Raw genomic sequence first — 57,532 nt, forward strand, 5'->3', positions numbered from 1 at the left:
GGTCTCGCGGGCAAGACCTACGCGCTGGCCTTCATGTACGGCAACGACCAGCTGTCGGTGCTGGGTGACCCCAACGACGGTGCGGCCAAGCTGTTCTCGGAGCTGAAGATGACCATGGCGCCGAAGCTCGTCGCCGAGTACCAGCGCAGCGGCAACCCCCGCTTCGGGCTGAGCACCGAGAACATCCCGATGCTCGACGCCGACGTGCTCGTCGTCGCGACCGCCACCCCGCAGCAGGCCGAGACACTGCGAGGCCTGCCGGGGTACAAGAACCTCGAGTCCGTCAAGGACGGCGCGGTCGCGTTCCTGACCCAGTCGCAGATCACGGGTCTCAACGCGCCGTCGCCGAATTCGATCCCGTACGTGCTGGACCTGTTGAAGCCGGCGTTCGGGTCGGCGACCGCCTGAGTCCGCCGACCGCGCGAAGGCCCGCCCTGCCCGTGCAGGGCGGGCCTTCGCGATCGGATGCGCGGTCGGCCGAAGTGAGGAGCGTGTGTCCCGACTCGCCGGATGAGTTGCGGGGCGCGGGTTCTCATCGCGAGGGGGCGGTGGGGCGCACCATCGCCGCCGGCGCCGTCCAGCGGTGGATCCCGCCTCGGGCAGGCAGAATCGCTCCGGGCACGACAGCCCGGCCCGCACTCGGCGGACCGGGCTGTGAAGGCCGCGGTGCGGACGCCTACTCGGCGACCACGTCGTCGGCGTCGTCGACGCCGAACTGGGTGAACGCGGTGTCCTTCGGCAGGCGGTACACCTCGCGGCCCATGACCGTGTTGAGGATGCGCGCGTTGCGCACCGCGCCGATGTCGAGGTTCGGCGCCGAGACGCCGATCGCGTGCTCCTCGGCGTTGACCATGAACAGCCGGTTGGTCAGCGTCGGCTCCGTCTCCACCTGGTGTTGCGGTCCGAAGACGTAGCGCCCCCTCGAATCACGGTGCAGCAGCGGCTCGATCGGCGCGAGGAACGGGGTTTCGCGACGGGAGTAGCCGGTGCAGGCGACGACCAGGTCGGTCGTGTGGGCGAGGGCACTGCCGGTGTCGAGGTGGCGTGCCCGGACACGGAGTCTCCCGTCGGGCAGGGTGTCGACGCCCTCGACCGCGGTGGAGATGCGCAACTGCACCGGGTTCAGCTTCTCGGCGAACTGGCGGCGGTACAACAGCTCGTGGACCCGGGCGAGCGTGTCGGCGGAGACGCCCTTGTGGAATTGCCAGTGCTGCGGCCGGATTCGGTCGCGGGTCTCCTCGGGGAGACCCTGGAAGTAATCCATGTAGGCCGGCGTGGTCATCTCCAGCGACAGCTTGGTGAAGTCCAGCGGCGCGAACCACGGCGTGCGCGTCCACCATCGGACAGCGGGACCGCCGTGATAGTTGGCCTCGAGCAGATCGGCGACGATCTCGGCGCCCGACTGACCCGAGCCGATCACGGTCACCGAGTCGGCGGCGTGCGCCCGCTCCTGGTGGTACAGGTACTCCGAGCTGTGAATGACGTCGGGCGAGTCGGTCTTCAGCGCCTCCGGCACGTACGGCTCGGTGCCGACGCCGACGACGACGTGACGGGCGATCACCGTGGACTCGACGCCGTTGGTCACCATGGTGACGCGGAAGGCGTCGACGTCCGGCTCCCAGTCCACTTCGGTCACGGTGGTGCCCCACCGCAGCGAGTCGAGGCGGCGGACGCACCACAGCAGGTAGTCCTCGTATTCGAGACGACTCGGGAAGAAGTTCTCTCGCACCATGAACCGGTACAACCGATCGGTGTCGGCCAGGTAGTTCAGGAACGACAGCGGATGCGTCGGGTCGACCAGCGTCACCAGATCCGACAGGAACCACACCTGCAGGCTCGCGTCCGGGAACATGAGCCCCGGGTGCCACCGGAACTCGTCCCGTGGGTCGACGACGAGCACCTCGCAGTCATCGACCGTCGACGCCAGGGCGGCGAGCCCCATGTTGAACGGGCCGCAACCGATCGCGAGTACGTCTACCTTCTCTTGCCGGGTCATTCGGATACCCTCACCATCTTCTCGCTCTGCGTGCCGGTGCCCTCGGATTCGACTTCCAGTGCGACGCGCAGGATCTCGTCGAAGAGCTCGTCGATGTCGCGCTCCGTGGCGTCGGGATTGAGAAGCGTCAGCTTCAGGCAGGTCTGGGGTTCCTCCACGCCGGGGAGGAGTACCTGGGTCCGGCCGATCAGCGCCTTGCCGTCGCAGATGAGGCGGCGGCGCAGCTCGCCGTTGACGGCGTCGAGATCGGCGCAGCGGTATCGGAACACGACGGTGGTCAGCGTGACCGGGGCGACGAGTTCCAGTTGGAGCTCGGTGGCGATGCGGTGCTCGGCGTAGACCGCGAGGTCGTTGCACCTCTCGAGCATCTCGCCGAGGGCGCGGCGCCCGTAGGCCATCAGGGTCGCGGCGACCTTCAGCACGTCGGGTCGCCGGGTGGTCTGCAGGGTCTGGCCGAGAAGTCCGCTGAAACCGGCCTCGACGTCGTCATCGGGATTGAGGTAGGCGACCGAACGGTTCAACGAGACGAACCGGCTCGCGTCGGCGAGCAGCATCAGGCTCGCGGCCGCCGGCTGCCAGCCGACCTTGTGCAGGTCGAGGGTCACCGAGTCGCCGCGCTCGATGCCGGTGAGTAGCCCGCGGAGACGGTCGGAGAACAGCGATCCGAAACCGTAGGCTGCGTCGACATGCAGCCAGATCCCGTGGCGTTCGGCGATGTCGGCGATCTCCGGCAGCGGGTCGACGGTGCCGAAGTCGGTGGTGCCGGCGGTGGCGACGATGGCCAGCGGGGTCGCGTCGCCGGCCTGGTGGATCGCGGTCTCGAGGGCTTCCGGGACCATGCGGTGATGCGAGTCGACCTCGACCGGGATGACCGCGGACTCACCGAGACCCAGTGCGGCACATGCTCGATGAACCGAGAAGTGCGCCACGCGCGAACAGAGGACGACCGGGCGATCCAGTGCGGCGACACCGTCCCTGCGGACGTCGACGCCGATCCGGGAGGCGGTGTGGTCGCGGGCGATCATGAGCGCCAACAGATTCGAGATGGAGCCGCCGGGGGAGAACACGCCGCCCGACTGCGGTCCGAAACCGGCCATCCGGGCCAGCGATTGCACGGTCCAGGTCTCCAGCGCCAGGGTGGCCGGGCCCGAGTCGTAGGTGTCCAGGGACGCATTGGTGGCGCTGGCCAGTGCATCGGCGGCGACCGCCACCGACAGCGGGGCCGGTTGCAGGTGGGCTGCGGTGAGCGGGTGGGTGAGGTCCAGTCCGTACTCCGCCACGAGTCGGGCCATGCGGCGCAGCGCCTCGGACTCGCCGATGCCGGTCTCCGGGATGCCCCCGGCGCCGATGGCCTCGGTGACCGCGGAGAGCACCGCCACCGGGTCGCCGCCGGGGAGCGGTGCCCCGTGATGGTGCTCGGCGACCGCATGCGCGGCCTCGGCCAGTCCGCGCCCCACCTCGGCCCAGCCGGTCCCGGGCCGGGCGAAGCGTGAGGTCCGGGTTGCGGACGTGCGGTTCTCGGTCACTGAGTCTCCCCCTGTGCGGACACGTGCGGCGGAATCTGATGCGGTGTTGCGGAGATCGGCTCCGGCGGGATGCAGGGCGTTCATCTGCCGCCCCGGCTCTCGAGTCCGGCGACGAGTTCGGACACGGTGGAGTCGAGTGAGTGCGGGACGAGGTCGACGAGACCGGTCAGGACCGCCGTGGCCCGCTCGGCGACCCGGGCGGGGACGACACCCGGCTGGTGGTCGACCTCGACGTGGGTGGCCTCGTCGTCGGTCTCGAACGCGATCGACAGCGGATAGTTGGCGATGCCGTTGAACACCGATCGGCAGGTGACCGGCGCGTTCGCCGGCCGCGGGATGCCGCGCAGCGGCGCCGGACGGACCGAGGCCATGATCTCCATGACCGGGAACCGGCCGCCGGCCTGGCGGATCGCGGTGAGGATGGGCCCGAAGTCCGTGCTCGAGTGCTCCATCGCCCGGTAGATGACCGAACCCGCGTCGCGCAGGGCCTGGGCGACGGTGGCATCCGGGTCGACGCGGAAACGCATCGGGATGATGTTGCCGCAGTAGCCGACCCGATCCGGTGCCTGTGAGCGTTTGCGGTTGTCGGCGGGAACCACCAGCACGTGGTCCGTCGAACCGGTGAGTGCATGGGTGGCCAGCGAGCAGATGGCGATGAGCAGAGCGTTCGGGGTTGCACCCACGGTCTGCGCGGTGCGCTGCAGCGCGGTGAGGGAGTCGTCGGCGACCGGGGCGGAGACCTTCACGCCCGCGCGGTCGTCCATCGGGGACGACCAGCTGTCGGTGGGACTCTCGGCGGGCAGCTCACCCGAGATCGGGTAGCGGATGCCCGGGGCGCCCCAGGTGTCCAGGGCGTGGCGCACGGCGGCCTCGGCGGCCGCGGCGGCGGTGGGCTCGTCCGGATCGGCCGGGCGGACGTCGACTCCGGTGTCGCCGGGCCAGGCACCCGAGACGAGCGTGCCGAGCAGCGGGGGCCACGACGTGTCGTCGACCGCGAGGTGGTGCACGACCAGGACCATCGCCACCCCGCCGTCTCGGCCCGAGACCCGCAGCCGCAGTGGTGTTTCGGCATACAGGTCGAACGGGGTGCGGGTCAGCTCGGTGGCGGCGTCGTCGACATCGGCGGCCCCGTCGGAGAGTGCGGGGGTGGGCTCGAAACCCCAGGTCCACACCGAGTGCGCGGGATTCCAGCGGCCTCGGCAGGTCACCGCCTTCCGGTGGGGGACGCCGTCGGTGTCGACCGCGATGACCGATCGCAGGATCTCGAAGCGCTCCACGAGCAGTTCCGCGGCCGCGACCACGGAGTCGACGGTCCGGTCCCCGCCGAACTCGAGGACGAGTCCGATGTTGTGGGACAACGACTTCGGGTCGAGCTCGTAGATCTTCCACATGCGGCGTTCGGCGACGCCGAGGTCTCCGAAGGCGGCCGGGGACGCGGTCGAGGACTCCGTGCGTCCGGGTGTGGTCGAAGCGGCCTCGGCTCGCTCTAGCCGTCGGCGCAGCAGCGTGAGTCGCGCGTCGGTCAGGACTGTCACGAATCCTCCTGGGTGGAACGGGAAGTCGGAATGGCCGAGGCCCCGGTGGCGGCGGTCGGCGAGGTGGCCCGACCGCGCAGGACGTCCCAGTCGCGTTCCACCGGGACCAGTCGCCCGGCCGCCCAGTCGGCGGCCTGGTCCTGGAAGTGGTCGGACCGGGGGTCGCCGGACGCACCCAGCGGCACGATCCAGCTGCTCGCGGACGGGTCGGACAGGTCCCAGACGTAGCGGGCCGCCGACCCGGTGATGCACACGTGCGTGCCCACGGCGGACGCGTTCGCGAAGACGCACTCGGCGTCGCCGGCAAGCGGTAGCGGTGTCGGGCGCAGCCTCGCGAACAGGTCGGGATGCCGTGGCGAGGCACCGACCAGGTCGAAACCGTGGATCGGGGCCGGCACGTGGACCCTTCCCCATTCGGGTGCGCCGCCGAGCGTCTCGACCCGGGCGACGACCGCGTCGAGCGCCGAGGTTGCCACCGCTTCGATATCGATGCCGATGCGGGCGGAGTTCTCGATGACCGACGTGATGGCGGTGGCCAGGCGCGGTTCGGGGGCGAACCACGGCTGGAACACCGCCGGGAAGCCGTGTGGCGTGCGCAGCGGCGCGAGTGCGTCGCTCGCCGCGACACCGAGGACCAGTCGGCTGCGGAACTCGGCGAACAGGAAGGCGTCCGTGCTGTCGGCGGCCATGCTGCGGTCCCAGGCGAGGATGCGCCGCCGGATGTCCTCGGCGGCCGGCGTGTTGCCGACGATGCGGGCCAGCAGGTCTTGCACGACCTCGGCCTGTTCGAGCCGGACGTCGCGGTGGATGTCGGCGCAGTCGGCGGGGCTCACCGAGGACAGCCCGTCCAGCCGCGCGGTGATCCGCGAGGCCCGGAAGTGCTCCACGCATTCGGTGGACATCGGCTGCAGCGCCGGGACGTCGGCGATGCGTTGGTTGGCGGTCACCGTGACACCGCCGTCGGCGAGCGTCGCGTCGAAGCCCGGTTCACGCAGTGTTCCGGGCTCGTACCCGCGCCACCGGTAGTGCTCGTCCCAACCCGGCACGGGCAGCCAGTGGTTCTCCGGGGCGCGCACCGGGACCCGGCCGGCCACGTGGGTGGCGACGGTGCCGTCGGCGTGCGCGATCACCGCTCGGTTGACCGGCTCCACCCAGGCGGTCAGTGCCGCCTCGACGTCGGCGACGCTGCGGGCGAAGAGCAGGTCGAGCGGGGCGTCGAAGGTCACCTCCTCCGACAGCAGCGGCGACCGCAGGCTCATCGCGAACGGTGCGTCGGGGCCGCCGAAGACGACCGCCCCGTTGGGGGTCGTGATGACCTGAACGGCAACGGGTTCGGCGTCGCGGACGGAGATCGACTCGGTGCGCACCCGCGCCGGGATGCGATCGCCGCCGGGCACCTCGACGAGCAGCGTTCCCGAATCGTCGCGGGTCAGCCGCTCGACGTAGAGGTCCTGGTAGTCGGCCATGGCATTGGTGATGCCCCAGGCGATCTCGGGTCCCTGTGCGAAGTGGGGCACACCGGGGACGCCGGCGAACGCGAAGCCCAGCATGTCGAACGACGACGACGGATCGGTCGAGGCAAGGTGGAACTGCTGGTAGATCCCGGGCAGTTCGAGGAAGCGATGTGGATCGCCGGCGACGATCGGCGAGCCGGTGCTGCTGCGCCCGGCCGAGACACCCCAGGCGTTGCTGCCCGACATCGGGTCGCCGAGGTCGACGGTCTCCCCGGTCGCGGGTGCTCCGGCCGGGTCGGTGAGCGCGAGGATCTCGTCGAGGAACGCCTGGTCGGGCATCGCGGGCACCGTCGGGTCGTCGGCGCTGTTCTCGAAGGCCCAGAACGCCAACGCATCCAGGCCGAGGAACCGGCAGGCATGCAACCGGAACAGCTTCGTCGTGAACCGGCCGAACAGCACGTGGTGCATGATGAACACCGAGACCGGGGTCCACGGCTGCCACGGCCGGGGCGTATGGTCCAGCGCCTCGAGTTCGAGTGCCTCGGGGTGGGTTGCGCCGTCTGCGTTCCCGAACTCCGCAAGGGTGCTGTTCACGCCGTCGGCGTAGGCCCGCAGCAGCCGCCGGGTGCGCTCGGACGACGCGTCGTGGATTCGCTTGGCGGCGGCATCGAGTTCCGCGCGGCGCGCGAACACATCCCACTCGACGCACGACGCCCCGAACACCTCGGCGGTGCGGCCCTCGGCCCGCAGCCGCATCCATTCGATCTGCCAGCGACGATCCTGTGCGCAGGCACGTCCTTGCCCGTAGATCGCGCCCTCGGGGGTGGACGCCAGGACGTGCGGGATGCCGTGCGCGTCGCGGAGGATCTCGACGGACTGTGCGGCGGTGCGGGTCTCGTAGGTGAGGGCGGCGGTCGGTTCGGTGGTGCTCATACCGGTCACCGTCCCTTCCGGCCGGCGACGGGGTTGACGAGCATGTGCCCGGCGTCGATCAGCGACGCGTACGAGTCCTCGATGTCGACCATCCGCTTGTTGTTCCGCAGCTGCAGGCCGTTCATGTGGACGGCCGCGAACTCCGGCGCGAACAGATCCCAGCGGGCGAGGTTGTCCGCGAGTTCCGGGTGGGCGTCGACGAACTCGTGCAGGCTCTCGGCGACCAGATCCCAGAAGTCCCCGTCGGAGACCAGGCCGTGGGTGTGCAGGATCGCCGCGAGCGGACGCAGGAAGTCGTCGAAGATGTCCGACAGCACCCCGAGGTTGCGGATCTCGTCCGGCTCGGTGGTCAGCACGCGGGAACAGTTCTCCGGGAAGCCCTCCGGATTGCCGAAGACCGATACCTCCTCGCCGATGTCCTTGAGGATCGCGCGGACCGGAAGGCCGTCGTCGAGAATGAGGATCAGGTTCTCGCCGTGCGGGGAGAACTTGAGCTCATGGCGGTAGAGCAGGTAGGCGACCGGGTGCAGGTAGGTGCGCAGGTACCGCCGGATCCATTCCGTGGCAGGGATTCCGGATCGCTCGATGAACGCCCCGACGAGCGCGTCCCCATGGTGGTCGACGTGGAGCAGCGAGGCCATGGTCGCGAGGTGCTCGCCGCCCCGGAGCAGCGGCACCGGGCTCTGCCGCCACAGCGCGGAGAGGATCTTGCGGAACTCCGACCCCGGCTGGGTTATCGGGTCGAAGGTGGGACTGCGGTAGCCGATCGCGGCGACCTCGTAGATCATCTCGAAGCCGATCGCCGCGAGGTACGGGTCGTCGGCGACGCGGGTGCGCACCCAGTCGTTGATCAGCGGGGTCGTGCGCATGTAGTCGGCCGACATCCCGCGGGTGAAGCCCATGTTGACGATCGACAGCGCGGTCTTCACGTAGTGGCGCGTGGGGTTCGACGCGTTGAACATGGTGCGGATGGACTGCTGTGCCTGATAGAGATCCGGGCTCGACCCGACCCGGACGATGCGGCCGGCGGCGATGTCCGCCGAGTACAGCTTGCGGACCTTCTCGTCCCACTGCCACGGATGCGCCGGAAGGTAGCGGTAATCCTGCGGATCACATCCGGATTCGCGCAACACGGCGTCGAACCCGGAGAGCGTCTCGACGCCGAGTTCGTCGACGAGCATGGCGTCGTAGTCGACGCCGCCGACGGTGGCGACCTCGCAGTCCTCGCGGCGCGCGGCCACCCAGACGAGTCGGAACGGGTTGCCCACCTCCGGGGCGTACCGGTCGACGTCGGTCGCGCTGAAACCCAGCCGGCCGGCGTTGGCGACGATGCACGGGTGGCCCTCGGTCATCGTCTTCTCGATGGTCTGGAAGTCGGCGTACGCGAGATCGCGTGCGCTGATGCGCCGTTCGTCGGGCCGATCCGCGGACAGCGCGAGGGTGTTGACGAATTCCTCGAGGTACTCCGGCAGCGCCTGCGGTCCGATGCCGAGCATCGGCGCGAGGTCGACGACGAGCGCGACCGCGTCGATCGGCAGCTCCGCGCCGTCCCGCACACGACGCAGCGAGGACTCGTCGATCGCCCAGTTCTCCAGCGAGAGCACCTCGGCGCGGAACCGGTACTCGGTGCGGCCGTCGGCGGAGGTCACGACGTAGGCGCCGGGCGATGTCTCGACCGGCGCAAGGGCCCGCTCGTGCGAGAACTCCGCGAGGATCTTGCGGGCGATCCGGTCGTGGTAGGTCTGCCGGTACGAGAACGTCGGACGCGAAGCGGCGCCGCGATCCCGGTCGGTCGCGGTCCGCATGGGGCGCAGGTCGGGGACGGTCAAGCGATCACGCCCCCAGATCCGTCACCTCGACGGCGCCGACCGCGGTGCCGCCGTCGGTGACCCGGAGGAAATCTTCACGCGTGCAATAGCTCAGGTGGGCGATCTTGTCGCCGACCGGGTAGTCGCCGTCGACGCGGAATCCCACGCTCGCGTTGAGACGGTGGACGGCCTTGTTGCGCACGTCCGGTTCGACCACCACGCGCCGTGCCCCGACCTCGAGGATCGCGGTCCGCATGATGTGCAGCATGACCGCGCCCGTGAAGCCGGGCAGGGCCTGCTCGCTGTGTGCGACCAGCAGGTGCATGCCGATGTCGCCGTCGCGGTGTACGTAACCACTTGCGGGATCGGCGAGTTCGCTGGTCAACGGGTTGTACAACTCGAACATGAACTGCGGGACCCCGTCGTGGTAGCCCAGACGCAGTCCGTACGGCGTACCCGCGGTCGCCTCCGCGGTGTCGCGGATCAGCTTCTCCACGTCGGCCAGGGAGCTGTCGAGCATGTCCCAGAACCTGGCCTTGGGGTGCGTGAGCCACCCGTGGAGCGTGGGGGCGTGCGCCACGTCGTCGAGTCTGACCGAGCGCAGCTCGTAGGTGGAAGCGGGAGAACTGGTCATGGTGCCTTTGCTGTCATGTGGTGGTTCGCGCGGAGGAGCATGTCGGCTCAGGTGTCGGAGAGCTCGGCCTCCACCTCGTCGTCGGTCAGCGAGACGACCTCGAGCAGGACCTCCGCGACGGCGTCGGCGCGGGGGCCCTCGAGGGCGGTGAGTCGTTCGGCGAGCCCCGCGATGGTGCGGTGGGCGAAGACGTCGGCGACGGTGAGCCCCGGGGCGTCGAGCCAGGACCGCATCAGCGCGACGAGTCGGGTGGCCTGCACCGAGTCGCCGCCGAGCGCGATGAAGTCCTCGGTCACGCCGATCGGCCGGGCCGACAGGACCTCGGCGAAGATCACCACGAGAGCCTTCTCGAGCGGGGTGCGCGGGGCGACCACCGACTCCGCCTCGTCGGAGGTGTCGACGAGGGCCGCGACCGCCTTGCGGTCGTACTTGCCGTTCGGGGTGAGCGGGAGTGCATCGAGCACCGTGACCGACCGCGGGATCATGTGCGGTGGAAGAGCTTCGGACAGCCCGGCGAGCAGGGACTCCTCGGTGACCGGAGGTCGGTGGTCGGCCGCGGGCGTGACGGCGGCCCGCAGGTGGCGGCCGTCGGACCAGGTGACCGCCGAGCCGACCCCGGGCAGGCCGAGCAGACCGGCCTCGACCTCGCCGAGCTCGACGCGGTGGCCGCGGACCTTGACCATGTGGTCGGCGCGACCGAGGAAGTCGAGGAACCCGCCGGGCAGATACCGTGCGAGATCGCCGGTGCGGTACCAGCGTTCGCCGTCGACCGTGACGAATCGGTCCGCGGTGCGCTCCGGGTCGCCGCGATATCCGTCGGCGACGCCGGCGCCGCCGATCCACAACTCACCGGGCACGAGATCGGGCCGGTCGCGGCCGATCTCGTCGACGACGCGGCATCGGACTCCGCGCAGCGGGACGCCGTAGGGCACGAACGCCATGCCGGCGGGGACGTCGGGCGCCTCGCAGATGGTCGAGTGGATCGCGGTCTCGGTCGTGCCGCCGAGACCGGCGACGCGGCAGTCGGGCAGCTGTGCACCGACGCGGTCGAGCAACGAGACGTCGACCTTGTCGCCGCCCATGATGATCATACGCATCGACTCCGGCAGAGCGCCGATGTCGAGGATCATGCCCAGGATCGACGGGACGCAGTTGAGGACCGAGACCCGGTGCTCGCCGAGCAGGCGCACCCAGTCGTCGACCCTGGTCCGTTCGTCGTCGCCGGGCACCACGACGGCGCCGCCGACGGCGAGCAGGCCGAAGATGTCGAAGACGGACAGGTCGAACTCGAGCGAACTCACCTGCAGGGCACGGTCGTTCTCGCCGAGGTCGTAGCGGTCCACCAGATCGGTGAGGGTGGCGACGGCGGCGCGGTGCGGAACCTGGACGCCCTTGGGCAGACCCGTCGACCCGGAGGTGAACAGGACGTAGGCGAGGTCGTCGCCGGAGACCGCGACCGGCCGGATCGGAACGGAGGTTCGCGCCGCCGCGAGATCGAGGACGGCGGCGCCGGTTTCGCCGCCCACCCACGCGTCGGGATCGTCCGTGAGGACCGCGCGCGGGGTGGCGATGGAGACGATGCGGTCGCGGCGGGCGGCCGGCTGGGTGGGCGCGATCGGCACGTAGGCGGCGCCGGCGGCGAGGGCTGCGAGCGCCGCCACGACCTGGTCGCCGCTCTTGGGGAGGTTGATGATCACGGTGTCGCCGGGGCCGACGCCCGCCGCCGCGAGCGCGCCGGCGACCCGCAGCGCCTCGTCGGCGAGTTCGCCGTGGGTCCAGGTGCGGGCGTCGGTGAGTACTGCCGGGTTGTCGGGGCGGCTCGCGGCGCGCGCGAAGAAGGTGTGGTGCAGCGTGCCGTCGAAGACAGTGCTCGACGGGAGCGGCTGCTCGACCGAGAGTCGCTGTGCGCGAACCTCATCGGTCACCGGATCGGGGGCGGGGACGTCCCACTCGCCGTCGACGAGCAGGATGAGGATCTCGACGTAGTGGTCGAACATCGCACGGGCGGTGGCCTCGTCGAGGTCGGAGACGCGGACGTCCCAGTTGAGGAGCAGGCCGCCGGCGATCTCGGTCACCTGCGCGTCGAGTAGGACCTGCGGTCCCTGGGAGACGATCCAGGCCGGGTTGCCGAGCACGTCGGAGGCCTGTGCGGAGAACAGGTCGCCGAGGCCGAGCGCACTGGTGAACACCACCGGTGAGACCACGGCTTCGCCTCGGGCGCGACCGATTTCACGCAAGACGTCGAGACCGCTCATCGACCCGTGCGCGGCGGCCTCGTGCATCGACGCGCGCATCCGGCGTGCGCGCTCGGCGAGGGTCGCCGGCTCGCTCAGGTCGACGTCGACGAGGATCGACGAGGTGAAGTCGCCGACGACGCGCTCGACGTCGGGGTGGATCTGCGGCCGGTCGAACAGCGGGACGGTGAGCAGGAAGCGTGGGCTCGCCGAGTGGGTGCCCACGGCCTCGGCGAAGGCGGCGGCCACTGCGGCCGCGGGGGTCACGCCCCGGCGGTGCGCATGCTCTTCGAGGCGCTTCCAGTCCGATGCCGAGACCGAGTGGTGCAGACGGACGCTGCGCGGTTCGACCTCACCGCGCTGGGCGCGTTCGTCGAGCGGGAGCTCCGGCGGACCGGGCATCGCGGGGATGCGTTCGCACCACCAGGCGCGGTCCTCCTCACGGATCTCGCGGCCGGTGCGATCGGCGGTGATGGCAGGGTAGGTGATGCCCAGTTCGGGCAGGGTCTCGCCGCGGTACAGGCGCGCGAAGTCGTCGACGAGCACGCGATAGCTCATCGCGTCCGCGGCGATCATGTCGACGTCGAGGTGGACGCGGGTCGCGTCGCCGGGCAACAGGCTCAGTTCGGCGCGGATGACCGCACCCTCCTCGACCGGCAGGGTGCGATGGGTGCCGTGGTCGCGCTTCTCGGCGAGGATCGCGTCGATCATCTCCGCCGACCGGGTGCGCAGATCGTGGACCGCGATCGCCTCGGGGTGGGCGGGTCCGACGACCTGGGTGCCGTCGGGCAGGACACGCACGCGCAGCATCGGGTGCCGCTCGATGAGTTGCGCCATCGCGGTTCGGAAGCGGTCGGGCTCGATGCCGTGGCCGTCGAACTCGATGTAGAGGTGTGCGGCGACGTTGCCGAACGCGTGGCTGTCGCTACGTCCGATCCAGTAGGCATGCTGCATCGGGGCGAGCGGGAAAGGCGTTGTGGGGTCGATGGTTTGCGCGGTGTTCGACGCCTGTTGCGTCGGTGGCGTCGCGCCGGACGGCGTCGCGGCGCCACCGAGCAGCTCCGACCATGCGGCGAGGGTTGGTGAGGCGGCGAGGCGGGCGAAGTCGATGTCGATGCCGCGTTTCCGCCAGCTGCCGGCCAGGCGCATCATCCGCAGGGAGTCGAGGCCCTGGGCGATCAGGTCGGTGTCGGGATCGAGGGATTCGGCCGCCACGCCGAGAACCGCGGCCACCTCGGCCCGGATGTCCGGCCCGCCGGGTGTGGCGCCGGCGGCGGGGGCCGCCGCGTCGGTCGCGCAGATCAGGGCCGTCCAGGCGGCGAGGGTGGGTGAGGCGGCGAGGCGGGCGAAGTCGATGTCGATGCCGCGCTTCCGCCAGCTGCCGGCCAGGCGCATCATCCGCAGGGAGTCGAGGCCCTGGGCGATCAGGTCGGTGTCGGGATCGAGGGCGTCGGGGGTCAGGCCCAGCATCGCCGCCACGTCCTTGCGGACCTCGGTCGGGGTGACGGAGTCCGCGACGGGCTGTGTCGTCCGGGAGTTCGTGACCATCAGCGGGTGATGCCTCTCCAAGGTCGGGACACGGTGTTCGCGCCGGCTGCCTGCAATTTTGGGTAGGGTCTGCTTAGTCGTCGGGCCGCTCGGCGGACTCGTGCCGAAGATCTCGCAGGTCCGCGGGATTTCCGCTGATACGGGCCGACAATTGCTTAGGTTAGCCTAAGTTATACGCTGCCGTCCCACCAGATGACCTCGGTCACGCATCGATCCCGCGGGACGACCCCTTGTGCGTGATGAAGATTAGGCTAACCTACCCTTCTGTGTGAGTGCGATGCCGGTCCGGCACACCCGGTTCTCGGGTAGGCGTGCGCCGCGCCCGGGCATCCATGACGACGAGGCAACCGACGCAGAGGTCGGAGAGAATGGGGTACGAATGTCGCAGGCCGGTGTGGTGCTGAAGGAATCGGGATCGACGAACATCCTCGCCGCCACAGTGCGAGAGGCCATGCTGGCCGGGGACACCACCCTGTCCGTGCTCGATTCGGACTCCGGCGAGTGGGTGACCCTGCCCTGGCGTGACGTCCACGCGCGCGCCGAGCAGATCGCTGTCCGCCTTCTCGACGAGAGTCCCCTGCACGAGCCCCTGGCCCTCGGCCTCATCGGGGATCCGACCGTCGACCTGATAGCCGCCATCCAGGGCGCCTGGCTCGCCGGGGTGCCGATCAGCATCCTCCCCGGCCCCATCCGCGGCGCCGACGAGAAGCGGTGGGCGGAGAACACATACGAGCGTTTCGTCTCCATCGGCGTCGGCACGGTCCTGGGCAGCGGCACCCAACTCGACCTGCTCGCCGAGATCGATGGTCCGTTGCGGATCGCCGGGGTCGGCGAATACGGACGCGACGCGGACACCGCCGGGTTCAGCGCCCGCAACTGCAGTTCGAACACCGTGGCGGTCCTGCAGGGCACCGCGGGGTCGACCGGCGACCCGAAGACCGCGGTCCTCACGGCCTCCGCGGTGTACTCGAACGCGATCGAGCTGGTGAGCCGTCTCGGCATGCATCGCACCCGCGACACCGGTTTCAGCTGGTTGCCGCTCTATCACGACATGGGCCTGATGTTCCTGGTCGCGGGGATGACCACCGGCATCCCGGCCTACATCGTGCCCAACACGGCCTTCGCCGCCGCCCCGTTCAAGTGGATGCAGTGGCTCACCGAGACCAGGGCGACCGTCACCGCCGCGCCGAACTTCGCCTACGACATCCTCGGGCGCTACGGAAAACTGCTGCGCGACATCGACCTGTCGAACCTGCGTGTCGCGATCAGCGGCGGCGAGCCGATCGACGCCGACGCCTTCGAGAAGTTCCTCGACGCCGTCGAGCCCTTCGGCTTCGCCCGGAACGCGGCCGCGCCGGCATACGGTATGGCGGAGGCCGCCTGCGCGGTCACCATGCCGGCGGTCGGCGAGGGCGCGCACTACGACGATGTGACCGTGACCCCGCCCGACGGTGGCGAACCGCTGCGTCGTCGATACGCGATTCTCGGAAAGCCGCTGGGCGGCATGCAGGTTCGCATCGTCGAGCCGAACACAGATGTTCCCCGTATCGACGGCCGCTCCGTGGGCCACGTGGAGATCCGTGGCACCTCGATGATGCGCGGCTACCTCGGCGGTGCCGATCTCGGTGAGGGGGAATGGTTCTCCACAGGTGACCTCGGTTATCTGATCGATGACCGCCTGGTCATCTGTGGACGGGCCAAGGAGGTCATCATCGTCGCCGGCCGCAACCTCTTCCCGACCGAGATCGAACGTGCCGCAGCGGAAGTGGCGGGCGTGCGCCGCGGCGGCGTCGTCGCGATGGCGCGCGGCGAGGGCTCGTCCCGTCCGGGCCTGGTCATCATCGCGGAATACAAGGGCAGCGAGTTCGACAAGGCGCGCTCGGAGGTGATGAGCGAGGTCGCCTCTGCCTGCGGCATCGTGCCCGCCGACGTGATCTTCGTGGCACCAGATTCGGTGCCGCGCACCACTTCCGGGAAGATCCGCCGCCTCGAGACCCGGCAGATGGTCGAGGGCGGCCGTCTTGCCCCGATCGACCGGGCCGGGGAGCAGGAGTGAGCGCAACGCTGACGAAGGGCCGGGGCCTGCCGGGCGCCGTCCTCAAGCTGCTGGGCGGCGATGATTTCGAGCTCACCGTCACCGGCACCCGGGTGGTCACCGATCACTATGTGCGCCTGACGTTCACCGGTGGCGGGCTCCTGCACAAGCGTGCCCTCCACCCGACCATGTGGATCCGGATGTGGTTCGACGACGCGGGCAGGCTGCACCAGCGCGGCTACACGCTCGTCGATGCCGATCCCGACGCCGACACCTTCGCCGTCGAGTTCGCGATCCACGATGGCATCGCCGCACGCTGGGCGCAACAGGCGCAGGTCGGTGACACGATCAACGTCACCGTCATGGGCTCGAAGTTCGCCATGCCGGACGGGGTTCGCGGCTGGCTCATCGCCGGCGACCCCGCCTCGCTGCCCGCGATCAACTCGATCCTCGACGCGATCTCGGCGTCGGACCCGGAGATCCCGGCGCGGATCTGGTTGGAGTACCAGCACGACAGCGACCTGACCCTCCCGGTCCGGTCACGTCCCCAGGACACCGTTGCGTGGGTGGCGCGTGAGCGCGACGGCGGTGCGCTCGTCGACGCCGTGCGTGCCGAGGCCTTCGACGCCTCCGATCACTTCGGCTGGGTCGCACTGGATTCGGTGAGCACCCGCGCGGTTGCCGCGGCGCTGCGGAGCGAATTCGGGATTCCCAAGAAGTCGGTCAAGGCGCAGGCCTATTGGATTCCGGGCCGGCCGTTCAACTGAGCAGAACGGTGTCGCCGGTGGCGCGGCCCTCGCGCCCACCGACCTGCCATCGGGCCTCGAGCGTCTGACCGGCCTTCATTCAGTACTTGGGGTACACATACGTCCAGCCGAGGTGATAGTGCCGACCTGCGGGGACGTATGTCGGCGCGGTCTGTCCATACCAGGCCCTGTGCCCGTTGCCCGGCTCCCACGAGGCGTTGACGGCGGTTCGCACGTTACCCGGTACTCGCCACCTGGTACAGCCGTTGGAGCTGTACTGAGGCTGGGAGAAGTGTGGAATGCTGGTGTGGTAGGTCATCGCGTACTGCGCACCGGTCCACACATGGCCGTTCGTGTGTTTGAAGCACGCTGTCACCCAGCCGTGAGCCGCGGCCTGCGCTGGTGCGGCGACTGTCGTCGACGCGATTGCGGTTCCGGTGATGACCACGAGTCCGACGATGAATCGCGCGACGGTGAGACCTATTCGGTTCATGGGGTGCAATCTCCTTGGTGACCGAACGCGTACGGGTGAGCCCCGTATCACCCGTACGGCGAAGAAGAGTTGGCGACAAGTCGGCACCTCGGGGCCGCGGGTGAAGTGCGAACTTGCGTGGTCGGGTCAGGTGCGGGCGGGTGGTGCCCGCGGCATGGGCCGGATCGGATATCCGACTGATCAGGTGGTGCGCGATCGCCGGAGAACTTCGGCGATTCCGCAAGGTTACCGCTGCAATGCATCGATATGTGCTGATCGGGAGTGGTCTGTTCAGACGAAAAACACCTGCATCGCTGCGTTTGGTGGAAGCATGGTTCGCCGAACCATCTGTTGGTCCGAACGGTGGGACGAAGTCGCTTCAACCTATCTCGAACACCACGGGCGCATGATCGCTGGCGCCCTTGGCCTTTCGGGCGTCACGGTCGACGTGCGCGCCCATGATCCGGGTGTCGAGCGCGGGCGAGCAGAACGCGTAGTCGATGCGCATCCCCTCGTCGCGCGGGAACCGTAGCTGTGTGTAGTCCCAGAACGTGTACCCCGGTGCGTAGGGGAGCGCCGAGTCGACCAGTCCCGCATCCAGGAACCGCCGCACCGCGGCGCGTTCCGGTTCGGTGACGTGTGTGCGGCCCAGGAAGTATTCGGTGTCCCAGACATCCTGGTCTCGCTGTGCGACGTTCCAGTCGCCGGCCAGCATCATCTCCGCCGCCGGATCGTGGGCCAGGCGCAAGACGATGTGATCGGCGAGGGCGTCGAGCCAGCGCAGCTTGTAGTCGTAATGCGGGTGCTCGGGGGTGCGGCCGTTGGGGATGTACAGGCTCCAGACCCGCACCCCGGCGCACACCGCGGAGATCGCCCGCGCTTCCCGGATCGGCTGGTCATCGACCGGGTGGGTGGGCACGCCGTCGAAGGCGATCTCGACGTCGTCCAGACCCACCCGCGAAGCGATCGCGACGCCGTTGTACGCGCCCTGGCCGACGTGCGCGACGTCGTAGCCGGCGGCCAGGAAACTCATGAGTGGGAACGCGTCATCGTGACACTTGGTCTCCTGCATGGCCAGGACGTCGACGTCGGCTTGTTCCATCCACGCGACAACCGATTCCGAACGGGCTCGGATCGAATTGACGTTCCAGGTGGCGAAACGCATTCAGTGGTCCTCCCCGGTGGACGACTCGGTCGCGAGGTCCGCGACCGCCACACCCGCCTCCTGCCACCGGGACCGGACCGCGGCGAGGCGCGACGAGGAGGTCGACAAGATGACGGCGAAACCTCGTCCGGCGTCGCGGTAGTGGTCCCGGTAGAAGTCGACCGACTCGGCGAACCAGTCGAACCCGGATCGGTCGTCATCGAGCAGACGATGGGCCTGGGTGATGTGGACGACGATGGTGTCCGGGACACGGCCCTCGGCATCGGGCGCGTCGAGGTCGCGCATGCAGTCGTCGAAGGCGTCCTTGTTGCGGCCGAAGTGATCGGGGAACCCCCAGACCCGTGCGAACGACGTGTACAGGCCGCCGAGCGTCGTCGCGGTGGTGCCGCTGACCGTGCGCACACGTGCATCCGGACCGGGGGCGGGAAGATCGGCGACGGTGGTGACGGCAACCGCCGGCCCGCCCGACGCCGCGGCGTCGAGGAATCGGCGCAGAGCCCGCGCCCGGGATTCGTCCTGTGGGCCGCCGGTATTCGGCCCGCTGTCATTCGGCTCGCGGGAATTCGGCCCGCTGGAATTCGACTGGGTCATGACGGTCCCCGGATCTTGACGAACGTGCGGTAGTGATCGGCGGTGTACCAGGCGGAGCCGTCGCTGCCGGTGACGATGCGCTCGGCGTCTCGGCCCCGGTTGGGCGCCTTGGGATTGACGTCCCACTCCCGGTACGTGACGCGGCGGCCGCCGGAATCCGTGCGCGGCAGCAGACCCTCGTTGTTGCGGAAGGTCACGCCGCCCTTGGTGCCCGGGGCGTTGGCGGCCTCCGGCCACTCACCCGCGTCGATGTATGCGAGAGTGCGTAGAACGTGTGCCGGGATCGCCGGGTTCGCGGCGGAGGCGCGGAACCCCCTGCTCGTCGGCGCTGTGTTCGTCGGCGCTGTGCTCGTCGGCGCTGTACCCTTCAGCGTCGTCCTGCGCGTGGCCGACGCCTTCTTCGACGCCCCCTCGGACGTCGGCGTGGCCGTCGGCGGGGCGACCTTCGACGGGGCGACCTTCGACGGGGTCGACACCGCGACGGTGCGTGTTCCGTCGTCCTCCGAGCCGCTGTTGTTGATCAGCCACGTGATCCCGACGACCACGCCGATCAGCACGAACGCGACCGCAGTGACGACAGCCTGCCGCTGCCGTTGGGCGGCCGACCGTGTCGAGCCGGCCATCAGCGGTTCCCGGCGGGGTCGGTGGGGATGTCCGGGGTGAGGTACCGGTAGGTGTGGTGCAACCCGAAACCGAGTCGCCGGTACCACGAACCCGCGAGCCGGTTCGTGGTCTCGACCTGCAGGTAGGCGGATTCGGCGCCGTTCTCCAGCCCCCAGGTCACGAGTGCCTTGAGCACCTGCGTGGACAACCCCTCGCCCCGACGGCGCGGGTCGGTCCAGAGTGCCGTGAGCCCCAACCACTTCCGGCCATCGGTCGCCTCGGTGACCACACCCCGGCCGATCGACGCCGGGGCGTCTCCCGGCGGATCCGCGTCGATCCGCGCGAACACCGGCGGTCCCTCGCCCGCGGTCACGACGGCGCGCACGGCCTCGGTGTCGTCTGTCGTGCGGGTGCCGGCGTAGGCGACCAGCCAGTCCGGGGCGGGGACGTCGGTGAGAACGACTGCCGCCGAAGAGGTCTCGGACAGGGCCTCGGCGAGGGAGGCGAGGTCGCAGGTGAGGGCCTGGACCTCGATGTCCTCGACGCCGCTGATGGTCGACGCCTTCATCAGCCGGTCCGGTAGGGCGAGCAGCGGCGGCAGGTCGTGCTCGGCGTACCAGCGGGCGATCCGTTGCAGCGTCTCCAGGTCGGCGCGGGCCGACATCTCCAGCGGCAGGGCCGAATTCGCCCGTCGCGAGAATCCGCGACCGGCGCGGCAGAACCAGCCCTCGATCCACGTGGTGTCGACGCCGGGCCAGGACCGGGCCCCGACATGTTCCAGCGTGCGGATCTCGCTGTTGCGCACCGGCCGTGCCGACAGCAGTCGCACCGATGTGACCGCGGCGTGTGGAATCGACACGACGTCCCCGTCGCGTTCGAGGCGCAGGGGATCGCCGTCGTCGAGGAGGACGCCGGTGACATCCGACTGCGCCGCGTCGGAATTGCCGCGCCAGTCGGCGGGCGTCGCCTCACCCAGGAGGTACCGCACGACGACGCGGTCGCCGACCACGGCACCCGACAGCGACACACTCACCCCGGTGCCCCTCACCCAGTGCTGTCGATCAGTCTTCGTCGTCGTGGCCGAAGGGGTCGGTGACCGAACCCGGCAGCCAGGCCAGGCCGGGCACACCCCACTTGGCGCGCTTGATCGCCTTTTTCGCGGCGCGCGCGTTGCGGCCGATCAGCACGTCGACGTACAGGAATCCGTCGAGGTGGCCGACCTCATGCTGGAGCATGCGGGCGAAGAATCCGGTGCCCTCGATGACGACCTCGGCGCCGGTGCGGTCCACGCCGGTGACGCGCGCCCAGTCGGCGCGGCCGGTGGGGAACTGCATGCCGGGCACCGACAGGCAACCCTCGTCGTCGTTCTCCGGGTCGGGCATCGTCTCGGGGATCTCCGACGTCTCGAGGACGGGGTTGATCACCTCGCCGCGGCGCCGCTTGCCCGACCGGTCGCCCTCCGGGCAGTCGTAGACGAACATGCGCAGACCCTTGCCGACCTGGTTGGCGGCGAGCCCGACGCCGTGGGCGGCGTCCATGGTCTCGTACATGTCGTCGAGGAGCTTGATGATCTCCTCGGACGGACGGCCGTCCGCGTCGAGCGGAACCGGGGAGGTGGGCTGGTGGAGCACCGGCTCGCCCACGATGCAGATCGGGAGAATCGCCATGTCGATCACCCTACTGCTGCTCAGCGCTCCGGAACGACGGTGGGTAGGACGTCACGGACCGTGTCGCCGACGGGTTCGGGCAGTCCGGGGAACAGCGTCGACCTCCAGTCGATGCTGTCGACGGGTTCGGTCACGACCTCGCCCACGCAGCCGCCCTGCAGCGAGGTCACCACGTTGCGGATGATCGTCGGGTCGCGCATCTCGATGGCGTGGTCGACGCCGGTGTTGGCCAGCGGCACCGGCGAGTAGGCACGGCACTGCGGTGTGCCGTCGAGCCGGCCGTCGGCCCACTCGCCGTCGCTCTGCACCACCGAGTAGCGGGTCGGGCCGGGTGCGTCCGGCCCGGCGTTCAACTTCTTGATCGCAGCTGCGTACATGCAGGTGTCGTAGCCGCCGTCGCGGGGCTGGGAGCACCCTCCGGGTGAGCCGTACTGGGCGGTGCCGATGGCGACGTACTCGTCGACCTTCGCCGACCCGCCGAGGAACTTCAGGTAGTGCCGGGCACCCAGACCGCCCGCGCTGTGCGCGACGATGCCGATTCGCCCGGCGTCCGCGGCCTCGGCGTCGACGACCTTCTCGATCAACCTGGCGTCCGCCGCGACATCGCGTCCGCCGGCGTGCGCGAACACCACCCGGTGGCCGGCCGCGCGAATGGCGTCGGCGAGCGGGCGGAACGTCTGCTCGTTGGCCGCGGCGTCGGCGTAGAGCTGCTGGCCGGGCACGATCACGACGACGTCCGTCGAGGCGGCGGGAGCGGCGACGGCCTGCGGCGCGGCCGACAGGCCGAACGCGGCAAGCGCGGCAGCGGCGCCGGCGATTCCCCGGAGCAGCCCTATTGCCCGGAGCAGCCCTATTCCCCGGAGCAGCTCTGGCGACAATGTCGAGGACATGTGACCCCCGTCCGAGTGGACATCCATGACAGGTGAGGTGAGGCTAACAGTCAGGTGGCGGCAGTGGTGTCGGCACGTCGCGCGTCACACCACGTTCCGAGCGGGTGTGCGTGGTTAGATTGTCTGCGAACCACACCGCTGTGATTCGCCGCCGGCGCACTTCGTCGCCGTCCCTGTCCCGACCGGGACGGGAGGGAGATCCGATACAGGCCGGGGCGGTGTGTGGTCCACGAGTGTTATCGGTGAGGGAGCGAGATGGACGGCGCAGCTGCGCGTAGCCAGAACCAGGGCGAACAACCCACCCCCGAAGTCCAGCTGGATCCTCATGAGGTCGGGGAAGACGGTCTGACGCGTCGGGAGCGCGACATCCTGGCCTTCGAGCGGCAGTGGTGGAAGTACGCCGGCGCCAAGGAAGAAGCCATCAAGGAACTGTTCGGTCTGTCGGCCACCCGGTACTACCAGGTGCTCAACGCGCTGGTCGATCGTCCGGAGGCGCTCGCCGCGGACCCGATGCTCGTCAAGCGGCTCCGCCGTCTGCGCGCCTCGCGCCAGAAGGCCCGTGCGGCTCGCCGTCTCGGCTTCGAGATCACCTAGACGCTGACCAGGGTCGGTCGGTCCAGGTGCGTTAAGGTCGTCGGTGATGAACGCAGACCGTGAGCCCAATCGCCTGCCGTTGCGCGCCGGGGCGATGCTGCTCTTCGCAGTCGCCGTCGTCTTCATCGGGCTCGGCTGGCATTCCGCGGCCACCTCGGGAGGCGACTCGAAGGCCGCCGAGACCACCGCCGTGACGACCCCCTCGACCACCCAGACCACGACCTCGTCGTCGACCGTCGCGGCCGGCACCAAGCGGGTGTGTGTGGTAAACGCCGGTCAGGTGACCGGACTCGCCGGGGATGTCACGGATCTGCTGAGGGACAAGGGCTTCACGATGGGCCGGCCGGGCAACTACACCGGCGGCGGGTTCAGTGAGAACACCATCTTCTACGACACCGACGCGGACAAGGCCCAGGCGGAGCAGATCGCCGAGGTCCTGGGCGGCTCGGTCTCGATCGAGGAACGGCCCGGTTCGTTCACCCAGTGCAAGGGCGGCGTGCCGGTGATCATGGTGACCGCGGTCAGCGGATCCTGACCATCGCGGCAGGTCTATCGTTCTAGGCGATCCCACATACGATCAGCGCGCGGGGAGCCCTCGTCCGCGCAGACGCCGGCCTCGCCCGGCGACAAGCAAACAGTGAACAAGGAGTGACATGTCCGGACGTTCGAAACTCGCTGCGTCGCGCGCTCTCGCCGCGCTGGCTTCCGCGGGACTGATCGGCCTTGCCCTCGCCGGTTGTAGCCCCGATCAGAACCCGACGGATGTGCCCGGCACGACGCCGCCGGTGGTCTCCGACAAGCCGCTGCCCCCGGGCGCGGTCGACGACGTCGACGACGAGCCCAGCGGCCAGATCGCGACCGCCGAGATCAAGGACACCTCCGGCAAGGTCGTCGGCGAGGCCACCCTCACGGCCCCCACCGAGAGCGAGGGGCCGGTCACCGTCAGCGTGCGCATCACCGACGGCGACCTGCCGGCCGGCTTCCACGGCATGCACATCCACGAGAACGGCACCTGCGACGCGGGTTCCGGCGGGTCGCAGGCCTTCACCTCGGCCGGCGGCCACCTGCAGGTCGACGGCAACACCGGCCACCCGTCCAGCGGTGACCTGGTCTCGATTAACATCCTCGAGGACCACACCGGCCGCACCGTGACCACCACCGACGCGGTGAAGCTCGAGCAGGTCTTCGGCAAGGCGCTGATCATCCACGAGAAGCCGGACAACTTCGGCAACATCCCGGCCGACAAGTACCCGGGCGGCCCGAAGGAAGACACCCTCAAGACCGGTGACGCCGGTGCCCGCATCGCGTGCGGCGTCATCGAAGAGCAGGACTAGGACTCGCGGTCGAACGCCGACGAGCGGCCGGCCATGACCCCGATCGAGTTCGACGGATCGCCGGCCCCCACGTTGGGGGTCGAATGGGAATTCGCACTGACCGACAAGGTCACCGGCGATCTGTCGAACTCGGCGGCGGCACTCTTCGCCGCCGTCGGCGAGAATCACCCCGAACGCGCCGGGAAGATCCACAAGGAACTGCTGCGCAACACGGTCGAACTCGTGACCGGCATCTGCCGGACCACGGGTGAGGCCGTCGCCGACCTGACCGACACCATCGGTGTGGTTCGCGTTCTCACCGAGGAGCTCGGCGTCGACCTCTACGGTGCGGGCACCCACCCGTTCGCCGAGTACTCCACCCAACTGCTCACCGAGGGCCACCGGTACGCCGAACTGATCGAGCGCACCCAGTGGTGGGGACGCCAGATGCTCATCTGGGGCGTCCACGTCCACGTCGGCATCAGTCACCGCGAGAAGGTGCTGCCGATCCTCGATTCGCTGCTGAACTTCTATCCGCACCTGCTCGCGCTGTCGGCGTCGTCGCCGATGTGGGCCGGGCAGGACACCGGCTACGCCAGCAACCGGGCGATGATGTTCCAGCAGCTGCCGACCGCCGGGCTGCCCTTCCAGTTCAAGACCTGGGAGGAATTCGAGGCTTTCGTCGCCGACCAGAAGACCACCGGGATCATCGACCATCTCAACGAGATCCGCTGGGACATCCGGCCGTCACCGCACCTGGGCACCATCGAGGTGCGCGTCTGCGACGGCATGACCAACGTGGCCGAGCTGCAGTCCATCGTCGCGCTGATCCACTGTCTCGTCGTCGATCTCGACCGCCGGTTCACCGCCGGCGAGACCCTGCCGACCATGGCGCCCTGGCTGGTCCAGGAGAACAAATGGCGCGCAGCGCGTTACGGGCTCGACGCCATCGTCATCCTCGACGGCGCCTGCCGGGAAGAACTCGTCACCGACGACCTGCACCGTCAGCTCGAACGTCTCCAGCCCGTCGCCCGAGACCTCGAATGCGTCGACGAACTGGAGGGCATCGAGGACATCATCACCCGCGGCGCGAGCTACCAGCGCCAGCGGAAGGTGCACCGGGAGACCCACTCCATGCGTGAGGTGGTCGCGTCGGTGGTCGGCGAACTCGAGGTGGCGCCGAACCGCTAGTCGCGGTCGGGGACCTCCATGTCCCGCTTGTCGATCAGACCGTCGCGGGCGCGCTGCTCCTGGTAGGCCAGCCGCCCGATCCGGTGCGCGACCACCGGTGCGGTGATCAGCGCGAAGAGCCCGGCGAGGATGAGCATCCCGCTGTCGAGGTTGCGACCCAGGCGCACCACGGCCCCGAGCAGGATCATCAAGAGGCCGAACGTCTGCGGCTTGGTCGCGGCGTGCATGCGGCTGAGGGTGTCCGGGAACCGGAGCAGACCGATGGACGCGGTGAGCGCGAGCGTGCACCCGACGAGGATCAACGTCGCGCTGATGATGTCGCCGATCATCGCGGCCTCCTCACTTCTGCCGACGTCACTTCTGATCGTCCCGGACGCGGAAACGGGCGATGGACACCGACCCGACGAAGCTGAGCAGAGCGAGCGCGACGATAGACGGCACCACCGTCGAGTCGCGGCTGTAGGCCGCCCACACACCGAGGCCGCACATGCACAGTGCGATCAGGACGTCGAGCGCGACCAGGCGGTCGAGCGTGGACGGTCCGCGCAACGCGGTGGCCATCGTCAGAATCGCGGCGATCAGCAACACCGCCGTCGCGATCGTCCAGACGACGCTCATGATTCCTTCCGATCTGTGTCGGCCGGGTTGTCGGCGGGTTCGGCCCCGGGCACCGGCTGGATGGGCCGTACGTGGTGGAAGTCCTCGTCGATTCCGTGGTACGGGCTCGGATGCCATTCGCTGTCACGCTCGAAGGCCTTGATGAACATGCGCTCGACGTAGGCGATCTGGTCGTAGAAGGCCCGCACCTTCTTCTCCGACCGCACGTCGAAGACGTGGACGTAGAGCATGCGCCGACGGTGGTCGATCTCGAGGACCATCGTGCCCGGCACCAGGTTCAGGTAGTCGACGGCCAGGGTGAGGACCATGTCGGACTTGATCGCGACCCGCACGCGGATCACCGCGCCCAGCGGCGGCCGGCCGGGTCGGATCGCCATCCACCCGATCTGCACGCTCGACACGAAGAAGTCGCTGACCAGCCGAAGAACCAGCTGCGCCACCGACAACGGGTGGATGCGGCCCTCGACCGGCACCCGGGGGAGCGGCAATAGGGTGAGGATCGCGATCGACAGCACCAGGCCGGCGATGATGTTGGCCCACGACAGCGACCCCCACAACAGGACCCACACGAAGGTCAGCCAGGCGATCGTCCACAGCCGGACCGCGACCTCGCGGCCATCGCCGCCCAGCCACGCGGGCAGCCGGATGTGGTTGCGCAGCCACACCAGCGACGCGGTCAGGTGCCAGACCACGAACAGGAACGACACCCGCCACGTGTTGATGATCAGGGACAGCACCGGACCCTTGGTCGAGACGACGGGCGTGCGCCGCCTCGTTCGGTCGGTCGCGGGTGGGATCGGTCCGAGCGTCATCGCGACTCACCTCCACCCAGCACGGCCTCCAGATACACGCCACGATGCACGACATCGGTGGCGGCGCTGTCGGTGAAGTCGAAGATCGGGCCCGCCCACAGCGTGAGAACCAGGCCGGCGACCACCATCGCGAAGGTGGGCAGCACCATCGCGACCGGCATCCGACCGACGTCCTCGCGGTCGGAGTAGGCGCCGTCGTCGCGCTCGTCGATGAGCGCCGACGGGCCCTGGTCGGCGAGCTCGCCCTCCGGCGCGTCGGCGCGCGGACGCCAGAAGCCCTTGGTCCAGATACGCGCCACCACGTACAGGGTGAGCAGGCTGGTCACGACCGATCCGGCCACCAGGATCCAGGCGAGCACCGAGCCGTTCTGCGCACCCGCCTCGAGCAGCGCCACCTTGCCGATGAAACCGGAGAACGGTGGAATGCCGCCGAGATTCAGGGCGGGCACCAGGAACAGCACGGCCAGCACCGGGCTGGCGATCAGGCCGCCCAGGCGACGCAGCGACGCCGAACCGGCCTGCCGCTCGATGAGGCCCACGACGAGGAACAGCGTGGTCTGCACGAGGATGTGGTGCGCGACGTAGTAGATCGCCGCGGACATGCCCAGCTCCGACGACAGCGCGATGCCGAAGATCATGTAACCGATGTGGCTGACCAGCGTGAACGACAGCAGACGCTTGATGTCGGACTGCGCGATGGCGCCGAAGATGCCCACGAGCATCGTCAACAGGCCGGCGACCATCAGCACCGTGTCCATCGACCCACCCGGGAACAGCAGCGTGTGCGCACGGACGATCGCGTACACACCCACCTTGGTCAGCAAACCGGCGAACACCGCCGTGACCGGAGCGGGTGCGGTCGGGTAGGAGTCGGGCAGCCACGTCGACAGCGGGAACACCGCCGCCTTGATGCCGAACGCCACGAGCAGTACCGCGTACAGCGCGTTGCGGGTGCCGTCGGAGACGTCGTCGAGGCGCACCGCCATCTCGGCCAGGTTCAGCGTGCCGGTGGTCGCGTACGCGAAGGCGATGCCTGCCAGGAAGATCAGCGACGAGACCATCGACACCATCACGTACGACGCGCCGGCCCGGACGCGCTCGGCGCTGGCGCCCAGCGTCAGGAGCACGAAGCTCGCGGTGAGGAGCACCTCGAACGACACGTACAGGTTGAACAGGTCGCCCGCGAGGAACGAGTTGCACACGCCGGCGGTCAGGATCAGGTACGTGGGCAGGAAGATCGATGTCGGCTGTTGAGCCGTGCCGTCGCGGATACCCTGACCGATCGCGTACACGACGACGCACAGCAGCACGATCGTCGACACGACCAGCATGAGCGCGGCCAGCTGGTCGACGACCAGCGTGATGCCCAGTGGACCGTTCGGATAGCCCTTGTCGCCCCAGCCGCCGATCGCGACGGCGAAGGTTCCGTGCTGGTCGGTGAGGTAGAGCAGCATGCCCGACGCGGCGAGCGCGACCGAGATCGCGCCGATCGTGACCACGCGCTGGACGCGCGGGCTGCGGCCCATCAGCAGCGTCAGGGCCGCGGCGAGGAGCGGGACCAGCGTCGGCAGCGTGATGAGGACCGGAATCCAGGAGGGCTGCGGGATCATCGGCCGCCTCCCTCGCTGTCGGTGTCTTTCTGGCCGGCGTTTTTCTTGCCGGGGCCGTCGTCGGTGCCGTCGCTCTCGGACGAGCCGTCGGTGGCCTGGTCGTCGGACGCGGCCCCCTCGGTGATCGGGTCGCCGTCGGCGTCGATGACCCGTGCCTCGTCGGAGTCGTCGTCGGCCACCTTCTCGCCGACGAGATCCGGGTCGCCGGGCGGGAGGTAGGTGTCCTCGTCGTCGCCCTCGTCCTCCGAGCCGAGTTCGTCGACGACGTCGCTGATCGAGTCGGGCATGATGTCCGTCTCGTGCAGCTGGCGGTGACGTTCGGCGACCTCCTCCGGGGTGAGGGGATTGCCCGCGTCGTCGAAGTAGTCGCCGGTCGGGGTGTCCGACAGCGTCACCGGGTCGTCGCTGCGGTCGCGGTCGGGCGCGGTGGTCAGCGAGCCGGTCTTGATCTTGACGTCCTCGGTGTCGTCCTCGACGTCGTCGTCGTCACGGTTGATCACGAACAGCCGGTAGACGAGGGACAGCACGAACGCCGCGACACCCATCGTGATCACGATCGCGGTCAGGACCATCGCCTGAGCCAGCGGATCGGCGTCGCCGGGGCGGCTCTCCGACGTCTGACCGAGGATCGGGGGATTGCCCATGCCGCCGGAGATCACGACGATCATCAGGTTCAGTGCGTTGCCGCACAGCAGCAGGCCGAACAGCATGCGGACGAGGCTGCGTTCCATCAGCAGGTACACGCCGCAGGCGGCCATCGCGCCGACGATCAACAGGAGCGGGAGACTGGTGCTCATCGGGCCACCTGATCCTTCCCGCCGGCGGAGTTCTGGGCATTCGGTTCGTCGGTCCCGGCCGGCACCCGGCCGGAGCGACCGACCGAGATGCTCTGCGACGCGCTCAGCGACCGCAGGCCGCCGCTCGCGACCGTCGACTCGACGTCCAGACGCGCGCCGAGGCTGCGCAGCACGTCGAGGACCAGACCGATGACGATCAGGTAGATGCCGAGGTCGAAGAACAGCGCGGTGACGAACTTGATGTGGCCGAGGACCGGGACGGTGAATTCGAAGACGGCCGACGAGAGGGCGGGCGCGCCGAGGAACAACGACGCCGCGGCCGTCGCGCCCGACGTCGCGAGACCCGCGCCGAGGATGCGTCCGGGTTCGATGGGCAGCGCCTCACCGAGCTCGTAGCGTCCGCCGGCGAGATAGCGCAGCACGAGCGCCAGACCCATCACCAGACCGCCGGCGAAACCGCCGCCGGGCGCGTTGTGACCGGCGTAGAAGAAGTACACCGACAGCACGACCATGGTCGGGAACAGCAGACGGGTCGTCGCCTCGAGGACCATCGACCGGTGCCGCGGATCGCGGAGTCCCGACCCGAGCAGCCAGGTCGTGCGGTCCGGCGGGATCGGGTCGTCGTCATCGTCGTCGCCGCTCAGACCGGCCTGCAGGCGGATCGCGTCGGCCACGCGGGGCGCCGCGCCGAAGCGCCGGTTGCGGAACACCATCGAGGCGACGCCGGTCGCGGCGACGATCAGCACCGACACCTCGCCGAGGGTGTCCCAGGCGCGGATGTCCACCAGCAGCACGTTCACCGCGTTCTTGCCGTGGCCGTACTCGTAGGCGGCCGCCGGCAGGTCGACCTGCAGCGGCTCGGTCGAGCGCGCCGACGCGGCGAACATGCCGATCACGACCAGGGCCGCGCCGAAGGCGAGGCCGATGAGCGCGCGCAGGGGCTTGAACCCGGTGGCGTGCCGCTTCTCCGGCTCGGCGGGGAGCTTGCGCAGCACCAGCACGAAGATCACCAGGGTCAGCGTCTCGACGAGGAACTGGGTGAGCGCGAGATCGGGGGCACCGTAGAGCGCGAACATCATCGCGCATCCGTAGCCGGTCACGCCGACCACCAGCGTCGCCGCGAGACGATTGCGCAGGACCACCGCGGCCACCGACGCGGCGATCATGATGCCGCCGATGACGATCTGCGGCGCGGTCGCCGAGCTGTCGAACTGCAGGCGATCGCGGGCGCCGAGGAACAGCACGATCATCGGCAGCAGGATCGCGGTGCAGAGGATCACGCCCTGGGTGATCGGCAGTGAACCGCGCTGCGTGTTGCGGGTCAGCAGCAACGACACGGTGTCGGCCGAGCGCAGCGCGGCGTCGTAGATCCGGTCGGCGTTGACCAGCGGGCGGTAGCGGAAGAGCAGGTCACGCAGGCGGCGGATGACGATGAACAGGGCCGCGCCGCCGATGATGACGATGATCGAGAACACCACCGGCAGCCCGAAGCCGTGCCAGAGCGCGAGGTGCTCGATCTCGTGGCCGTAGGTGTCCAGCGTCTCGGTGTACGGCTCGAAGAGGTCGCCGATGGGTCCGGGGACCAGGCCCGACGCGACGCCGGCGAGCGCGAGGACCACCGGCGAGATGTAGAACGCCCAGGTCGGCGGGTGCATCTTGGCGACCGCGGGCGACGGCGTGTGACGGACCTTGCGGCCGAACGCGCCCCAGAGGAAGCGCAGCGTGTACGCGCAGGTGATGACCGAACCGAGGAGCAGGACGAGGTCGACGGTGTGTGCCTCGAGGGGAGTGAGCGCACCGGTGTCCCACACCGACGCGAACGCGGTCTCCTTGCCGATGAAACCGAAGGTGAACGGCAGGCCGGCCATGCTCGCGCCCGCGACGGCCGCAGTGATCGCGAGAACCGGGAGCCGATGCCCGAGCCGGGCGAGTTTGCGCACGTCGCGGGTGCCGGTCGCGTGGTCGATGATGCCGACGATCATGAACAGCGATGCCTTGAACATCGCGTGCGCGACGAGCATCGCCAGGCCGGCCATCGCGACGTTGGCGTCACCCATGCCGACCAGCACGGCCATGAAGCCGAGCTGGGAGACCGTGCCGAAGGCGAGGATGAGTTTGAGGTCGAGTTCGCGGAGCGAGCGCCAGCCGCCCAGCACCATCGTGAAGGCGCCGAGACCGACCACGGCGATCTTCCAGCTGGCGGTCATCGAGAACGCGGGCGCGAGGCGCGCGATCAGGTAGATGCCGGCCTTCACCATCGCCGCGGCGTGCAGGTATGCGCTGACGGGGGTGGGGGCGGCCATGGCACCCGGCAACCAGAAGTGGAACGGGACGATGGCCGACTTGCTCAGCGCGCCGATCAGCAGCAGCACGATCGCGATCTCGACGTACACGCCCGACGGCGGCGCGGCGATGATCTCCGAGAGCAGGTAACTGCCGGCCCGTTCGCCCAGCATGATGATGCCGACGAGCATCGCGAGGCCGCCGAAGGTGGTGACCAGCAGCGCCTGGGTCGCCGACCGGCGGGCCGTCGCGCGGACGCCGTAGAAGCCGACCAACATGAACGACAGCACGGTCGTGAGCTCCCAGAACACGTAGAGCACGAGCATGTTGTCGCTGACGACCAGGCCGAGCATGGCGCCGGCGAAGGCGATCATCTCGCCGCCGAACATCGCGACGCGGGGGCGCGGATCGTCGAAGTAGTGGGCGCAGTAGCAGAGGACGAGGGCGCCGACACCGAGGATGAGCACCGACAGGATCGCGGCGAGGGTGTCGAATCTGGTGACGATGTCCATCTGCAGCGACGGAACCCAGTTCACCGTCTCCACGACCGCGGCGCCGGCCTCGTGGTCGGGCCAGTGGAGGATCACCCAGACCAGGCCCCCGAGCGGGGCGAGCGCCAGAAGGTAGAAACCTCGGGTGCCGATCCAGTGGATGACTGCGGGCGCGACGAGCGCACACACTGCCAACGCAGCCAACACAGAAATCAAAAGGGCACTCCGTCTTTCTCCCGGCGGGGTGTCACGGGCGAACACCCGCGCCGCCTACTTTACCGTTGCCCGTATGTTCCGGTTCGACTGGCTCAGGCGGCTCCTTGTGTTCTTCGTGGCGACGGCCGTGATCGGTGCTGTCCTGGCGGGATGCGGCGACGACGAACAGGCCGGTCCGGAGGGTGTACCGCTGCCGTCCGATTTCCCCGTCACCCAGGTGCCGCTGATCGACGGGCACGTCCTATCCGCGAGCGGCAGCCGCGCCGACGGCTGGGAGGTGACGGTCCAGGGGCCGGCCAACGGCGGCAACCAGCTCGACGTCGCGACGAAAAAGCTCATCGAGTCCGGATTCGCCGAATCACACCGCTCGACCGAGGGCGGCCAGTCCGTGGTCGTGCTGTCGGCGTCCAAGGACGGGGTGACCTACTGGGTCCAGATCGGCGCCTCGCCCCAGGCCGCAGGCGGCGGATCGTCGGTGTTCTACCTGGTCAACGCCGGCTAGTCGGCAACTCTCAGCCTTTCGTGTTCGGGGGAGAAGTCTATCGCCAGCTACGAGACAAATAACAGAATATGTCAGGTGTTGACCTAACGCCTTTCGGTTATTACGCTTCCATGTGACCCGGTTCACCCTGTGACTCGGTTCACAGGGCCGACTCACGTGCCGCCGTCAGGGAACGGGGCGGCGCCCGGGCACGCAGACGAAGATCGAGGGAGCAGTCCATGACGACGACCGAACAGGTGACCGATCCGCTCGCCACCATCGCCGACCGAGACAAGGTGTTCATCGGCGGACGCTGGGTGGAGTCGACCGGTGACGAATGGATCGACGTGGTCGATTCGTACTCGGAGCGCACGGCGGCCCGCGTCCGCAGTGCGACCGCCGATGACATGGCCCGCGCTGTCGACGCGGCCCGCGCGGCCTTCGAGCGCGGCGAGTGGGCCCGCAGGTCGCCCGCCGAACGTGCCGACGTGATCGACGAGATCGCCAACCGGCTCGAGGCGCGCATCCCCGAGCTGACCACTCTCGGCATCGTCGAGGTGGGTGTCACCGCCCCGGTCAGTGCGATGACCCAGCAGATGGTGCTCGGCCTCTATCGTGCGGTCGCCGCCGAGGCCCGCAAGGTCGAGATCGTCGAGGAGCGCCGGCGCGGAGACGGCGGCGTCTCCCGCATCGTCAAGGAACCGACCGGTGTCGTCGCCGCGATCATCCCGTGGAACGGCCCGATCGGCAGCATCGCCTTCAAGGTGATCCCGGCCCTGGCCGCCGGTTGCTCGGTGGTCCTCAAGACCTCGCCCGAGGCGCCGCTGTCGCCGTCGGTCTTCGCCGACGTGATCGCCGAACTCGTCGACGAGGGCAAGATACCCGAAGGCGTACTCAGCGTTCTGGCCGCCGACCGCGAGGTCTCCGAGTCGCTGGTGATCAACCCAGGGGTCGACCACATCACCTTCACCGGCAGCACTGAGACCGGCAAGCGGATCATGGGCCTGGCCGCCGACCGGGTCGCGAAGGTGTCGCTCGAACTCGGTGGCAAGTCCGCTGCGATCATCCTCGACGACGCCGACCTCAACACGGTGATGACACACCTGCCGATGGGCGGCTGCATGCAGTCCGGTCAGGCCTGTGTCGCGCTGACCCGTGTGCTCGTCTCGCGCAAGCGACACGACGAGGTGGTCGCCGCGTACAAGGCGGCGCTGGACATGATCCCGATCGGAAACCCTTGGGAGCAGACCAATTTCCTCGGGCCGTTGACCTCGGCACGGCACCGCGACCGTGTCCTGGGCTACATCGAGGCGGCGAAGGCCGAGGGTGGCGAGGTCGTCTACGGCGGCGGAACCGTCGGCGACACCGGGTTCTTCGTTCAGCCCACCATCATCGACAACGTCCGCAACGACATGAGGATCGCCCAGGAGGAAGTCTTCGGTCCGGTCATATCGATCATCACCTACGAGGACGAGGACGACGCCGTGGCCATCGCCAACGACTCCGTGTACGGCCTCTCGGGTGCGGTCTTCACCGCCGACTTGGAGCGGGGATTCGAGCTGGCGCAACGGATTCGGACCGGAACAGTGAACGTGAACACCTCGGTGCTCGACTTCACCCTCCCGTTCGGCGGTTACAAGCAGTCGGGCGTCGGGCGCGAAGGCGGCCCCGAGGGCCTCGAGGAGTTCTTCGAGATCAAGACCGTGCACCTGCCGGCCCCGCCGCCGGCCGACGCCTGAGTCCCGGGCCGGTCGGTTCTCACAACTGAACAGACGTCCGCACGGCAATCCTCTCCGGGCTCGCCGGGCGGCCGCAACCACCAGTGAAGACGACCAGGCGTGATGACCCACGCCTGGTCGTCGTCGTCTGAAAACCCTTGCGAAATAACAAAAAAGAAAATCCGGAGCTGCTGACAAATATCGCTTGACGTCTCATGTAAAACGTCCTACCGTGAGTGATGAAGGTGGCGGGCATCACAGCAGGAATGCCCACTCGATGCGCCTCACCTCATCTCGATGACGTGCGTTCTCCACCACGTCGGCCAGCCTGCCCCTGACACCTCTCACGCCATCGGCAGGTCTGTCACCCAACCCCAGAGCAAGGATCGAACATGAAACTCGAAGGCAAAGTCGCACTGATCACCGGCGCGGGCTCGGGCCTCGGCCGCCAGTCGTCACAGCTGTTCACGGCCGAGGGTGCCAAGGTCGCGGTCGTCGACATCGACGGTGACCGCGCGGAACAAACCGTCAAGCTCGTCGAGCAGCAGGGTGGCGAGGCCATCGCCATCACCGCAGATGTCTCCAAGAAGGACGAGATCACCGCCGCGGTAGATCAGACCGTCGCAGAGTTCGGCAAGCTCGACATCGCTTGGGCGAACGCCGGAATCGTCTCGCGTGGTGGTGTTCCCACCGTCGCCGGTGGCGAGCACGTCGACTTCGAGGACCTCACCGAGGAGGATTGGAACAACGTCCTCGGCGTGAACCTCTCGGGTGTCATCTTCACCGCGCAGGCGGCGGTCCCACACCTGAAGCGCAACGGGGGCGGCACCATCATCGCGACCTCGTCGGCCGCTTCTTTCGTTGCCTATCACCAGATCGCGCTCTATTCGGCCACCAAGGCCGGCGTCAACGGTCTGGTCCGCGGCCTCAGTCTCGACCTCGGTCCGTTCGGCATCCGCGTCAACGGCATCGCCCCGACCCACGGCATGTCGCCGAACTTCCTCATGCCCCCGGGTTCGCCGGTCGTCGGCCAGTCCTACGAAGAGGTTGCCGGACCGTGGGATCCGTTCGTCTCGCCGATCCCGCTGAAGCTGAACCGCCCGCCGTCACTGCTCGACAACGCCAAGGTCGCGCTGTTCCTGGCCTCCGACGACTCGGCCTACATGTCCGGCCAGGTCATCGGGTCCGGCGACGGCGGAACCCTGTCGCGCGTCGGCATGTGGTTCCCCGAAGATCTCGACCAGAAGAATCCGAACGCCTGAGATGTCCTCCACGCAGCCCACTCTCACCGTGGATCGCGTGGCGTGCGCCGGGCATGGCCTGTGCTACGGGGTCGCCCCTGATCTGATCGACGCCGACGATCAGGGCGACCCTGTGGTCCCGGAGCGTCCGCTCGCCGCCGGGGAGATCGCTCTGGCGAACGAGGCGATCGCGATGTGTCCCGAACGGGCGCTTGCCTTGCAGCCCACCAATTCCACGAACTCCAAGGATCAGTAAATGACTACAACGGAACGGTCCCGAGAGGACGTCACCGTCGACTTCGACGTCTACGACCTGTCCATCTCGGCTCCGGTCGATCGATTCCAGGAAATCGGGCGTGAACTATCCGAGAAGGGCCCGATCGTCTTCTCGCCCCACTACGGCGGACACTGGATCGTCACCTCCTACGAACTGATGCACGAGGTCTTCCGCGACCACGAGACCTTTTCCAGCTACCCCAACAACCTCGTCACCAACGAGGCCTTCGGCAAGTTCATCCCGATCGAGCTCGACCCGCCGGAGCACACCTCGTACCGCAAGGCGCTGCAGCCGCTGTTCGGTCCGGCCCGGATGAAGAAGCTCTCCGATGAGGTCCGCGACGTCGTCAACGAGCTCATCGATGGGTTCGCGAAGAAGGGTGAGGCCGAATTCGTCGCGGAGTTCGCCCACGAGCTGCCGGCACGGATCTTCCTGGCCCTGATGGACTGGCCGCTGTCGGACGCGCCGCTGTTCACCGAGGCCACCGACACCGTGCTGTTCGGTAAGCCCGGTGGCACCGAACAGGAGTCGCTGGAAGCCCGTGCCATGGCGGGCATGCAGATGTTCGGATACTTCCAGAAGGTCATCGACGACCGGCGCGCCAACCCGGGCGACGACGTCACCTCGCAGCTTATCCACAGCGAGGTGGAGTTCGAGGACGGCACCCGCCTGCTGACCGACGAAGAGCTCAACCGCATGTTCTTCCTGCTGCTCATCGCCGGCCTGCACACCACACAGGGTGCGCTGTCCTGGTCGATCCTGCACCTGTCGAAGAACCCCGAACAGCGCCAGATGGTCATCGACGACCCGGAGATGATCCCGTCCGCGGTCGAGGAGATCCTGCGCTATGAATCGCCGGTCGTCCCGGGCCGTCGCGCCACCCGCGACGTCGAACTCGGCGGTCAGCTCATCCGCGAGGGCGAGCAGCTCATCGTCCTGATGTGCACGGCCAACCGCGATCCCGAGGAGTTCGCCGATCCGGAGGTGTTCGACGTCAACCGGCGCCCGAACCGGCACCTCGCCTTCGGTGGCGGCGCGCACCGCTGCATCGGTTCGCACCTCGCGCGCATCGAGCTCACCATCGCGCTGGAGGAGATCCTGCGTCGCATCCCCGATTTCGAGCTCGTCGAATCGGACCCGCCGGTGTTCCACGCCAGCCAGGTGCGCGGCTGCGCTCGCATGCCGATCCGGTTCACCCCGGAGGCCTGACCAGCCCATTCGGTCCCCTCGGACACCGGTGCGGCGGGCTGGCACTCGCCCGCCGCACCGGCATCGAGGAACGATGACCATTGCCCGCTAAACCTTATTGCTGTAGGTTTAAGGATGAGCCACCCCGCAGCCCGGGTGACTCGTATCCATCTCGCAGACAACGCTCCTCCCCGGAGGGAATCATGACCACTTCGCTTCCACGCCAAGATCGCATCCGGCGCGCCCTTGACCTCCTGCGCAACGAGACGACGGACAAGTACGACGAGATCGCGCAGTTCGAGCCGGGGGAATACACCGACCCGGTGCTGGCGAAGGAGGAGCGCGACTACATCTTCGGCCGCGTGCCGTCGATCGTGGCACACGGCAGTGAGATCGCGCGTCCCAACGACTTCATCACCGTTGCGATGCCGCGTAACAACATCATCGTGGTGCGCCAGAAGGACGGCAGCGTCAAGTCTTTCGTGAATCACTGTCGCCACCGGGGAGCCATGCTGGAGAAGGAGGAGAAGGGTCGCTGCCGCATCTTCTCCTGTCCCTACCACCGGTGGTCGTACGACCCGGACGGCTCGCTGCGGACGATCACCCGGGACAACACCTTCGGCGAGGTGGACCGGTCCGAGACCGGCCTCATCGAGATTCCGACCGAGGAGCGCCACGGCTTCATCTGGGTCGTCGACAACGCCAATGCCGACATAGACGTGGCGTCGTGGCTGGGTCCGGAGATCGACCCGATGCTCGCCGGCTACGAGCTCGACAAGCTCGTCTGCTACCGTGCGGCCGGCTTCGTCGAGCCGACCAACTGGAAGATCATGCAGGACGCGTTCCTGGACGGCTATCACATCCAGTACGCGCACCCGAACACCGCGGGCAAGATCATCCACACCAATGTGATGGCCTTCGAGGACTTCGGTCGGCACTGCCGCTTCATCGCGCCGCGCAAGTCGATCGACCGCTTCCTGGAAGAGGATCCCGGTGATCGGCCGCTAGACAAGTACGTCACCGAGACCCACTGGCTCGGGCCGAACAGCACCCTGCTCCGCCAGCCCGACCACTTCCAGCTGCTGACCTTCCGTCCGCATCCGACCGATCCGGGCAAATCGCGCATGGAACAGCGCCTCATGGTCCCCACCGTCGAGGACAGCGGTATGGACCCGGAGCGCTGGGATCACCTGTGGAACAAGAACTGGGAGATCCTGCTCGCCGTTCTGCACAACGAGGATTTCCCGCTGCTACGTGACTCGCAGGTGGTGATGGGCAGCGCCGACGCCGGCGACATGCTGCTCGGCCGAAACGAGGTCGCAAACCACGTGTTCCGTCGCGAGACCAAGAAGCTCGTCGCCCAGGGGCGCGCCGAGGCCGCCGCCCGCTCCTGACGGAGATCGATGACCTCCGGCGCCGCGGGCCGCGATTTCACCGATCCGGCCCGCGGGCCCCGCATCCGTTTTATCCTATAGCCGTTAGGTGAATCCTGGCAGCCCGTCCACCGGGCCCCGCGAAGTCCGCGGCGCACCTCCCCTTCCGCCGTGGGCGCCCCCACGCATCGGAACCCCCCAACTCAATTTCCGTTGGCTTAGAAGAAAGTACGATCATGACCGCTACCATCGGCAAGGCACTCGACTGGTGGGCTCGCACCAAGCCGGACACCACCGCGGTGGTGTTCTCCGAGTCCGAGATCTCTTACCGCGCGCTGCGCGACTGGAGCAGCCGCATCGCCCGCACCCTCGTGGAGGCCAAGGGCGTCGAGCCCGGGGATCGCGTCGGTCTGCTCGGCCCGAACTCGCTCGAGTGGCCGGTCGCGGCGCACGGTGTGCTCAAGTCCGGCGGCGTCCTGGTGCCGCTGAACAGTCGCTATCGTCCGGCAGAGCTGCGCAAGATCGCCGATGATGCGGGGATCAGTGTCGTGATCGTGGCTCCGGGCTTCGAGCAGCTCGCCGAGGACACCGCGGCCATCGGTGAATCCTTCACGGTGGTTCCCTACGCCGACCTCGAGGCGCTGCGCGAGGGCGGCGCCGACGACTTCCGCGTGGACCGCGACCCCGACGAGCCCGCCGCCATCCAGTTCACCAGTGGCTCTACCGGTCTGTCGAAGGGCGTCATCCTCACCAACCGGACGCTGATGTCGATCGTCTTCGAAAACACCCTCACGGAGGAGGGCTTCCGTCCGGGGACCACCACGTTGCTGGTACTCCCGCTGGCGTTCACCCCGGGCCTGGTGTACGGCCTGCTCATCACCGGCGTCCTCGGCGGAACGCTGGTCGTCGAGCCCGAGCTGAACCCGTCGAATGCGGTCAAGCTCCTCGAAAAGCATTCCGTGCAGGCGATTTTCGGCGTGCCGCTGATCTTCGAGGCCATCTCCCGCGCTCCGGAGTTCGAAGACGCGGACCTGAGCTCGCTGAAGACCGCCATCGTCGGTGGCGCGGCCGTGCCGGTGCCGCTGCTGAAGCGCTGGGCGGACAAGGGTGTCCTCCTCCGTCAGATCTACGGCATGACCGAGGCGGGCGGCGTCGCCACCGCCACGCTGCGGGAAGAGGCCCTGGAGTTCCCGGATCGCTGCGGTACGGGCTCGATCTTCACCGATGTCAAGGTGTTCAACGACAAGGGTGAGGTGGCTGCGCCCGGTGAGGAGGGTGAGCTCGTGGTCCGGGGGCCGTCGGTCACTCCCGGCTACTGGAACGATCCGGATTCCACCGCCCAGGCGCTGCGTGACGGCTGGCTGCACAGCGGCGACCTCGGCGTCGCCGACGAGGAGGGTCGGATCAAGTTCGTCGACCGCCTCAAGGACCTGATCATCTCCGGCGGCATCAACATCTCGCCGGTGGAGCTCGAGATCGCGATCGGTGCGATCCCGGGCGTCCAGGAGGTTGCGGTCATCGCCGCCAACGACGATCGTTTCGGCGAGACACCGGCCGCGATCGTGACCGCCTCGCCAGAGGTCGACGAGAAGAAGATCATCGAGCACTGCGAAAAGGTCCTCGCCGACTTCAAGGTGCCCCGGTACGTGGTGATCCGTCAGGATCCGCTGCCGCGACTGCCCAGCGGCAAGATCGCGAAGACGATGATCCGCGACGAGTACAAGGACGTGGACACGCGCTTCGCACGCGTGCGCTGAGAGGGGTGCGTGCGCGTTCGGAGCAGAACGCGCGGGATGCGACGGCCGAGGGCGCGGAGGAGATCCGCACCTCGGCCGCCGGCGTGTGCGTGGGTGCTCCTCCACACCGGCTGCGGGCAGTGGCCGGAATCATCGGAACGGCGGACGGCAGACACATTTTGTCCGCTGTAACATCAGGTTTGGGAGGTGCACACGTGGCGCGCAGGAAGACGGGCAACGTCCTCAGTGAGGATGTCCAGGAGGCCCGTAAACAGATCATGGTCGCTGCCGAGCGGGTTTTCCAGCGATTTGGCGTGAACAAGACCACCATGGACGACATCGGCCGTGAGGCCGGCGTCTCCCGGCCGACGGTGTACCGCTATTTCGGGGACCGCGACAGCCTCATCTCGGCCATCATCGAACGCCGCTCACGGATGCTGTTCGACAAGGCCCGCAAGTACCTGCAGCAGTATGACGCCTTCTCCGACAAGCTCGTCGAGGGCCTGATCTATCTGGTCGACCGCGGGCGCCGTGATCCGCTGATCCGCCTCCTCGTCAGTCCGGAGCACATGCAGATGGCCGAGCCGTTGGTCGGCGCGTCAGGTCTCGCCGCCCGGCTGACCGCCGAGATGTGGGGTCCGGTCATCGACGAGGCGATCGAGCGTGGCGAGATCCGCGACGACGTCGACCAGGAGAAGATGGCCGACTGGATCGCACTCGTGCAGTTCATCCTCGTCGGCCGGCTGGACTTCGACGACCCGGACGATCCCGAGCATCGCGAGATGCTTCGGAACTTCGTGCTGCCGGGCTTCCTGCCCTCCGCGGTGCCGGCGGCGGTCGCCGAGGCCTGATCCGTTCTCATAATCCCGTCGCGGCGCTCGGTCCTTCTCGAGGGCGGCCGCCGCGACGTTTCTGGTGCTGCCGGGCGTCCTGTCCAGGCGCCCGCAGGCGCGATTTCGCTCACTCTGTGTACGGGGGCTTTCCGATCTGGGGGCGAACCGACGGGACCTCAGGTCATTTATCTAATGGGTATAGGTGTAATTCGTGTTTAAGTCAGGCGACTAGCAGGCACTTTGGAGTAGTTGACAGATTTCGAGCTGCTGACACTTGACAGCGAACGTCTCATGTCTGCTAGCCTTGGCACGGCTTCAAGTGGTGGGCGTCACACTGAAACACCTAAAGACGTTAGGCGCACAGTGTGTGCAGTCCGTGTCGGGGAAGACATCTCAAGCGCTCACGACGATGCCGGTGCACGGGGAAGTCCTGAGGTGCCCCGTCGCGCGCCGGGTCGCGTGGTTGTCGTACCGCCCCGAGTCCGGCGAGTCACCACCCCCGTGAATTCGAGAGGACGTTGATGACTGTCAGTGCTCTGGGAGAGCGCAGTCCGGGAGTCCCGGGTGTCGAGTCGTTGCGCCGTTTCGGCGCCGGCGTCGCCGACCGGGTCTCGCGCAGCCTGGCGACCATTGGCCGCTCGGCGCGACTGGCGCTCGAGATGATCCGGTTTGCGCTCAGCGACACCTTCACCCTCCGGCTGGCCGGGGGTGAGGTGATCGACCAGATGTGGAAGCTGTTCAAGGTCACCGCGCTCCCTGCCCTGCTCATGGCCGTTCCGATCGGCGCCGAGGTGTCGGTCCAGGTTGGTGGCGTCATGGACCAGGTGGGTGCCAACTCCCTTGCGGGTGCGGCGTCGGGTCTCGGCGTGGTGAACCAGGGCGCGCCGATGGCCGCCGGTCTGCTGATGAGTGGAGCCGCAGCCTCGGCGATCGCCTCAGACCTCGGCGCCCGGTCGATCCGCGAGGAGATCGAGGCCATGCGCGTCATCGGCGTGAATCCGGTCCAGCGCCTGATCGTGCCGCGCTTTCTGGCCATGCTGGCCATCGCCCCTGCGTTGTGCGTGATGATCATCGCTTCCGGCGTCGGCGCCGGCCTGGCCATCGCGGCCAACGTCAACGACGTGGTGCCGGCCAGCTTCTGGCAGTCCTTCGGCACCTTCGCGACGCCGACCGACCTGATGTTCTCGGTCCTCAAGGCGGTGCTGTTCGCCTTCATCGTCGTGGTGATCGCGAGTCTGCGCGGGCTCGAGGCCAAGGGCGGACCCAAAGGCGTGGCGAACGCGGTCAACGCCTCGGTGGTCCTGAGCGTTCTCTGCATCTTCATGACGAACATGGCGGTCAGCCAGTTGCAGGCCATGTTCTTCCCGGCCCAGCTCGCGTGAGGTAGGCGATGACGACCGAAACCATCACGGCCACATCCGGTATCGCCCGGATTGGCCGCTCCGTCAACGAACGCGTGACCTCGGCACTGGCGACCTTCGGACAGATCGTCGTGTTCGTGGGCAAGACGTTCGCGTTGCTGCCCACCACGATCCGGCACTACCGCAAGCAAACCTTCAAGACCATGAACGACATGGCCTGGGGTTCCGGCTCGATCATCGTCGACGGCGGCGTGGTGAGCCTGATGTTCTTCCTCGGCATCGCAGTCGGGTCGGTCGTGGCGATCATGGCCTTCATGGCTTTCGACCTGCTCGGGTTCGGTGCCCTGACCGGAATCATCAACTCGTTCGGCAACATCCGCGTGGTGGCGCCGATCATCACCGGTATCGGTTTCGCGGCCCAGGCGGGTTGTCGCATGACCGCCGAGATCGGCGCAATGCGTATCTCCGAAGAAATCGACGCGACCGAGGTGATGGGCCTGCGTGCCATCCCGTTCGTGGTCGGCACCCGTCTCGTCGGCGGCATGCTCGTGGTGCTGCCCAGCTACCTCATGGCGCTGGTGGTCAGCTTCATCACCGGTGGACTCATCGTGAAGCTGTTTCACGACCAGCCCGAGGGCACCTACGATCATTACTTCGCGCAGTTCCTCACCATCCCGGACCTGCTCGCCTCGGTGGCCAAGGCCCTCATCTTCTGCGCGGTGATCACCCTCATCCACTGTTACTACGGCTATTTCGCCTCGGGTGGCCCTGCTGGTGTCGGCGCTGCATCAGGCCGCGCGATCCGCGCGAGCCTGGTCGCCATCGTGGTTCTGAATTTCCTCATGACCGTGGCCATCTGGGGCCTCAATCCGGTCCTTCCGTTCAGGGGTTGACATGTCGGTGAACAGCAGTCAGGACTTCATCAGAGGAAACGCCCGGGGTCAGTCCCGCTTGCTCGTCACCGCCGGTCTGTCGGCGCTGGTGGTGCTGATCGTCGCGGTGACGGCGTTCTCGTACGTCTATCCGCGCGCCACCGCGCCGAAAGGAACAGACCTGCATCTCGTCCTGCCCGCGCTCGGTCCCGGTGTCGAGAACGGCAGTCGTGTTCTGCTGCGTGGCGCAGAGGTCGGCGAGGTGACCTCGATCGATTCCTCGGAGCCGGGGGTCGTCCACGTCGACGTGGTGCTCGATGAGCAGGCGGCCGGTAGCCTCACGGACGCGTTCGAGTTGGACTACCGTCCGCAGAACTACTTCGGCGTGACAGCGGTGAATCTCGTCGCCAAGCCCGGCGGTTCGCGTCTTCGTGACGGTCAGACGATCCGCCGTGAGGAGGCGCCGGACTTCACGATGTCGACCATGATCGAGCGCAGTTCGATCGTCGTCGACGGCACGCTGACCCGGGACATGATCGACAGCCTCGACAAGGTCATGCGCTACGCCAATGGTCTTGCGCCGCTGATCGAGTCGGGTGTCATCTTCACCGACAAGATCGCACGCACGCAGCGCCAGATGCCGAGCACACTGCTGAAGCGAGTGAACGAACTCGCCGAGGCGTTCCCGGCCTTCAACGTCGAGGCGATGAAGCTCCTCGATGCCATCAGCAACAACGTCCTCAACAAGCTGCCCGACGGGTCGCGCGGCGTCGACATTGCCTACCACGACCTCATGGACCGCTCGCTCACGGTGGCCGCCGATGGATTGTTCGGTGCGATCGGCACGCTGCTCGGTTCGCATGCAACGGATCTCACTCCCGCGGTCACCTCGTTGAAGTATCTCCTCGACCCGATGCCGAACATGCTCGGTGGCGGCGGGACGATGCAGAAGACACGAAAGGCAATCGACCAGTTGCGCAACACGTTCAAGGGCACCGATCAGGCCAAGACGCTGCAGCTGCGGCTGCTCCTCGACGCCATGCCTGCGGTCGCGGGGCCGCTGACCAGCATGGGCGTCGTCGCCGGCCCGCGGACCGGAGGTAACTGATGCTCACGTCCCGCCAGACACTCCTCTCGGGCCTGAAGGTGGCCGTGGTCGCGGTCATCACCGTCTTGTTGTTCATCCTGGTGGTGAACGCGATGCGGAATCCCGTGGACGCCGAGATGGTGACCTACCGCGCCGACTTCACCGATGCCTCGGGTCTGCACCCCAACGGCGACGTCCGTTTCCGTGGCAAGCGGATCGGCAAGGTCAAGTCCGTCGAACTCGAACACGATGCAGACGGAAAGCCCTTTGCCCGAGTCGAATTCACCATGGATTCCGACCAGAAGCTGACCTCGACGACCAAGCTGGCGATCAAGTACCAGAACCTGACCGGTGTGCGGTATCTCGACGTCCGGCAGGACGAGAAACCCGGGCGCATGATCAATCACGCCACGACGTCGCAGACGGTGCCGTCGTTCGACATCACCGGGCTGTTCAACGGCCTGCAGCCGGTGCTTACGACCATGGACGCCGACGAGGTCAACAAGTTCAGCGAGAACGCGATCGCGCTGCTGCAGGGTGACGGTTCGGGTCTGGGCCCGATGCTGGAAAGCACCCAGAAGCTGGCAAATTATGCCAAGAACCGGCAGCAGCTGATCTCCACGCTCACCGCGAATCTGGCGCGCATCGCCGACACCATGGGTGGCCGGTCGCCGCAGGTCATGGGTTTCCTTGAGGCCGTCGACCTGCCGATCAGCAACGCCATGACGGTGCTCGACGAGTTCGCCGTCACCGCGGCCAACGGACCGGCGCTGTTCGAGCCGGTCGAGCGCCTGCTGGTGGCGCTGGGCATCAACGAGAACTTCGATGTGGACGAGTTCCTGCAGACCTCGTTCGAGTCGATGGAGGAAGCGCTGAACTCCTTCCAGATGATGCCGAACGCGCTGGCCGGACTCCGCGGCATCGACACCCGGGCGTCGTTCTCCAAGCAGTGCGCCAAGGGACGTGCCCACATTCCGGCCGACGTCCGTGTCCTCCTGAACGGTAGTGAGGTGGTCCTGTGCCAGCGATGAAGAAGAACCGGTTGCACCGGTTCGCCACCCACGACGGAGTCATCGGCGCGGTGGTCCTGGTCCTCGTCGCCGCCGTGCTCGTCACCCTCGGCGTCGTCTACTTGCGTCCGCCGGGCCAGAAGACGATCGCCTTCGAGGTCACCGATGCCTCCGCGATCGAACCCGGGCAGGACATCCGGGTCGCCGGCATCAGCATCGGCAAGGTGAAGGACCTCGCACTCCAAGCGGATCGCGTGACCGTCACCGCACGCATCGACGAGGAGACCTTTGTCGGCGATCAGACCCGTCTCGAGGTCCGCATGCTCACGCCCGTGGGCGGTTACGCGATCACGATGATCCCGCTGGGCCGGGAAGAACTGCGCGGTCCCATCCCGACCGAACGGGTCAGCGTGCCGTACTCCATCGGTGACGTGATCCAGGTTGTCCCGGACACCACCGACACCGTCGACGCCGGTGAGGTGAACGCCAACCTCGACCAGGTGGCAAAGGCCCTGGGCACGAACGACACGTCGCTGCGATCCATCGTGAACGGCCTCGAGTCGGTCACCGAGGTCTTCGACAAGCAGCGCGGCCAGGTCCACCAGATCGCCGCACTCGCCGCGGAGTATCTGCAGACCTTCAACGGCAACCGCGAATTCGTGTTCGAGCTCATCCGCAAGATCGACCAGGTGGTGAGCACGTATCACGTGAACTCGACGGGCTTCAACTACGCCTACAAGCTCTTCGCCAACGTCCTCTACAAGCTCAGCCCGTTCATGCGCTTCTACCTCGGCCACAGCGAGCTCGTCGCGCAGCAGGTGAATCAGATGAAGGACACCATCCAGCGTCTCCAGCAGCAGCTCGGTCCGGCCATCGACGGCCTGGTGGCGACTCGTAGACGACTCGCGGAGTGGCTGACCCCGCAGGGCATGAGGGAAGTCGGCGGCGGAGCGCTGTGGACCGAGAACGTCTGCATTCCGATCCCGGGAAGGAACTGCTGATGAAAGGCTTTCCGAAAGGCGCGGTCCCGCAGGCCGACGCCGATCGCGCGACGAGGCGCCGACGCGGTGCCATCGTGGTGGGAACCGTTGCGGCCATGCTCGCCGTGGCTGCCACCGTGGGACTGAGCGTCGCATCCGCACGTGACGTGGCACCCGACATGGCCGGCGGTGACGGCTTCTGCGTGGACATCCCGGACACGATCGGCCTGTACGAGGGCAACCCGGTGACCCAGATGGGCATGCGGGTGGGCAAGGTCGAGAAGATCGAGAACCGCGGCAGCCATGTCCGGGTGACGTTCTCGCTCGACCCGGGCCGCCGGTACCCGGCCGACGTCAAGGCCGTCACCCGCTCGAAGTCGCTTCTGGCTGACCGCAGTCTGGAGTTGGTGGGCAATTACCACGGTGGGCCGGTGCTCGTCGAGGGTGACTGTATCGGTGTGGACAACGCGTTCACCCCGAAGTCGATCTCCGAGGTGGCCGGATCGGCGTCAGACTTCCTGAAGGCGTTGAGCGACAACGGTGGTGATGACCTGCAGAAGGTCCTCGAGGGCGCCGACCGTGCGTTCGCCGGCACCGGCACGCAGGCGGCCAGGATGTTCGAGTACGCGGCCCGGGCGGCCCAGAACCCAGACGGGTTCATCGCCGACATCGGCTCGTCGATCCGCGACATGGCCCCGCTGACCGACGCGGCGGTCCAGAACTGGGACCAGATCATGTCGATCATGGAGCAGGCGCCGAGCGTCACGGCGCTGGGCACGACCCTGTTCTACGACGTCGCGCGGTTCTGCCAGGGCGTCGGCTGGACCATCGCGCTGCTCTACGACATCCAGCGCAACTATGGCGATGACCTCTGGCCGATTCTCCACGGCCCGGTCGAAGACATCATCGCCTACGGCGCCAAGCGGGCGCCGGAGCTGAAGGAGCTGCTCGGGGTGACCCCGTCGGTCGCGGCCGCGATCCGACAGCAGGAGTCGGCCACCGGTGCGCTGTCGGTGCCGTACGTCGCGCCGAGGGTCGCGCTCAGCAAGGCTGAGTGCAAGGCGCTCGGCGGAGCGTGCGATCAGTCCAAGGGTGGCACCACCTCGGTGAACCCACTGACGATCCTGCTACAGAAGGCTGGTCTGTGAGATGAGTGCGAGACGAACCCTCGCGGTGCTGGCGGCCTTGTGCACCGCCCTCGTGGTCCTCACCGGTTGCTCGGCGCTGAGCCCGAACCGGCTGCCGTCGGTGAAGGCGGGTGTGTCACGGGATTACCAGGTCACCCTGAAGTTCGAGAGCGTGCTGAATCTGCCGGACGGCGCGGACGTGATGATGAACGGCATCCTCCTCGGCAGGGTCGAGAAGACCGTCACCACCCCTGACGGCGTGGACGTGGTCGTGGGGCTCACCGACGCCCGCGCGGTGCCGGCCGAGTCCTCGGCGATCATCCGCCAGAACACCCCGCTCGGCGACACCTACCTGGCCATCGAACCGCCGGCGAACGGGGGTTCCGGACAGATGTTGTCCGACGGAGACGTCATCCCCGAGGACCGCACGACGTCGCCGCCGCCGCTCGAGGACACCATCGCCGTGCTGGCGTACTTCGTCAACGGCGGCAGCATCCAGAAGGTCCAGGACACCATGGCGACGCTGAACCGCACCATGCCGCCGATCCGCGACGTGCGGAAGATCGCGGCGACGGTGTCCCGGGACCTCGAGGATCTGTCCCGCAACACGGGTGAGCTCGAGCGGACCATCAACGCGCTGAACTCGGTGGCGAAGTCCTTCGACGACAGCCGCATCCAGATCGACCACGTGTTCTCCGACGAGGGCCTCCTCTACTGGAAGACGGTCTCGAAATCGCTGGTCGCACACATCAGTACGCTGCTACCCTCGGTGGGCTCGGTGTTCACCGGTGGTCTGTTCCTGGTACCGATGCTGAACTCGCTGGCCGACGCCGGTGAGGCCGGGCGTGGCATGTGGGACCAGGCCCCATCCACCGGCGCCGCGATGGCGAGGTTCCTGGAGGACACCCTCATCCCGTTCGCGAAGAACCCGACGGTGAATCTCGTGTCGGTCCAGGCCAGTACGTCCAAGAAGCAACTGCTCGGGGACACCAAGTTGTTGTTGAGCATGCTGGGAGCAATCCGATGATCACCAAGACCCGGGTGTCGGTCGTGGCCATGCTGGCGCTGGCTGCGCTTTCGATCACCTACATCCTCAACGTCGGCCTGCACGTCAAGTCGCCATCGGCCAAGCACGCAACGATCACAGTCCCGGACACCAACGGCATCCTGGTCGGTTCGCGGGTGCTGCTGCGTGGTATCGAGATCGGCCATGTCACCGGCATCCGGCAGTCGCCGGACGGTGCCGAGATCACCTGGGACTACGACGATTCGCACAAGGTCCCGGTGGCATCCACCTTCCGGGTCGACAACCTCTCGGCGCTCGGAGAGGCCTACGTGGCGGTTCTGCCGACCACGGCCGACGGTCCGTATCTGAAGGACAACGCCCGTATCGACGGCGAGAGTGTCTCTACCTCGGCGACGTTCAAGGAGTTGTCCGAACGGGTGACCGAGGTGCTCGGCCAGACCGACCCGGCCCGGGTCCAGCGCATTTTCGCCGAACTCGACCTGGGTCTGCCGGACGGGATGGAGGTCATCGAGGACCTCAACCGCGCGAGTCGGTTGCTGACCGCCGAACTCACTCAGCGCGCTGACCAGTTGACCACTCTGCTGGCCACCATGCAGCCGCTGCTGATGCGGTCGGCCCCGATCCCCGCACTGATGCGGGCGGCCACGCCCAACCTCGAAGGCTTCGGCCGGGGCTTCTCGGCGATGGAGTCGGGGACCAAGGACGCGATCGATTGGAGTGGTCCGATGTACACCGGCATCACGACCGGCGCGTCGCCGCTGGTCGCGGCCCTACAGAAGTTCCTCGACGACAGCGGAGCCGATCTGAAGATCATCGGCGACAACCTGCTGCCCTCGGCACGGTCCGGTGCGGCTGCGCTGCGGACCGTCGACCTGGGGCGGATGCTCGACAATCTGCTGGACGCAACGGATTCCGGTGCACTCGAGGTCGAGATCCCCGCGGGAGGCCGATGATGCGTCGAAGACTCGTCAGACGGGCTGAGCCCGTCGTACCCGTCAGCCCATCTACCCCGATCTGAGAAAGACTTCCATGAAGACCGAAACGCGCCCCGAGGCCGAACACGCCGACACCGAAGATGCCACCGACGCGAGCCGTGTGACCGAGAAGGTCACTCCTGAGACGAAAGAAGCCGAAGCCGAGCAGGATTCGAAGACCCGGCTCTTCTCCGGCGGCGCCGGCCGGTCGGTGTCGCTACGTGCGGTCATCGCGGGTTCCGTCGCCGTGCTCGTGGTCGCTGCACTGGCGCTGATGGGCTGGCAGCTCTGGTCGAAGTCCGGCGAGATCGATGACATGAAGGCGGCCGCGGCCAGCGCGGCCAAGGCCGAGCAGGTCGCCCTGGACTACGCCGAGGGTGCCGCCGACATGAGCTTCGAGAACCCCGAGGACTGGCGCAGTCGGCTCACCAAGGGAACCTCACCGGAGCTGACGGAACGCCTGCGTCAGGCGTCGACCCAGATGGAGCAGCTCCTGCGTCCGCTGCAGTGGTCATCGACCGCGACGCCGATCGCCGCGAAGGTCGAGTCCGTCGGCGGCGACGTCTACGAGGTCGTGGCCTTCGTCAACGTCCGCACCAAGAACGTGCAGGCGCCCTCGGGCATCGAGTCCACCGCGACCTACAAGATCACCCTGGACAAGAGCCAGGACTGGCTGATCACCGCCATCAGCAGCACCGGATCGAACCTGGACGCCGGTGAGTCCGGTGCGTCCGAGGCGGGACAGGCGCCGGCCGCCGGCGCTGCGCCGGTCGAACCTGCCCCGGGGACCCCGGGCAACTGACCAGACGACGAGAGTTGGAGACAGACAATGGGTGTTGAGGTCAGTGTCGAGGGGCTCACCAAGTCTTTCGGCTCGCAGAACATCTGGCGCGATGTCACGTTGACCCTGCCGGAGGGTGAGGTGTCGGCGCTGCTGGGTCCGTCGGGTACCGGTAAGTCGGTGTTCCTGAAGACCCTGATCGGTCTGCTGCATCCGGAGCAGGGGTCGGTGATCATTGACGGCACCGACATCACCAAGTGCTCGGCCAAGGAACTGTACGAGATCCGCAAGCTGTTCGGTGTTCTCTTCCAGGACGGTGCGCTGTTCGGCTCGATGAGCCTGTACGACAACATCGCGTTCCCGCTTCGTGAGCACACGAAGAAGAAGGAACACGAGATCCGCGACATCGTGATGGAGAAGATCGATCTGGTCGGTCTGACCGGTGCGGAGGACAAGCTCCCCGGTGAGATCTCCGGTGGTATGCGCAAGCGTGCCGGCCTGGCGCGCGCGTTGGTGCTGGATCCGCAGATCATCCTGTGTGACGAGCCGGACTCGGGTCTGGATCCCGTTCGTACTGCGTATATCTCGCAGTTGTTGATCGACATCAATGCGCAGATCGACGCGACGATCCTGATCGTGACGCACAACATCAACATCGCGCGGACGATCCCGGACAACATCGGCATGCTGTTCCGCAAGGAGCTGGTGATGTTCGGTCCGCGTGAGCAGTTGCTGACCTCGGAGCAGCCGGTGGTCAAGCAGTTCCTGGCCGGTGACCGGTTCGGTCCGATCGGTATGTCCGAGGAGAAGGACGAGGCGGTCCAGAAGCAGGAAGAGGCGATGCAGGCCGCGGGTATCTCCGGTGGTGGTACCAAGGAGGACTTCACCGAGATCATTCCGCAGGTGCAGCCGAATCCGGGTATGCCCGAGCGCAAGGCGGTCAAGCGGCACCGTGAGCGTGTGATGGCGATGCTGCACACCCTTCCCCCGCAGGCGCAGGAGGCGATCCTGCGCAGCATGGAAGAGGAAGACCGAATCCGCGCCGAGAGCGACGCGCATGCCTCGAATGTCGCTGCCGGCGCTGCCGGTTGGCGGGACACGCCCACCGAGGTCCTGCCGAAGATCTGAGCGAAGCCCCGCGCGGCGATGTGCGCCCGCGCGGGGCCCTGCGCGCCCAGTAACTAAAGATGTTAGGTTTGTGCGGTGGTGATCGCGGCCGGCGGCCGTGGTCGTCGTGTCCACGCACCCCAGCCGCTGTGTATCCGCGGCCGACCCCGGAGGCGAATCCGTCATGAGAATCGATCCCCGTACGCCTGTCCTCGTCGCCGGAGGACAGGTCAACGAGCGCGACGGCGGCGTCGAACCCGTCGACCTCATCGTCCGAGCCGCGCGTGACGCCGTCGAGCAGGCGGGTGCGCCGACGTTGCTCGAGGTCGTCGACACGGTGAACGTCGTCGGCCTGTTGTCCTGGCGGTATCGCGATCCCGGTGCGCTGGTGGCCGAGCGGATCGGCGCGTCGCCGCGTCGTACGGGTTACACCGGAAACGGCGGCAGCACGCCGCAGGTACTGGTCAACCAGGCCGCCGAAGACGTCGCCGTCGGACGCGCCGACGTCGTTCTGATCGCCGGAGCGGAATCGTGGCGCACGCGGATGAAGCTGCGCGCCAAGGAGGCACGACCGGACTGGACCAAACAGGACGAGTCGGTGCCGAAGGCCGAGATCGTCGTCCCGGACGTGCCGATGGAGGCCGAGAGCGAGCGCCGCATCGGCCTCGACCGCCCGTCGTATGTGTATCCGCTGTTCGAGCAGGCCCTGCGGATCTCGGCGGGCCGGACCATCGCCGAACATGCCGAGCACATGGGTGGCCTGTGGTCGGCGTTCAGCGAGGTGGCGGCGACCAACCCGCATGCGTGGACGCGGCGGGCCTACACCGCGGCCGAGGTCGCCAAGCCGTCGGATGACAACCGCTGGATCGCGACCCCGTACCCGAAATTCCTGAACTCCAACAATATGGTCGACCAGGGTGCGGCTCTGATCCTGTGCTCCGCGGAGGCCGCCGAACGCCTCGGGGTGCCGCGGTCGCAATGGGTGTTCCCGCACAGCGGCACCGAATCCCACGACACCGACGCCATCGCCGCCCGCGGAGCGCTGGACCGTTCGCCTGCAATCCGCATCGGCGCGCGACGCGCCCTCGAGCTCGCGCGGATAGGGATCGACGACGTGGCCTTCCTGGACGTCTACTCGTGTTTCCCGTCCGCGGTCCAGGTCGCGGCCATCGAGCTGGGACTGGATCCGAGCGGCGCGCGGCGGCCGCTGACCTGTACCGGCGGACTCACCTTCGCCGGTGGGCCGTGGAACAACTACAGCACGCATGCCATCGCCACCGTGGCGTCGAGGCTACGGGAGTCGCCGGGCACCTACGGCCTGGTCACCGCCAACAGCGGATACCTGACCAAGCATGCCTTTGGCGTCTACAGCACGGAGCCGCCCGCCGACGGATTCCGCCGCGAGGACGTTCAGGCGGAGGTCGACGCCGAGCCGACCACGCTGGTCGCCGAGACCTTCGACGGCGTCGCCGAGATCGAATCGTGGACCGTGGTCTATGGGCGCGACGGGGCTCCGGAGAAGTCCTTCGTCGCCGCCAGGGTGCCTGGCGGTGCCCGCACGCTCGCGGTGGTCACCGACGCCGGCGACCTCGCCGAACTGGCCGAGGCCGAGATGGCGGGTCGACAGCTGCGGGTCGAGGAGTCCGGGACCGCTCGACTCCATTGACCCCGATTATCTAAAGACGTAAGGTTTATGACACAGGCGCCGGACCCGATGATCCGGCCGTGAGGAGTGATGATGAGCGAGATCGACGCCTTCCGTGAGCGCTACGAGCGCCACGTCGGGCACGTCGCCGCAGGAGACATGAAGTCCGCACTGGCGGAGATGGTCCCGGCGAACCTGCCGACCGTCTTCGACGGCGTCGACGTGCCCCGCGGGCCCATCGACGGCCACCGAATCGTCGGCGTCCGCACCGACGGCGACCGCATGATCGGCGAGGCGGTGTACGTCTACGAGGGCCGCGAGATCGGCCTGCGCTCGATCTGGGAGAACCACGACGGCACCTGGCTGGCCGCCGCACTGGAGAACTTCGTGCCCGGGGACGCCTCGTGACCGCGGAGACCGTCGAGGTCCCGTGGGGCCCGGCGCCCGACGGCATCGACACTGCGTACTGGGAGGGCCTGCGCGCCGGTGAGCTGCGTCTGCAGCGCTGCCGTGACTGCGCCACCTGGATCTTCAGCCCGCAGTCGGTGTGCAGCGAATGTCACGGATTCGACCTGGACTGGCAGGTCGTCGAGCCGGTCGGCACCGTCTACAGCTGGAGCCGCAGCTGGTATCCGTACATCGAGGAACTGTCCGGCCGGATGCCCTACATCAGCGTCCTCGTCGAACTCGCGAATGCCGGCGGTCGCCGCGTGCTCGGACTGCTCGCCGACGACGTCGAGAAGGACCCCCGCATCGGCGAGCCGGTCGTCGGTGTCTTCGAGCACGCCGACGGCGAACCCTGGCCTCTGCTGCGCTGGCGCAGGGTCGACGCCGCGGCAACCGATGAGACCAGGGGAGAGCGCTGATGTCGTCACCGATCCGGGGTGCGACCGCCGTCGTCGGCGTCGCCGAAATGCATTACAAGCGCGGGCAATCACCGATGACCGAGCAGCAGATGACCATCCGGGCGATCCTGGATGCCTGTGCCGACGCCGGCATCTCGCCGCGTGAGATCGACGGATTCGTCTCCTACGCAGGCGGTTCCAACGACGGACCGATTCTCGGCGCCGCGCTGATGATCGACGAGCTGCGCTGGTCCAACATGATGTGGGGCGGCGGCGGTGGTAGCGTCGCCGCCGCGATCAACAACGCGGCCGCCGCGATCGCCACCGGGCAGGCCGACACCGTCGTCGTCTACCGCGCCATGTCGCAGGCCGACACCGGTCGTCTCGGTTACGCCAAGTACCACTACGGTCCGCACTTCCTGGCGCATGGCGTCGGCTCGCCCGCGCAGATCTGCGCGATGCGGACCCAGCGGATGCTCGAACACGACGGCGTCCCGCGCACGGCCATGCGCTCGCTGGTGCTCGCCGCGTACCACCACGCCCAGCAGAACCCGAGCGCGCAGGGGCACGGCCGGCCGCTCGACGAACAGACCTACGAGTCCTCGCGGCTCATCGCCGAGCCGTTCCACCTCTACGACTGCTCGCGGGAGAGCGACGGCGCCGTCGCTCTGGTCCTCGTGTCCGCCGAGCGGGCTCGCGACCTGCGGCCCGATCCCGCCTACGTCCTCGCCGGCGCCCAGGGCGCCCCGGGCGGCTACTGTGAACGAGTCGACAACGACGTGCAGTATTCGACCGCCGGCTTCGGGCCGGCGAACAACGGCAAACCCGGTGTCGCCGAACGTCTCTGGTCGGCTGCCGGGCTCGGTCCCGACGACGTCGACGTCGTGCAGGTCTACGAGAACTTCTCGGGTCCCGCGGTCGCGGCGCTCATCGACCACCGGCTGTGCCCGCCCGGCGAGGCGGCCGGCACCGTGATGACCGTCGAGAACCTGACCGCGCCGCACGGCAAGCTGCCGGTCAACACCAGCGGCGGCAACCTGGCCGACTCGTTCATCAACGGGCTGAACCTCGCCGTGGAGGCCGTCCGACAGATCCGCGGCACCTCCACCAACCAGGTCGCCGGCGCCAAGACCTCGCTGTTCATCGGCGGTCCGATGGCGCCGCTGGTCAGCTCCACGTTGTTCGGCCACGCAGACACGCTGTAGCGCAACGTACTCCAGACCGGAAGGGTCACCATGTTCGATCGCAACGACCTCTACATCGGCGGGCAGTGGATCCCGCCGGTGGACGGCGGCTCCGTCGACGTCATCGAGGCTGCCACAGAGAAGGTGCTGGGCCGCAGCGCGCTGGCGGGTCCCGCGGACATCGACGTCGCGGTCGCGGCCGCGCGCGATGCGTTGGGTGGTCCGTGGGCGTCGATGAGCCGGGCCGAACGCGCCGATCTGCTGGACCGGTTCGCCGCCGCCATGGCCGCGCGCGCCAAGGAGACCGCCGAACTGGTCAGCCGCGAGAACGGCATGCCGATCACCCTGGCGAAGCCGACCAACGGCTACGGCCCGTCGGCGATGCTGAAGTACTACGCCGGCCTGATCCGTGCGGGGCAGGACGAGGAGGTGCGGCCCGGCGCGCTCGGCGGCCGCACCGTCGTCCGCGGTGAACCCGTCGGCGTCGTCGCGGCGATCACCCCGTGGAACTACCCGCAGCCGCTCGCCGCGATGAAGATCGCACCGGCCCTGGCCGCCGGGTGCACGGTCGTCCTCAAGCCCGCGCCCGAAACCGCGTTGGACGCGTTCGTCTTCGCCGACGCCGCGCAGGAGGCGGGCATCCCGGCCGGTGTCCTCAACGTTGTGCCCGCCGACCGTGACGCCGGCGCCCACCTCGTCGCGCACCCCGGCGTCGACAAGGTAGCGTTCACCGGTTCGACCGCGGCCGGACGCGCTATCGGCGAGGTCTGCGGACATCTCCTGCGCCCGGTCACCCTAGAGCTCGGCGGCAAGTCGGCGGCCATCGTCGCCGAGGACGCCGACCTGAGGGTCTTCGCCGATCACCTCCTCGAGGTGTCGCTGGTCAATAACGGCCAGACCTGCCACGCCAGCACCCGCATCCTGGCGCCGCGGTCGCGGTATGCCGAGGTCGTCGAGGCGGTCACCGAGACCGTCCGCGCCCTGCGCGTCGGCGATCCGCTTGACAAGGCCACTGCCATCGGGCCGCTGGTCTCCGCTGCCCAGCGCGACCGCGTCCTCGGCCACATCGAGGCCGGCCGCGCCGACGGTTACCAGATCACCACGGGCGGAGGGACTCCCGCCGACCTGCCGCAGGGCTGGTTCGTCGAGCCGACGGTGTTCGCCGGCGTCGACAACTCCGCGTCCATCTCCCAGGAGGAGATCTTCGGCCCGGTGCTCACCATCACCGAGTACACCGACACCGACGACGCGGTGGCCATCGCCAACGACTCGAAGTACGGGCTCGGTGGCACCGTGTGGACCACCGACGAGGAGCGCGGGCTCGCACTCGCCCGGCGGATCCACACCGGCACGGTCGGCGTGAACCACTACGCGCTGGACCTCACCGCCCCGTTCGGCGGCGTCAAGGCCTCCGGCCTCGGCCGCGAGCTGGGCCCTGAGGGCCTCGCGCCGTACCTCGCCCTCAAGTCCGTCTACTTCGCCACCCGCTGATCGCGTCACAGAGAGAAGGTCTGCGGCAACAGCTTTCGTTCGACAGGAGTGACATGAAGACTCTGCCCCTCACCGACGTACGGGTCGTCGACGTGACCGACGGTCTCGGCGAGTCGTGTGGACGCTTCCTCGCCGACCTCGGCGCCGAGGTCGTGCGTGTCGAACGGCCGGGCGGTTCGGCGTCGCGGCAGGCCGCGCCGGTCGAGGCCGGGGTGAGCATCCCGTACGCGTTGAACAACGCGAACAAACGGCTCGTCACCCTGGACCTCGACGCCGACTCGGAAAGGGCGACGTTCATCGAACTCGTTTCCGGCGCGGACATTCTCGTCGAGCACACCCTCCGCCGGCGGCAGCCGGGGCAAGGTGTGACCCCGGCCGAGCTCGTCGGCGCCCGGCCCGGACTCGTCGCGGTCTCGATCAGCGACTTCGGCCTGACCGGACCCTACAGGGACTGGGCGGCGACCGAATCGGTCATCTATGCGATGAGCGGTGTGCTGTCGCGGTCGGGTGAACCGGGTCGCGAGCCGCTGCTGCCGCCGGCCGGTCTCGTCGAACAGGCGATCGGTGTGCACGCCGCGTGGTCGGCGTTGCTCGCCTACTACGACCGCCTGCGCACCGGAAACGGTCAGCTCGTGGACATCTCGGCCTTAGAGGCGGTCGTCCACGGCTTCGACCCCGGCTTCGGCGTCCAGGGCTCGGCGGCGGCCGGCCGTCGCGACGACTTCCCGCGGGGCCGCCCCGATGCCGCCAACTTCTACCCGGTGCTGCGCTGCGCGGACGGTCAGGTGCGGATCTGCCTGCTGGCCAAACGGCAGTGGCGCGCGATGTTCGCCTGGCTGGGGGAGCCCGAGGAGTTCGCCGACCCCGTGTACGACACCATCCCGGGCCGCTTCGCCGCCGCCGATCGCCTGCACCCGCTGATCGAGGAGCTGTTCGCCGACCGCACCCGCGACGAACTGGTCGCCGAAGGCGCCGCGCGTGGCATCCCGATCGGCGGCGTCCTGCGCCCCTCCGAGGTCCTCACCAATGACCACTTCGCCCTCTCCGGGACGCTCGTCGACGCCGAGCTCGCCCCGGGCGTGACCGCGCGCATCCCGTCGGGCTACGTCAAGGTCGACGGCGAGCGGGCGGGGTTCCGCCACCGTCTGGTCACCGAACTCGACGGCCCGGCAGACTGGTCGGACGCGCGTCGGGTACCGGCCGGCGGCGACGGTGCGCCCGGCACCCACCCGTTCACCGGGCTGCGGGTGCTCGACCTCGGTGTCGTCGTGTTCGGCGCGGAACTAGGCCGCCAGTTCGCCGACCACGGCGCCGACGTGATCAAGGTCGAGAACCGGGACTTCCCGGACGGCCTGCGGCAGTCGAAGCGACCGAACTCGCTGGCCCCCTCGGTCGCGTGGGGCCATCGCAATCGCCGGTCGCTCGGCATCAA

The 57,532-nt window shown here is 68.2% G+C and carries 51 protein-coding genes (2 of these 51 only partly in view); 31 read left to right on the plus strand and 20 right to left on the minus strand.

Annotated elements, in window-relative coordinates; genetic code table 11:
- Positions 1-408: the 3' end of an ABC transporter substrate-binding protein gene (locus ABFT43_RS01020; protein ID WP_347958549.1), read on the plus strand. Its footprint begins 564 nt before the window's first position; the window shows 408 of its 972 coding nt (coding positions 565-972); its start codon lies beyond the left edge, outside the window; it ends in the stop codon at positions 406-408.
- Positions 409-676: 268 nt separating this feature from the next.
- Here ABFT43_RS01020 and ABFT43_RS01025 read toward each other — a convergent pair whose 3' ends face one another.
- From ABFT43_RS01025 to ABFT43_RS01055, 7 genes are all read right to left on the minus strand, one after another.
- The gene (locus tag ABFT43_RS01025) at positions 677-1,996 is read right to left on the minus strand and encodes a lysine N(6)-hydroxylase/L-ornithine N(5)-oxygenase family protein (RefSeq protein ID WP_347958550.1); all 1,320 of its coding nucleotides are present in this window, start codon (positions 1,994-1,996) and stop codon (positions 677-679) included.
- Positions 1,993-3,522: a pyridoxal phosphate-dependent decarboxylase family protein gene (locus tag ABFT43_RS01030; RefSeq protein WP_347958551.1), complete on the minus strand. Its 1,530-nt coding sequence runs from the start codon at positions 3,520-3,522 to the stop codon at positions 1,993-1,995. The genes ABFT43_RS01025 and ABFT43_RS01030 overlap by 4 nt, the downstream gene beginning before the upstream one ends.
- A gap of 80 nt (positions 3,523-3,602) precedes the next feature.
- Complete coding sequence (locus tag ABFT43_RS01035; RefSeq protein ID WP_347958552.1) at positions 3,603-5,057, minus strand: condensation domain-containing protein; 1,455 nt, start codon at positions 5,055-5,057, stop codon at positions 3,603-3,605.
- Complete coding sequence (locus tag ABFT43_RS01040) at positions 5,054-7,444, minus strand: penicillin acylase family protein (protein ID WP_347958553.1); 2,391 nt, start codon at positions 7,442-7,444, stop codon at positions 5,054-5,056. Before ABFT43_RS01040 ends, ABFT43_RS01035 begins: the two co-directional genes overlap by 4 nt.
- Positions 7,445-7,449: 5 nt before the next feature.
- A complete protein-coding gene (locus ABFT43_RS01045; protein ID WP_347959237.1) occupies positions 7,450-9,249 on the minus strand; it encodes an IucA/IucC family protein in 1,800 nt (599 codons plus the stop codon).
- A 28-nt stretch (positions 9,250-9,277) separates the two neighbouring features.
- On the minus strand, positions 9,278-9,886 hold the full coding sequence (locus ABFT43_RS01050) for a GNAT family N-acetyltransferase (protein ID WP_347958554.1): 609 nt from the start codon (positions 9,884-9,886) through the stop codon (positions 9,278-9,280).
- Between the two features lie 47 nt (positions 9,887-9,933).
- Positions 9,934-13,668: a non-ribosomal peptide synthetase gene (locus ABFT43_RS01055; RefSeq protein ID WP_347958555.1), complete on the minus strand. Its 3,735-nt coding sequence runs from the start codon at positions 13,666-13,668 to the stop codon at positions 9,934-9,936.
- A 379-nt stretch (positions 13,669-14,047) separates the two neighbouring features.
- Between ABFT43_RS01055 and mbtM the strand changes: the two genes are divergently transcribed.
- Complete coding sequence (gene mbtM / locus ABFT43_RS01060; RefSeq protein WP_347958556.1) at positions 14,048-15,724, plus strand: long-chain-fatty acid--ACP ligase MbtM; 1,677 nt, start codon at positions 14,048-14,050, stop codon at positions 15,722-15,724.
- Positions 15,721-16,470 carry a siderophore-interacting protein gene (locus ABFT43_RS01065; protein ID WP_347958557.1) on the plus strand — a complete coding sequence of 250 codons (750 nt, stop codon included), beginning with the start codon at positions 15,721-15,723 and terminating at the stop codon, positions 16,468-16,470. Before mbtM ends, ABFT43_RS01065 begins: the two co-directional genes overlap by 4 nt.
- Before the next feature lie 79 nt (positions 16,471-16,549).
- On the opposite strand, the gene ABFT43_RS01070 is transcribed toward ABFT43_RS01065, so the two are convergent.
- The 7 genes from ABFT43_RS01070 to ABFT43_RS01100 form a co-directional block, all read right to left on the minus strand.
- A complete protein-coding gene (locus ABFT43_RS01070) occupies positions 16,550-16,942 on the minus strand; it encodes a hypothetical protein (RefSeq protein WP_347958558.1) in 393 nt (130 codons plus the stop codon).
- Between the two features lie 358 nt (positions 16,943-17,300).
- On the minus strand, positions 17,301-18,086 hold the full coding sequence (locus tag ABFT43_RS01075; RefSeq protein WP_347958559.1) for an exodeoxyribonuclease III: 786 nt from the start codon (positions 18,084-18,086) through the stop codon (positions 17,301-17,303).
- A complete protein-coding gene (locus ABFT43_RS01080; protein ID WP_347958560.1) occupies positions 18,087-18,677 on the minus strand; it encodes a barstar family protein in 591 nt (196 codons plus the stop codon).
- A complete protein-coding gene (locus tag ABFT43_RS01085) occupies positions 18,674-19,300 on the minus strand; it encodes a ribonuclease domain-containing protein (protein WP_347958561.1) in 627 nt (208 codons plus the stop codon). Before ABFT43_RS01085 ends, ABFT43_RS01080 begins: the two co-directional genes overlap by 4 nt.
- Positions 19,300-20,313, minus strand: a complete 1,014-nt coding sequence (locus ABFT43_RS01090) for an N-acetylglutamate synthase, CG3035 family (protein WP_347958562.1) — start codon at positions 20,311-20,313, stop codon at positions 19,300-19,302. The genes ABFT43_RS01085 and ABFT43_RS01090 overlap by 1 nt, the downstream gene beginning before the upstream one ends.
- A gap of 28 nt (positions 20,314-20,341) precedes the next feature.
- Complete coding sequence (locus tag ABFT43_RS01095; RefSeq protein ID WP_347958563.1) at positions 20,342-20,947, minus strand: peptide deformylase; 606 nt, start codon at positions 20,945-20,947, stop codon at positions 20,342-20,344.
- 20 nt (positions 20,948-20,967) lie between these two features.
- The gene (locus ABFT43_RS01100) at positions 20,968-21,837 is read right to left on the minus strand and encodes an esterase/lipase family protein (protein WP_347958564.1); all 870 of its coding nucleotides are present in this window, start codon (positions 21,835-21,837) and stop codon (positions 20,968-20,970) included.
- A gap of 255 nt (positions 21,838-22,092) precedes the next feature.
- On the opposite strand from ABFT43_RS01100, the gene ABFT43_RS01105 reads away from it, so the two are divergent.
- The 4 genes from ABFT43_RS01105 (at position 22,093) to ABFT43_RS01120 (ending at position 24,935) form a co-directional block, all read left to right on the plus strand.
- Complete coding sequence (locus ABFT43_RS01105; protein WP_347958565.1) at positions 22,093-22,431, plus strand: DUF3263 domain-containing protein; 339 nt, start codon at positions 22,093-22,095, stop codon at positions 22,429-22,431.
- 46 nt (positions 22,432-22,477) lie between these two features.
- Positions 22,478-22,966 carry a LytR C-terminal domain-containing protein gene (locus ABFT43_RS01110; RefSeq protein ID WP_347958566.1) on the plus strand — a complete coding sequence of 163 codons (489 nt, stop codon included), beginning with the start codon at positions 22,478-22,480 and terminating at the stop codon, positions 22,964-22,966.
- Positions 22,967-23,084: 118 nt separating this feature from the next.
- The gene (locus ABFT43_RS01115; RefSeq protein ID WP_347958567.1) at positions 23,085-23,765 is read left to right on the plus strand and encodes a superoxide dismutase family protein; all 681 of its coding nucleotides are present in this window, start codon (positions 23,085-23,087) and stop codon (positions 23,763-23,765) included.
- A 33-nt stretch (positions 23,766-23,798) separates the two neighbouring features.
- Positions 23,799-24,935, plus strand: a complete 1,137-nt coding sequence (locus tag ABFT43_RS01120) for a glutamate--cysteine ligase (protein WP_347958568.1) — start codon at positions 23,799-23,801, stop codon at positions 24,933-24,935.
- Here ABFT43_RS01120 and mnhG read toward each other — a convergent pair.
- Genes mnhG through ABFT43_RS01150 form a run of 6 tightly spaced genes read right to left on the minus strand, consistent with a single transcriptional unit; the run spans position 24,932 to position 31,762 of the window.
- Entirely contained in the window at positions 24,932-25,264 is a 333-nt protein-coding gene (gene mnhG / locus ABFT43_RS01125; RefSeq protein ID WP_347958569.1) for a monovalent cation/H(+) antiporter subunit G, read from the minus strand. The two genes, ABFT43_RS01120 and mnhG, sit on opposite strands and share 4 nt — an antisense overlap.
- Before the next feature lie 25 nt (positions 25,265-25,289).
- Positions 25,290-25,553 carry a monovalent cation/H+ antiporter complex subunit F gene (locus tag ABFT43_RS01130; protein WP_347958570.1) on the minus strand — a complete coding sequence of 88 codons (264 nt, stop codon included), beginning with the start codon at positions 25,551-25,553 and terminating at the stop codon, positions 25,290-25,292.
- On the minus strand, positions 25,550-26,365 hold the full coding sequence (locus ABFT43_RS01135) for a Na+/H+ antiporter subunit E (RefSeq protein ID WP_347958571.1): 816 nt from the start codon (positions 26,363-26,365) through the stop codon (positions 25,550-25,552). Before ABFT43_RS01135 ends, ABFT43_RS01130 begins: the two co-directional genes overlap by 4 nt.
- Positions 26,362-27,975 carry a Na+/H+ antiporter subunit D gene (locus tag ABFT43_RS01140; protein ID WP_347958572.1) on the minus strand — a complete coding sequence of 538 codons (1,614 nt, stop codon included), beginning with the start codon at positions 27,973-27,975 and terminating at the stop codon, positions 26,362-26,364. The genes ABFT43_RS01135 and ABFT43_RS01140 overlap by 4 nt, the downstream gene beginning before the upstream one ends.
- Positions 27,972-28,772: a Na(+)/H(+) antiporter subunit C gene (locus ABFT43_RS01145; protein WP_347958573.1), complete on the minus strand. Its 801-nt coding sequence runs from the start codon at positions 28,770-28,772 to the stop codon at positions 27,972-27,974. Before ABFT43_RS01145 ends, ABFT43_RS01140 begins: the two co-directional genes overlap by 4 nt.
- Positions 28,769-31,762: a Na+/H+ antiporter subunit A gene (locus ABFT43_RS01150; protein ID WP_347958574.1), complete on the minus strand. Its 2,994-nt coding sequence runs from the start codon at positions 31,760-31,762 to the stop codon at positions 28,769-28,771. Before ABFT43_RS01150 ends, ABFT43_RS01145 begins: the two co-directional genes overlap by 4 nt.
- Before the next feature lie 73 nt (positions 31,763-31,835).
- Between ABFT43_RS01150 and ABFT43_RS01155 the strand changes: the two genes are divergently transcribed.
- From ABFT43_RS01155 to ABFT43_RS01270, 24 genes are all read left to right on the plus strand, one after another.
- Positions 31,836-32,264: a hypothetical protein gene (locus ABFT43_RS01155; protein WP_347958575.1), complete on the plus strand. Its 429-nt coding sequence runs from the start codon at positions 31,836-31,838 to the stop codon at positions 32,262-32,264.
- 218 nt (positions 32,265-32,482) lie between these two features.
- The gene (locus tag ABFT43_RS01160; protein WP_347958576.1) at positions 32,483-33,982 is read left to right on the plus strand and encodes an aldehyde dehydrogenase; all 1,500 of its coding nucleotides are present in this window, start codon (positions 32,483-32,485) and stop codon (positions 33,980-33,982) included.
- A 371-nt stretch (positions 33,983-34,353) separates the two neighbouring features.
- A complete protein-coding gene (locus ABFT43_RS01165) occupies positions 34,354-35,223 on the plus strand; it encodes an SDR family NAD(P)-dependent oxidoreductase (protein WP_347958577.1) in 870 nt (289 codons plus the stop codon).
- Between the two features lies 1 nt (position 35,224).
- Complete coding sequence (locus ABFT43_RS01170; protein ID WP_109237562.1) at positions 35,225-35,458, plus strand: ferredoxin; 234 nt, start codon at positions 35,225-35,227, stop codon at positions 35,456-35,458.
- On the plus strand, positions 35,459-36,688 hold the full coding sequence (locus ABFT43_RS01175) for a cytochrome P450 (RefSeq protein ID WP_347958578.1): 1,230 nt from the start codon (positions 35,459-35,461) through the stop codon (positions 36,686-36,688). It begins immediately after the preceding gene.
- A gap of 182 nt (positions 36,689-36,870) precedes the next feature.
- Positions 36,871-38,061: an aromatic ring-hydroxylating oxygenase subunit alpha gene (locus ABFT43_RS01180; protein WP_347958579.1), complete on the plus strand. Its 1,191-nt coding sequence runs from the start codon at positions 36,871-36,873 to the stop codon at positions 38,059-38,061.
- A gap of 215 nt (positions 38,062-38,276) precedes the next feature.
- Positions 38,277-39,797: a class I adenylate-forming enzyme family protein gene (locus ABFT43_RS01185; protein ID WP_347958580.1), complete on the plus strand. Its 1,521-nt coding sequence runs from the start codon at positions 38,277-38,279 to the stop codon at positions 39,795-39,797.
- 194 nt (positions 39,798-39,991) lie between these two features.
- A complete protein-coding gene (locus tag ABFT43_RS01190) occupies positions 39,992-40,627 on the plus strand; it encodes a TetR/AcrR family transcriptional regulator (RefSeq protein ID WP_347958581.1) in 636 nt (211 codons plus the stop codon).
- Positions 40,628-41,130: 503 nt separating this feature from the next.
- Complete coding sequence (locus ABFT43_RS01195; RefSeq protein ID WP_347958582.1) at positions 41,131-41,991, plus strand: MlaE family ABC transporter permease; 861 nt, start codon at positions 41,131-41,133, stop codon at positions 41,989-41,991.
- An 8-nt stretch (positions 41,992-41,999) separates the two neighbouring features.
- The gene (locus ABFT43_RS01200) at positions 42,000-42,863 is read left to right on the plus strand and encodes an MlaE family ABC transporter permease (RefSeq protein WP_347958583.1); all 864 of its coding nucleotides are present in this window, start codon (positions 42,000-42,002) and stop codon (positions 42,861-42,863) included.
- A gap of 1 nt (position 42,864) precedes the next feature.
- Positions 42,865-43,950 (plus strand): MlaD family protein, encoded by a 1,086-nt coding sequence (locus ABFT43_RS01205; RefSeq protein ID WP_347958584.1) that lies wholly within the window; start codon positions 42,865-42,867, stop codon positions 43,948-43,950.
- On the plus strand, positions 43,950-44,960 hold the full coding sequence (locus ABFT43_RS01210; RefSeq protein WP_347958585.1) for an MlaD family protein: 1,011 nt from the start codon (positions 43,950-43,952) through the stop codon (positions 44,958-44,960). Before ABFT43_RS01205 ends, ABFT43_RS01210 begins: the two co-directional genes overlap by 1 nt.
- Positions 44,957-45,940, plus strand: a complete 984-nt coding sequence (locus tag ABFT43_RS01215) for an MlaD family protein (protein ID WP_347959238.1) — start codon at positions 44,957-44,959, stop codon at positions 45,938-45,940. The genes ABFT43_RS01210 and ABFT43_RS01215 overlap by 4 nt, the downstream gene beginning before the upstream one ends.
- The gene (locus tag ABFT43_RS01220) at positions 45,940-47,067 is read left to right on the plus strand and encodes an MlaD family protein (protein ID WP_347958586.1); all 1,128 of its coding nucleotides are present in this window, start codon (positions 45,940-45,942) and stop codon (positions 47,065-47,067) included. Before ABFT43_RS01215 ends, ABFT43_RS01220 begins: the two co-directional genes overlap by 1 nt.
- A gap of 1 nt (position 47,068) precedes the next feature.
- A complete protein-coding gene (locus ABFT43_RS01225; RefSeq protein ID WP_347958587.1) occupies positions 47,069-48,073 on the plus strand; it encodes an MlaD family protein in 1,005 nt (334 codons plus the stop codon).
- Complete coding sequence (locus ABFT43_RS01230; RefSeq protein WP_347958588.1) at positions 48,070-49,026, plus strand: MlaD family protein; 957 nt, start codon at positions 48,070-48,072, stop codon at positions 49,024-49,026. The genes ABFT43_RS01225 and ABFT43_RS01230 overlap by 4 nt, the downstream gene beginning before the upstream one ends.
- Before the next feature lie 76 nt (positions 49,027-49,102).
- Positions 49,103-49,849 carry a hypothetical protein gene (locus tag ABFT43_RS01235; protein WP_347958589.1) on the plus strand — a complete coding sequence of 249 codons (747 nt, stop codon included), beginning with the start codon at positions 49,103-49,105 and terminating at the stop codon, positions 49,847-49,849.
- A 27-nt stretch (positions 49,850-49,876) separates the two neighbouring features.
- Positions 49,877-50,956 carry an ABC transporter ATP-binding protein gene (locus ABFT43_RS01240; protein WP_347958590.1) on the plus strand — a complete coding sequence of 360 codons (1,080 nt, stop codon included), beginning with the start codon at positions 49,877-49,879 and terminating at the stop codon, positions 50,954-50,956.
- 163 nt (positions 50,957-51,119) lie between these two features.
- Positions 51,120-52,601, plus strand: a complete 1,482-nt coding sequence (locus ABFT43_RS01245; protein ID WP_347958591.1) for an acetyl-CoA acetyltransferase — start codon at positions 51,120-51,122, stop codon at positions 52,599-52,601.
- 72 nt (positions 52,602-52,673) lie between these two features.
- Positions 52,674-52,988, plus strand: coding sequence for a hypothetical protein (locus tag ABFT43_RS01250; RefSeq protein ID WP_347958592.1), 315 nt, complete (start codon positions 52,674-52,676; stop codon positions 52,986-52,988).
- Positions 52,985-53,446: a Zn-ribbon domain-containing OB-fold protein gene (locus ABFT43_RS01255; RefSeq protein WP_347958593.1), complete on the plus strand. Its 462-nt coding sequence runs from the start codon at positions 52,985-52,987 to the stop codon at positions 53,444-53,446. The genes ABFT43_RS01250 and ABFT43_RS01255 overlap by 4 nt, the downstream gene beginning before the upstream one ends.
- Complete coding sequence (locus tag ABFT43_RS01260) at positions 53,446-54,630, plus strand: thiolase C-terminal domain-containing protein (RefSeq protein ID WP_347958594.1); 1,185 nt, start codon at positions 53,446-53,448, stop codon at positions 54,628-54,630. The genes ABFT43_RS01255 and ABFT43_RS01260 overlap by 1 nt, the downstream gene beginning before the upstream one ends.
- Before the next feature lie 30 nt (positions 54,631-54,660).
- Entirely contained in the window at positions 54,661-56,100 is a 1,440-nt protein-coding gene (locus ABFT43_RS01265; protein WP_347958595.1) for an aldehyde dehydrogenase, read from the plus strand.
- Positions 56,101-56,153: 53 nt separating this feature from the next.
- A protein-coding gene (locus ABFT43_RS01270; protein WP_347958596.1) for a CaiB/BaiF CoA transferase family protein crosses the window boundary here: on the plus strand, positions 56,154-57,532 show its 5' portion. It continues 1,012 nt past the right edge of the window; 1,379 of the gene's 2,391 nt are visible here — the first part of the coding sequence; the start codon lies at positions 56,154-56,156; the stop codon falls past the right edge of the window.

Source organism: Gordonia aurantiaca (assembly GCF_039939235.1).
GTDB lineage: Bacteria > Actinomycetota > Actinomycetes > Mycobacteriales > Mycobacteriaceae > Gordonia.

What these genes read in the sequence shown, in the direction of transcription:
- mnhG (WP_347958569.1), bottom strand. Translation starts at nt 25,264, where the DNA reads ATGATCGGCGACATCATCAGCGCGACGTTGATCCTCGTCGGGTGCACG.
- ABFT43_RS01040 (WP_347958553.1), bottom strand. Translation starts at nt 7,444, where the DNA reads ATGAGCACCACCGAACCGACCGCCGCCCTCACCTACGAGACCCGCACC.
- ABFT43_RS01220 (WP_347958586.1), top strand. Translation starts at nt 45,940, where the DNA reads ATGAAAGGCTTTCCGAAAGGCGCGGTCCCGCAGGCCGACGCCGATCGC.
- ABFT43_RS01180 (WP_347958579.1), top strand. Translation starts at nt 36,871, where the DNA reads ATGACCACTTCGCTTCCACGCCAAGATCGCATCCGGCGCGCCCTTGAC.
- ABFT43_RS01250 (WP_347958592.1), top strand. Translation starts at nt 52,674, where the DNA reads ATGAGCGAGATCGACGCCTTCCGTGAGCGCTACGAGCGCCACGTCGGG.
- ABFT43_RS01225 (WP_347958587.1), top strand. Translation starts at nt 47,069, where the DNA reads ATGAGTGCGAGACGAACCCTCGCGGTGCTGGCGGCCTTGTGCACCGCC.
- ABFT43_RS01095 (WP_347958563.1), bottom strand. Translation starts at nt 20,947, where the DNA reads ATGGCGATTCTCCCGATCTGCATCGTGGGCGAGCCGGTGCTCCACCAG.
- ABFT43_RS01105 (WP_347958565.1), top strand. Translation starts at nt 22,093, where the DNA reads ATGGACGGCGCAGCTGCGCGTAGCCAGAACCAGGGCGAACAACCCACC.
- ABFT43_RS01115 (WP_347958567.1), top strand. Translation starts at nt 23,085, where the DNA reads ATGTCCGGACGTTCGAAACTCGCTGCGTCGCGCGCTCTCGCCGCGCTG.
- ABFT43_RS01210 (WP_347958585.1), top strand. Translation starts at nt 43,950, where the DNA reads ATGCTCACGTCCCGCCAGACACTCCTCTCGGGCCTGAAGGTGGCCGTG.
- ABFT43_RS01145 (WP_347958573.1), bottom strand. Translation starts at nt 28,772, where the DNA reads ATGAGCACCAGTCTCCCGCTCCTGTTGATCGTCGGCGCGATGGCCGCC.
- ABFT43_RS01235 (WP_347958589.1), top strand. Translation starts at nt 49,103, where the DNA reads ATGAAGACCGAAACGCGCCCCGAGGCCGAACACGCCGACACCGAAGAT.
- ABFT43_RS01200 (WP_347958583.1), top strand. Translation starts at nt 42,000, where the DNA reads ATGACGACCGAAACCATCACGGCCACATCCGGTATCGCCCGGATTGGC.
- ABFT43_RS01175 (WP_347958578.1), top strand. Translation starts at nt 35,459, where the DNA reads ATGACTACAACGGAACGGTCCCGAGAGGACGTCACCGTCGACTTCGAC.
- ABFT43_RS01050 (WP_347958554.1), bottom strand. Translation starts at nt 9,886, where the DNA reads ATGACCAGTTCTCCCGCTTCCACCTACGAGCTGCGCTCGGTCAGACTC.
- ABFT43_RS01100 (WP_347958564.1), bottom strand. Translation starts at nt 21,837, where the DNA reads ATGTCCTCGACATTGTCGCCAGAGCTGCTCCGGGGAATAGGGCTGCTC.
- ABFT43_RS01025 (WP_347958550.1), bottom strand. Translation starts at nt 1,996, where the DNA reads ATGACCCGGCAAGAGAAGGTAGACGTACTCGCGATCGGTTGCGGCCCG.
- ABFT43_RS01160 (WP_347958576.1), top strand. Translation starts at nt 32,483, where the DNA reads ATGACGACGACCGAACAGGTGACCGATCCGCTCGCCACCATCGCCGAC.
- ABFT43_RS01055 (WP_347958555.1), bottom strand. Translation starts at nt 13,668, where the DNA reads ATGGTCACGAACTCCCGGACGACACAGCCCGTCGCGGACTCCGTCACC.
- ABFT43_RS01045 (WP_347959237.1), bottom strand. Translation starts at nt 9,249, where the DNA reads ATGCGGACCGCGACCGACCGGGATCGCGGCGCCGCTTCGCGTCCGACG.
- ABFT43_RS01080 (WP_347958560.1), bottom strand. Translation starts at nt 18,677, where the DNA reads ATGACCCAGTCGAATTCCAGCGGGCCGAATTCCCGCGAGCCGAATGAC.
- ABFT43_RS01205 (WP_347958584.1), top strand. Translation starts at nt 42,865, where the DNA reads ATGTCGGTGAACAGCAGTCAGGACTTCATCAGAGGAAACGCCCGGGGT.
- ABFT43_RS01240 (WP_347958590.1), top strand. Translation starts at nt 49,877, where the DNA reads ATGGGTGTTGAGGTCAGTGTCGAGGGGCTCACCAAGTCTTTCGGCTCG.
- ABFT43_RS01230 (WP_347958588.1), top strand. Translation starts at nt 48,070, where the DNA reads ATGATCACCAAGACCCGGGTGTCGGTCGTGGCCATGCTGGCGCTGGCT.
- ABFT43_RS01110 (WP_347958566.1), top strand. Translation starts at nt 22,478, where the DNA reads ATGAACGCAGACCGTGAGCCCAATCGCCTGCCGTTGCGCGCCGGGGCG.
- mbtM (WP_347958556.1), top strand. Translation starts at nt 14,048, where the DNA reads ATGTCGCAGGCCGGTGTGGTGCTGAAGGAATCGGGATCGACGAACATC.
- ABFT43_RS01075 (WP_347958559.1), bottom strand. Translation starts at nt 18,086, where the DNA reads ATGCGTTTCGCCACCTGGAACGTCAATTCGATCCGAGCCCGTTCGGAA.
- ABFT43_RS01265 (WP_347958595.1), top strand. Translation starts at nt 54,661, where the DNA reads ATGTTCGATCGCAACGACCTCTACATCGGCGGGCAGTGGATCCCGCCG.
- ABFT43_RS01140 (WP_347958572.1), bottom strand. Translation starts at nt 27,975, where the DNA reads ATGATCCCGCAGCCCTCCTGGATTCCGGTCCTCATCACGCTGCCGACG.
- ABFT43_RS01070 (WP_347958558.1), bottom strand. Translation starts at nt 16,942, where the DNA reads ATGAACCGAATAGGTCTCACCGTCGCGCGATTCATCGTCGGACTCGTG.
- ABFT43_RS01170 (WP_109237562.1), top strand. Translation starts at nt 35,225, where the DNA reads ATGTCCTCCACGCAGCCCACTCTCACCGTGGATCGCGTGGCGTGCGCC.
- ABFT43_RS01185 (WP_347958580.1), top strand. Translation starts at nt 38,277, where the DNA reads ATGACCGCTACCATCGGCAAGGCACTCGACTGGTGGGCTCGCACCAAG.
- ABFT43_RS01195 (WP_347958582.1), top strand. Translation starts at nt 41,131, where the DNA reads ATGACTGTCAGTGCTCTGGGAGAGCGCAGTCCGGGAGTCCCGGGTGTC.
- ABFT43_RS01135 (WP_347958571.1), bottom strand. Translation starts at nt 26,365, where the DNA reads ATGACGCTCGGACCGATCCCACCCGCGACCGACCGAACGAGGCGGCGC.
- ABFT43_RS01130 (WP_347958570.1), bottom strand. Translation starts at nt 25,553, where the DNA reads ATGAGCGTCGTCTGGACGATCGCGACGGCGGTGTTGCTGATCGCCGCG.
- ABFT43_RS01245 (WP_347958591.1), top strand. Translation starts at nt 51,120, where the DNA reads ATGAGAATCGATCCCCGTACGCCTGTCCTCGTCGCCGGAGGACAGGTC.
- ABFT43_RS01165 (WP_347958577.1), top strand. Translation starts at nt 34,354, where the DNA reads ATGAAACTCGAAGGCAAAGTCGCACTGATCACCGGCGCGGGCTCGGGC.
- ABFT43_RS01120 (WP_347958568.1), top strand. Translation starts at nt 23,799, where the DNA reads ATGACCCCGATCGAGTTCGACGGATCGCCGGCCCCCACGTTGGGGGTC.
- ABFT43_RS01085 (WP_347958561.1), bottom strand. Translation starts at nt 19,300, where the DNA reads ATGGCCGGCTCGACACGGTCGGCCGCCCAACGGCAGCGGCAGGCTGTC.
- ABFT43_RS01215 (WP_347959238.1), top strand. Translation starts at nt 44,957, where the DNA reads ATGAAGAAGAACCGGTTGCACCGGTTCGCCACCCACGACGGAGTCATC.
- ABFT43_RS01155 (WP_347958575.1), top strand. Translation starts at nt 31,836, where the DNA reads ATGTTCCGGTTCGACTGGCTCAGGCGGCTCCTTGTGTTCTTCGTGGCG.
- ABFT43_RS01260 (WP_347958594.1), top strand. Translation starts at nt 53,446, where the DNA reads ATGTCGTCACCGATCCGGGGTGCGACCGCCGTCGTCGGCGTCGCCGAA.